Origin of the sequence: Enterobacter sp. JUb54, assembly GCF_014298075.1 — a bacterium.
Lineage (GTDB): Bacteria > Pseudomonadota > Gammaproteobacteria > Enterobacterales > Enterobacteriaceae > Klebsiella > Klebsiella lignicola.
In genome coordinates this window covers 4255451-4313121 of the sequence record NZ_CP060418.1, presented here as the reverse complement: position 1 = coordinate 4313121, position 57671 = coordinate 4255451, and the positions used below count along the sequence as shown (strand labels likewise).

Below are 57671 nucleotides of genomic sequence, written 5' to 3'. Positions count from 1 at the left end.
CCATCACCGGGCTGTTATCCCATTTACCGGCATTCGGACCCTGGTCTGACGCACGGGTGGAGTAGGCACGATACAGCTCTTCGCGCAGCGCCTGGTTGTCGCAGTAGGTCATCACCGGCAGATAGCTCGGGATATCCAGGGTCAGCAGATAGCCTTCCTGTTCTTTCGCCTGAGCCTGGGCCTGAGCCGCCGCCAGCGCGCTTTCCGGCATCCCGGCCAGCTCGGCTTCGTCGGTCACCAGCTTGCTCCAGCCCATGGTGGCGTCGAGGACGTTGTTGCTGTACTGGTTGCCAAGCTCAGACAGGCGCGCGGCAATCTCGCCGTAACGCTGCTGTTGCTCTTTGGCGAGGCCAATACCGGACAGTTCGAAATCACGCAGCGCGTTATCGACCGCTTTCTTCTGGGCGGTATTCAGGGTGGCGTAATGGTCGCCATCGCGCAGGTCGCGGTAGGCTTTGTACAGGCCTTCGTGCTGGCCAACCCAGGTGCTGTATTCCGACAGCAGCGGCAGGGTTTGCTCGTAGGCTTCACGTAGTTCAGGGCTGTTTTTCACCGAGTTCAGGTGGCTGACCGGGGAGAAGATGCGTCCCAGTACGTCATCCACTTCAGCCAGCGGCTGGCAGAGGGTTTCCCAGCTGTACGGCGCGCCTTGCGCCACCACGCTTTCTACCGATGCCCGGCAGTCGTCCAGCGCTTTGCTGACCGCAGGGACGACATGTTCCGGCTTGATCGCAGAAAAAGGCGGCAAAGAAAAAGGCGTCAGTAATGGATTGGTCATAAGCGCAGTCCTGTTGAAAAGGGTAAATGAAGCGCGCGTTCCGGCGCTTTAGCATGAGATCTAGAATGGGGGATCGTTGCGGGAATTTCAATGTCACGCCGTGCCAGGCGCCGGGTATTACTGCAATAAGCCCGGCCGTTGAGCAAAATCCCGGCTGGCACGATGCTTCGCCGGGCTGTGTGAGATCAATGCGCTTTCTGCGCCATCTGATAAGCCGCCGGCAGATTCAGCCGCTGCCAGAACTGCTGGTCGGCGCTCTCACCCGACAGCGGGTAGCCCGCCGGTAGCGCGGTTTTCACCATCAATGCCCGACGCTGCGCCCCTGAAAGATGAGGCAGTGCGGTCTCCAGCAGCACCTCCGCCCCTTCAGGCGCCGTCAGCTCGGGCTTCTCGCCCTTCTGCTGCGCCAGATTATAGGTCATGGTGAACTGGTAAAAGGCGTTCATGGCCGGGTCGCGGTAGGGATCGTCTTTCCCGGCGGATTTTGCACACTCGGCAAGCGACGTGCCGCACTCTTTTTCCAGCGCCGCGCGCAGTTGATCGCGCGCCTCATTGAACAGCGCGTGATACTTCGCGTCGTTGAGGTAATGCGCAACGTTACGTTGCGCCACCATCCGCGACCCCATCACATCCAGCGGATAATGCACGCCGAGCACGATGCGGGAGTATCCATAGCGCGCGCCGCGCGTCACCAGGGCATCAAAGCGCTCCGGGATCATTTCCGCCATCAACAGCGCATCGGTATAGCCGGTGTTGGTGTGTCCGCTGGGGAACGAGCCGCCGTCGGCGGTATAGGGCTGGTTATCCTTGACCACCACGTCGTCCGGCACCAGATGAATGGTATTGCCCTGGATCAGGAACGGGCGCGGGTAGTTAAAATGCTTTTTCGCCGCCCCGGTGCTGACTTCACTGGCCTTAATCAACGCCGCCGCTTTACCCAGCTCGCCTTTATCGTAAGCGGTGAGGAAGGCTTTCCCCAGCCGCGGGCCCAGCGCATCGCTGAGGAAGTAGAGATAGCTAATCCCTTCCGCATCCGCCAGCGCCTGATGACGGGTCGCCTGAGTCGCATCGCGGTTAATGGCGGTCACCGTTGCCAGGTTGGCCTTCACCACCGCATCCGGGAGGGTGCTGAAAGCGGCAAGCAGCGCAATGCCCGCCTGTTGGTTTTCTTTCCCCTGAAAATCATAACCGCTGGCCTTCAGCCAGGCCTTATCTGCCTGGGTTTTATTCTGTTTCGCGTGCTCCAGTTGGTCGCGGGTGAGGGTCGCGGCATCACCTTTCAGCGCCGCGCGTAGCCGGCTCAACGCCTGACTTTCAAGGTCGTCAAACGCCGGGCTGGCCGCCGCGGGCGTGACGCTACCGGCGATTGCCGCCGCCTGATTTACCGGTACCGTGTGCGCCAACGCCGGCAGCGCCAGGATCAATGCTGATGTCAAAAGTGTGATTTGCAGTTTCATTATTTTTCCTTTTATTCAAACAATTACCTTGCCTGCAGGCGACGCTAGCGCAGATTTTTGACACTTTTATGACCCATTCACGTTTTGCAATCCTTTCACCACGATTGAAACAGCGTGGCGCCGCAGCGGTAATCCGGGCGGATCTGCGGTAAACTATCGGTAATCTTGTTCAATTCCCGGAATCTCTGCATCCATGCTCAGTTATCGCCACAGCTTTCACGCAGGCAACCACGCCGACGTCCTTAAACACACCGTTCAGAGTCTGATCATTGAATCGCTGAAAGAGAAAGAAAAACCGTTTCTCTACCTGGACACCCACGCTGGCGCGGGTCGCTATCAGCTGAGCGGCGAACACGCCGAACGCACCGGTGAATACCTCGAAGGGATCGCTCGCATCTGGCAGCAGGACGACCTGCCGGCCGAGATGGAAGCCTATATTTCCGTGGTCCAGCATTTCAACCGCAGCGGTCAGCTGCGCTACTATCCGGGTTCTCCGCTGATTGCCCGCCAGCTGCTGCGTGAGCAGGACAGCCTGGATCTGACCGAACTGCACCCGAGCGACTTCCCGCTGCTGCGTTCTGAATTTCAGAAAGATAACCGCACGCGGGTGGCTAAGGCCGATGGCTATCAGCAGCTGAAGGCGAAGCTTCCACCCGTCTCCCGTCGCGGCCTGATTCTGATCGACCCGCCGTATGAAATTAAAAGCGATTACCAGGCCGTGGTCGCCGGGATCCATGAAGGCTATAAACGCTTTGCCACCGGCACCTACGCGCTGTGGTATCCGGTGGTCCTGCGCGCGCAAATTAAGCGCATGATCAAAGAGCTGGAAGCCACCGGTATTCGCAAAATCATGCAAATTGAACTCGCCGTGCGTCCGGACAGCGACCAGCGCGGCATGACCGCTTCCGGGATGATCGTTATCAACCCGCCGTGGAAGCTGGAACAACAGATGAACAACGTGCTGCCGTGGCTGCATAAGAAGCTGTCGCCGACGGGAAATGGCCATGCCACCGTCAGTTGGATCGTCCCTGAGTAATCGCAACCATCGGTGGAACCTTTTACGCCTCGCGCTACAATCGCGGTCAATCAACGATTAAGAGCCTGCTCGGACAGGCTCTTCTAAGGATATACGCTATGAGCAAACATTATGACTACATCGCTATCGGCGGCGGCAGCGGCGGTATCGCCTCCATCAACCGTGCGGCAATGTATGGCCAAAAGTGCGCGCTGATTGAAGCTAAAGATCTGGGCGGCACCTGCGTGAACGTCGGCTGCGTACCGAAGAAAGTGATGTGGCATGCGGCGCAGATTCGCGAAGCGATTCACCTGTATGGCCCGGATTACGGTTTCGACGCCACCATCAATCACTTCGACTGGGATAAACTGGTCGCCAGCCGTAGCGCGTATATCGATCGTATTCATACCTCCTACGACAACGTGCTGGGCAAAAACAAGGTCGATGTAATCAAAGGCTTTGCCCGTTTTGTCGACGCGCACACCGTGGAAGTAAACGGTGAGACCCTCACCGCCGATCATATCCTGATCGCCACCGGTGGCCGTCCGAGCCATCCGTCGATTCCGGGCGCTGAATATGGCATCGACTCCGACGGTTTCTTCGAGCTGCCGGCACTGCCGAAGCGCGTTGCCGTGGTCGGTGCGGGCTATATCGCCGTTGAGCTGGCGGGCGTGATCAATGGTCTGGGTGCCGAAACCCACCTGTTCGTGCGTAAACACGCGCCGCTGCGCAGCTTCGATCCGCTGATAGTCGACACGCTGGTTGAAGTGATGAACGCCGAAGGGCCGCAGCTGCACACGACTTCAATCCCGAAAGCGGTAGTGAAAAACGCGGACGGCAGCCTGACGCTGAAGCTGGAAGATGGCCGTAGCCAGACCGTCGATTGCCTGATCTGGGCTATCGGTCGTGAACCGGCGAACGATACGATCAACCTGGCAGCCGCTGGCGTAAAAACCAACGACAAAGGCTATATCGCGGTCGATAAATTCCAGAACACCAATGTGGCAGGGATCTACGCCGTCGGCGACAACACCGGTGCGGTAGAACTGACACCAGTAGCGGTAGCCGCGGGCCGTCGCCTGTCCGAACGCTTGTTCAACAACAAGCCGGACGAGCATCTGGACTACAGCAATATCCCGACCGTGGTCTTCAGCCACCCGCCGATCGGCACCGTCGGTTTAACCGAACCGCAGGCGCGCGAGCAGTATGGCGATGACGCCGTGAAGGTCTATAAATCCTCCTTCACCGCCATGTACACCGCCGTTACCTCACACCGCCAGCCGTGCCGCATGAAGCTGGTTTGCGTCGGTCCGGAAGAGAAGATTGTCGGCATTCACGGCATCGGTTTCGGCATGGATGAAATGCTGCAGGGCTTCGCGGTCGCGCTGAAAATGGGCGCCACCAAGAAGGACTTCGACAACACCGTGGCGATTCACCCGACCGCAGCGGAAGAGTTCGTCACCATGCGTTAATCCTCCCGGCCCCGTGTTCTCACGGGGCTTTTTTTATCGGCTCCTGGTTTTGCAGGATCGCGTGGCCGATGTAGTTACTCCAGTTAAAGCTGTTTTGCAGCACCACCACCGCATTCTGATGCGCTTTATCGAAACCGATATAGCTGGCATAGCCGCCGATATACCCCACCTGATAGGTAATTTTCTGCTCGCCAAGGGTATCGGTCACCCAGGCAATATTGGCCGCCTCTTTTTCCCGCGCATAGTACTCGACGCTGACGTCGGCAAAAGCCTTATCCAACGCAGCATGATGGGTCGGCGAGAAATGGGCGCGGGCGTATTCAATCAGGTCGCGGGCGTTGCTGTACAGGCTCGCCGCCCCCACCATATTGTTGCTGAACTGCCAGTCCGGGGTCAGCGCGCCGCGAGATTTAAACTTCGGCTGGTCCCCCGCATGACCAAGGGCCCGCTGCGGATAGCCGCGCAGCGTCTGCGGCGCGTAGCTGGTATTGCGCATTGCCAGCGGCTGAAAAATCATCCGCGACGCCAGGGTTTCCACCGACTCACCGGTCTGATAGTTGAGGATGTAGCCGAGGATCGCGTAGCCCAGATTGGAGTATTCGGGTTCACGACTCGCGGGGGCGTTAAAGGTGCGCAGATAGCCCAGCACCTTGTCGCTATCCAGCTCATGGTAGAAGTTTTCGCCGTCGCTCAGATAGGCCAGCAGATGTTCCAGCGACAGCAGGTTCATCGGCTGGCGCGGCAGGCCGGAAGTGTGGGTCACCAGCTGTAACAGGGTGATGTTTTTAGCATCGTTGCTCAGCGGCGTGCCCGGCGGCAGCAACGTCAGCAGCGTATCATCCCAGTGCAGCCGACCCTCGTTCACCAGCAAGGTAATCACCTCGGCGGTGGTTCCTTTACTCAGAGAGCCCAGCGCAAAAAGCGTGTCCGGGGCGATCGGGTACTGGTTTTTGCTGTCGGTTACCCCATAGCAGTGAAACTCTGCCGGGCCATTATGCTGGATGATCGCCACCACCACGCCGCTGACCTGCTTTTGCTGCATATAGCGGGTGACGAAGGCATCGACGGGCATCGGTTGCCCGTTTTGCGCAACCAGCGTGGTGGCATCAGAGGGAACGCTCATTTGCGAGAGCGTTCCGGAGCATCCTACAAGCAGCAGTGACGCCAATAACACAGGGCTCAGCTGCCTGTTCAAACCACACCTTCCTGCCGTACTGAAACCAATGGGGAGAAGCCAAGAGGCCTGGATCGTAACGGCTGTCAACGATCATTGCAAAGCGAACAGGCTGAAAATATCGCCGTTTTTATCCAATTCTGGATAATCACGCCGTACCATTATTGCCATGACGCATAAATGCCGGACGTTGGTTCAGCGCCATATACCAGTGCTCCACTGCCGGCATCTCCGGATGGGCAAACGGGGTCATTTTCCAGCGATGCACCGACAGGCCAAGCACAATATCCGCTAGCGTAAAATGCGCCCCCGTGACCCAGCCACCGGTGTGCTGAAGCTGCGACTCGACGATCTGTACGCAGCGGGTCCACGCCGCAATGCTCTCTTTGAGCGCCACCGGATCCTGAAAACGCGGGTCTTTGCGCACCAGGCCCATAAACGCATAGCGCCAGGCATTGTTGAACTCGGTGGCCTGCCAGTCCATCCAGCGTTCAACATCCGCTGCCTGTCGTGGCGCCACGGGCAGCAGATCTTCCCGTCCGGCTTTGCGCGCCAGATACCGGCAGATGCTATTGGACTCCCACAGAACCATATCGTCATCCAGCAGCACCGGCACCAGACCGTTAGGGTTGAGGGCGAGAAACGCCGCCGTGTCGGTCGGCTGGAAGCCGCTGCCGTAATCCTCCTGCTGATATTCCAGCCCTGCTTCCTCGCAGGTCCATAACACTTTACGCACGTTAATTGAGGTACGTTTGCCCAGTATGCTTAGCATTGTGAATTCCTTTAGCGATGAGACGTCTCTTTCACCCTACTCTAACAGGCAGCTTGTCGGATAATGTGTATAGTTGATTTCAGCCTTTTTTGCTGACACAGGAACCCGCCATGCTGACTCCGTTTAACGTTTTAACGCCGGGCAATATCCGTTTTGGTCGCGGTCTTGCCGGGAGCGCCGCCCCCTGGCTGGCGCAGCATACCGCTCAGGTCCTCCTGATCCACGGCGCCAGCCCGCAGCGGGCGCAGTTTTTACTGGACGCCCTCCATGCCCAGGAAATCCACGTTGTCACCCTGTCTATCACCCGCGAACCGTGTCTGGAAGATATCGAACAGGGGGTACGTCTGGCGCGTGAACAGGGCATCGGCGCGGTGGTCAGCCTCGGCGGCGGTGCGGTAATCGACGCGGGGAAAGCCATTGCCGCACTGGTGCCGGCATCCGGGCCGGTGATTGATTATCTGGAAGTCGTGGGCAACGGGCGGCAATTAGAAGCGCAGCCGCTGCCGTTTGTCGCGATCCCGACCACCGCCGGCACCGGCGCGGAAGTCACGAAGAATGCGGTGATTAACGTCACCCAGCAGCAGCGCAAAGTCAGCCTGCGCGATGACCGCATGCTACCGGACCTGGCGATTGTCGACCCGGCACTCACCGATAACGCCCCGCGCTCGGTAACGCTCGGTTCCGGCCTTGACGCCATTACCCAGCTTATCGAACCCTGGCTGTGCACCCGGGCGAATCCCTTTACCGATGCGCTGTGCCGGGCGGCGATTCCACGGGGGATCAGGGCGCTCAATACGCTGATGGCAAGAGAGTGTCCGGACAGCCGCGATGAGATGGCCTGGGTCAGCCTGTGCGGTGGCCTGGCGTTAGCCAATGCCGGGCTTGGCGTGATTCACGGGCTGGCTGGCCCGTTGGGCGGCCTGAGCCCCGCCTCGCACGGCGCACTCTGCGGCAGCCTGCTGCCTTACGGGCTCGCGCTCAATGAGTCACAGATTAGCGATCCTGCCATACTCGGGCGCTTTGCCGAGGTCCGGCAGTGGCTGGCTGACGGGCTGAACATCGAGGCGGAGACCGCCTGGGACAGCCTGCGCGACTGGAGCCGCCGCGCCGGGCTGGGGAATCTGCGCGATCTGGGGGTGCCGCACGAGGCCCTGGAACCCGCGGCGCTGGCCGCCAGCAGCTCTTCATCAATGAAAGCCAATCCCGCACGCCTCGATAGCGAGCAGCTGCTGGAAATGCTGGAGGCGGCCTGGGAGTAATTTCCCCATCCCATCCGCCATAATTAGATTTTGTTGCAAAAACAATGGCGCCGCAGCCGGATGCTCACGGCGGCGCCATTGAGAACATTTTATGTTTAAAATCATAGCATTGTAAAAACAGCGTTTTCTTCCCTCGCTGATAACTGTGACACGACGCACAGTTTTTCTCCCGAACACCGAAGCGAATGACTACGCTTATTAATCAGGCCGGGAGAGGCCCGGCGTCCTGAACTGACGCGATCCGGAGGTCCGTATCACTATGTCCAGCCAGACATTACGCAACGATAATAGCAGCGCGCTGCCGATCGAAGACGAACTGCGCTACGGCGTCGATCCGTATGAGTTAAAACTGGATGAAATGTTCGATGCCGAACCGGAGCCGGAGATCATTGAAGGCTTTCCGGCTTCGGATGCCCTGACGCCCGCAGACCGTTATCTGGAGCTGTTTACCCACGTCCAGCGCTCGCGCATCTTTGCCGACAGCAAAACCTTCCCCGACTGTGCGCCCAGGCAGGATCCGCTGGATATTTTGATTGCCTACCGTCGGCAAAAGCGGATGCCGGAGTTCGATCTGCGGCAGTTCGTCGAAGATCATTTCTGGCTGCCGGATCATCGGGCGGAAGATTACATCTCCGATCCAGACCGATCGCTAAAAGAGCATATCGATCACCTTTGGCCGTTCCTCACTCGCGAGCCGCAGGATCATATTCCCTGGTCGTCGCTGCTGGCGCTGCCGCAGTCGTATATCGTGCCCGGCGGGCGCTTTAGCGAAACCTACTACTGGGACTCCTATTTCACCATGCTGGGGCTGGCGGAAAGCGGCCGCGAGGACCTGCTGAAATGCATGGCGGATAACTTTGCCTGGATGATCGAGACCTACGGGCATATCCCCAACGGCAACCGCACCTACTATCTCAGCCGCTCGCAGCCGCCGGTCTTTGCCCTGATGGTGGAGCTGTTTGAGGAAGATGGCGTGCGCGGGGCGCGGCGTTACCTTGATCATCTGAAGCTGGAGTACCAGTTCTGGATGGACGGCGCCGACTCGTTAATCCCCAACCAGGCCTATCGCCATGTGGTGCGTATGCCGGACGGCTCGCTGCTGAACCGCTACTGGGACGACCGGGATACGCCGCGCGATGAATCCTGGCGAGAAGATGTCGAAACCGCAAGGCACTCCGGGCGCCCGGCCAATGAGGTCTATCGCGATCTGCGCGCCGGTGCTGCCTCCGGGTGGGACTATTCCAGCCGCTGGCTGCGCGAGATGACCCGGCTGGCGAGTATTCGCACCACCCAGTTCATCCCCATCGATCTGAACGCGTTCCTGTTCAAACTGGAAAACACCATCGCCAACCTGAGCGGGCTCAATGGCGACCGGGAGGCGGAAACCGCTTTTCGCCACAAGGCCAGCGAGCGTCGGGCCGCGGTAAACCGCTATCTGTGGGATGAGGAGAGCGGCTGCTTCCGCGACTACGACTGGCGACGTGAGCAGCTGGCGCTGTTTTCCGCCGCCAGCATCGTGGCGCTGTATGTCGGGATGGCGACCCACGAACAGGCTAACCGGCTCGCCGCGGCGGTTCGCGCCCGCCTGTTAACCCCCGGCGGGATCATGGCCACCGAGTACGACAGCGGTGAGCAGTGGGATAAACCCAACGGCTGGGCGCCGTTACAATGGATGGCGGTGCAGGGCTTTAAAATGTATGGCCAGGACGCGCTCGGCGACGAAATCGCCCACAGCTGGCTGCACACGGTGAACCACTTCTACAAGCAGCACCACAAGCTGATTGAGAAATACCATATTGCCAGCAGCGTTCCCCATGCCGGTGGCGGTGGTGAATATCCGTTGCAGGATGGCTTCGGCTGGACCAACGGCGTGGTGCGTCGGCTGATCGGGCTTTACGGCGAACCCTTATAACCAGGTGCTATTCCGCCCGCTCCGGTCCTGTTATCGTCATACAACAACTCCTCGCAGGAATCGCTGTATGACCGAACTGATTACGCCACGACTGCACTGCACACCGCTGAAGCTGGAAGACTGGTCTTTTTTTCTCACTCTGCAGCGGGACCCGCAGGTGATGCTCTATATCGCCGATACCCGCCCGCTGTCAGAAATCCGAGAGGCCTTTGATTCACGCATTCCGCCGTGGTCGCCAGGGGCAAAACAGTGGCTGTGTCTGGTCGTGCGCAATCTGGAAACCGGCGTACCGCTGGGTCTGACCGGCTACCGGCACCTCGAGGGCGATTGTGCGGAAGTCGGTTTTTTATTTACCCCCACCGCGCAGGGTCGTGGCTATGGCTATGAATCCCTGCGGGCGCTCTGCGATTTCGCCTTTCACACCGGCGGCATACGGCGCCTGACCGCCACCGTCACCGTCGGCAACATCGCCTCTCGCAACCTGCTCCAGAAGATGGGCTTCCTGCAGGAAGGCGAGCTGCGCGAATGCTACTGGCTGAACGGCCGCTGGCACAATGACTGGCTGTTTGGCCTGCTGCGCCGCGATTACCACCCGCCGGAGTGAACGGCCGCCCTGGCCGTCCGCATCCCACGCGAGGCGTTGGATGATTACAGGAACATCCCGCCGGAGACTTCCACACGCTGGGCGTTCATCCATCCCAGGTCATCGCTCAACAGCGCAGCGATAGCATCGCCAATATCATCCGGTAAACCAACCCGTCCGAGGGCCGTTTGCGCCGCAATATGCTGATTAAGCTGCGCATTATCACGCACCGCGCCGCCGCCAAAATCGGTCTCAATCGCGCCAGGAGCAATAATATTCACCGAAATGCCGCGCGCCCCCAGCTCCTTCGCCTGATAGCGGGTCAGCACCTCCATCGCCCCTTTCATCGCCGCATAGGCGGAAAAGCCCGGCAGGGCAAAACGAGCCAGCCCGCTCGACACATTGAGGATGCGACCCTTATCCGCGATCAGCGGCAGCAGGCGCTGGGTCAGAAAGAACGGGCCTTTAAACTGGATGTTCATTAATTCATCAAACTGCGCTTCGCTGGTCTCAGCAAAGGGCACGTTCAACCCCACGCCAGCGTTGTTCAATAAATAATCAAAGGTGTCACGCCGCCAGCGCTGCTTCAGCACATCCGCCACGTTTTGCGCAAAGCCTTCGAAGCTCGCCGTATCGCCGACGTTTAGCGCTAATGCTGCCGCTTTCACTCCTTTTAGTTCAATTTCCTGCACCACTTCCAGCGCAGCCTGCTGGTTACTGTGGTAAGTGAGAATAATGTCGGTTCCCTTCGCCGCCAGCTTCAGCGCTGCATTTTTTCCCAGTCCACGGCTGCCACCGGTCACTAAAGCAATACGTTGTGTCATCAGAAAACCCCTTCTCGGTTACGTTTGTCTGGTTACAGAGCTTATTAGCTGCAAGTAAATCAATAAATACGCTAAATTACGTTTTACTGTTTCAATCTGAACAACAATAGAGTATCGGTATGGATAAAATTCACGCAATGCAGCTGTTCATTCGGGTGGCAGAACTGGAGAGTTTTTCCCGCGCCGCCGATACCCTGAGCCTGCCGAAAGGCAGCGTCTCGCGCCAGATTCAGGCGCTGGAAAACCACCTCGGCGTCCGCCTGCTGCACCGCACCACCCGCCGGGTACAGCTCACGCAGGATGGTATGGTCTACTACGAACGCGCCAAAGACCTGCTGAGTAATCTCGACGAGCTGGACGGCATGTTTCAGCACGATCCCTCCAGCATCAGCGGCCGCCTGCGGGTGGATATGCCGGTTGGGGTGGCCAAAAAACTAATTATTCCGCGCCTGCCGGCGTTTTTGCAGCAGTATCCAGGGATTGAACTGGAGCTCAGCAGCAGCGACCGACTGGTGGACGTGATTCGCGAAGGTTTTGATTGCGTGGTGCGCGTCGGCACGCTGAAAGATTCCGGCCTGGTTGCCCGTCCGCTGGGCAAGCTGACGCAAATTAACTGCGCCAGCCCGCAATACTTATCCCGGTTCGGTTACCCGACCACGCTTGAAGATCTGGCGGATCATGCCCTGATCCACTATGCGAGCACCCCCGGCGCGCGGCCGCTGGGGTTTGAAGTGGTGGGTGACGGCGTGGTCCGCTGGGTGAAAACCGGCGGGGTGCTCACCGTCAACAGCACCGAAACCTATCAGGCCGCCTGCCTGGCAGGGCTGGGGATAATTCAGGTTCCGCGCACCGGCGTGCGTGAAACGCTACGCACCGGCGAGCTGATTGAAATTCTGCCGCAGTATCGCGCGGAGCCTCTGCAGGTGTCGCTCATCTACCCTCACCGCCGCAACCTTTCCCGGCGGGTGCATCTGTTTATGGAGTGGCTGGGAGGCGTCATGAAAGAGTACGTCGATTAAGCGCCGCAGCGCTTTATGCAGTGGTCTGACGGTGCCGGATTGGGTGCAAGGCAAGCCCCTCGCAGGTTTTACGTATATATACCCGTCATACTTCAAGTTGCCTGGGTGTTGGCTGCTCCCGTTCACCCAGTCACTTACTTGAGTAAGCTCTTGGGGAGTTACGGTCTTGCCGCCTACAAGCAACTCGAATTATTTAGGGTATAATTTTGTAGAACCTCGTTGTAAAAAAAGGAAGAAATAACGAATGACACCGGAAAACGACAGTAAGCGCCCACCCCAGGAGCCGGGCCAGTCGCCAGAAAAAAGCAAAAGTAAGCTGGCCGCTATCAACGATTCTGCCGTGGCGCAGAAGGCCAATCAGGCGTTGAAGAGCGTAACCGGGACCGCCGAGAAAGTGCAGCGCAACCCGATTATTGCGCACCTGCTGCGTGCCGCCGAACGCTTCAATGACCGAATGGGAAACCAGTTTGGCGCGGCCATCACCTACTTCTCGTTCTTGTCGATGATCCCCATTCTGATGGTCTCCTTTGCCGCCGCCGGTTTTGTTCTGGCCTGGCACCCGACGCTGCTGCAGGATATTTTCGATAAGATCCTGCTCAACGTCAGCGATCCCACCCTGGCAGCGACCCTGAAAAACACCATTAATACCGCCGTGCAGCAGCGTACCGCCGTCGGCCTGGTGGGTCTGCTGGTGGCGCTGTATTCCGGGATTAACTGGATGGGCAACCTGCGTGAAGCCATTCGCGCCCAGTCGCGCGACGTGTGGGAGCGCACGCCGCAGGACCAGGAAAAAATTTGGGTGAAATACTTCCGTGATTTTATCTCGCTGATTGGCCTGCTGGTGGCGCTGGTGGTCACCCTGTCGATCACCTCGGTGGCCGGCTCGGCGCAGCAGATGATTATCTCGGCGCTGTATCTCGATTATATCGAGTGGTTAAAACCGGCCTGGCGGCTGATCGGTCTCGCCATTTCTATCTTCGCCAACTATCTGCTGTTTTTCTGGATCTTCTGGCGTCTGCCGCGCCACCGTCCGCGGCGTAAAGCGCTGATTCGCGGCACCCTGATCGCTGCCATCGGCTTTGAGATCATCAAGATGATCATGACCTGGACGCTGCCGGCCCTCGTGAAATCGCCGTCCGGCGCGGCATTTGGCTCTGTACTGGGGCTGATGGCCTTCTTCTATTTCTTCGCCCGTCTGACGCTGTTCTGCGCGGCCTGGATTGCCACCGCCGAGTACAAAGACGACCGCCGGATGCCGGGAAAAACGCACGATTAACGCCGCCATCGGACTGAGTAAAGACGCAAAATTCAGTCCGATTCATCATTTCAGCAGATAAATCCAACGTGTAACTTTTATTTAACTTAAAACTGGTTTTATCTGCTATTTTTTTATTTATGTTAAGTGTTTCATAGAAGTTATTTTTCTGGCGTAAAAATTATCCGCTTTTTGCCTGTTTTTTAGCCTCCGGCAGGCTCTGTTACAGATTGAAATGTCCCTTTTGCTGTGGCTATATGACCTTTCGTCCGCAAAAAATAAGAAAGATTTATGCAAGCCACAGCCACCACACTCGACAATTCGCAGGAAACCGCACCGGTTAACTCGCGCAACAAAGTCGTCGTCGCGTCACTCATCGGTACCGCCATTGAGTTCTTCGACTTCTATATCTATGCCACCGCCGCGGTAATCGTTTTCCCGCATATTTTCTTCCCGCAGGGCGATCCTGCTGCCGCGACGCTCCAGTCGTTGGCGACATTCGCCATTGCCTTCGTCGCACGTCCGATTGGCTCCGCGCTGTTCGGCCACTTCGGCGACCGCGTCGGGCGTAAAGTCACCCTGGTGGCCTCTCTGCTGACCATGGGGATTTCGACGGTCATTATCGGCCTGCTGCCTGGCTACGAGAGCATTGGTATTCTGGCTCCGATGCTGCTGGCGCTGGCGCGCTTTGGTCAGGGTCTTGGCCTCGGTGGTGAGTGGGGAGGCGCTGCGCTGCTGGCGACCGAAAACGCCCCGCCGCGTAAACGTGCGCTGTACGGTTCTTTCCCGCAGCTGGGCGCGCCTATCGGCTTCTTCTTTGCTAACGGGACCTTCCTGCTGCTCTCCTGGCTGCTGACCGACGAGCAGTTTATGGAATGGGGCTGGCGCGTGCCGTTTATCTTCTCCGCCGTGCTGGTCATTATTGGGCTGTATGTCCGCGTTTCGCTGCATGAAACGCCGGTATTCGCCAAAATCGCCGCGGCGAAGAAACAGGTCAAAATCCCAATGGGTACCCTGCTGACAAAGCATGTGCGCGTCACCGTGCTGGGTACCTTCATCATGCTGGCCACCTACACCCTGTTCTACATCATGACCGTCTATTCCATGACGTTCAGCACCGGCGCGGCGCCGGTCGGTCTTGGCCTGCCGCGTAATGAAGTGCTGTGGATGCTGATGATGGCGGTCATTGGCTTCGGCGTGATGGTGCCGGTTGCCGGCCTGCTGGCGGATGCGTTTGGTCGTCGTAAGAGCATGATCGTCATTACCTCGATGATTATCCTCTTCGCGCTGTTCGCCTTCAAACCGCTGCTGGGTTCCGGCGAGCCGATCCTCGTCTTCGCCTTCCTGCTGCTGGGCTTAAGCCTGATGGGGCTGACGTTTGGCCCGATGGGCGCGCTGCTGCCGGAGCTGTTCCCGACCGAAGTCCGCTACACCGGTGCCTCGTTCTCTTATAACGTGTCGTCGATTCTCGGCGCCTCCGTTGCGCCGTATATTGCGGCCTGGCTGCAGGGTCACTACGGTCTGACGGCGGTGGGCATCTACCTGGCGGCGATGGCCGGGCTGACGCTGATAGCACTGCTGTTAACCCACGAAACTCGCCACCAGTCACTGTAATCACCTGCTGCCCGGCGCATGTCGTCGGGCAGCACATTCTCACGCCAGCCCCGTTGTTCCCCACTTCTGCTGCGATTGCCTGTACCTCACGTCGATGAACAATCCTGTCGGGATCGCCATTTTGCACTGACAAATGCGTTTTTCGTCACATTACGCGCGTCAGGTCAAAAAAATAATGGAACATTGTTTTAATATAATTGACCATAAAAACGGCACAGCGCACACTAGCGTTAAATTCGATTCCATCTCAGGTCATGACTATGTCTAAAAAAATTGCCGTCATTGGCGAATGTATGATTGAGCTGTCAGAGAAACACGCGGCGGTAAACCGCGGATTTGGCGGCGATACCTTAAACACTTCCGTCTATATTGCGCGTCAGACCGATGCCAGCGATCTCGCCGTTCACTACGTGACCGCGTTAGGTACGGATGCATTCAGCCAGCAGATGCTGGACGCCTGGCAGCAGGAAAACGTGCAGACTGACCTGATTCAGCGCATGGCTGACCGCCTGCCGGGGCTGTACTACATCGAAACCGACGAGACCGGCGAGCGGACCTTTTACTACTGGCGCAACGAAGCCGCCGCGAAATTCTGGCTGGAAAGCGAGCACTCCGCCGCCATCTGCGAAGAGCTGGCGACCTTTGATTACCTCTATCTCAGCGGGATTAGCCTGGCGATCCTCAGCCCCACCAGCCGTGAGAAACTGCTGACCCTGCTGTGCGAATGTCGCGCTAACGGCGGCAAGGTTATTTTTGACAACAACTACCGCCCGCGTCTGTGGGCCAGCAAAGAAGAGACGCAGCAGGTCTATCAGCAAATGCTGACCTGCACCGATATCGCCTTCCTGACGCTGGATGACGAAGACGCGCTATGGGGTGAAAAGCCGGTCGATGAGGTGATTGCCCGTACGCATGCCGCAGGCGTGACCGAAGTGGTGGTAAAACGCGGGGCGGACTCCTGCCTGGTGGCCGTTGCGGGTCAACCGTTGCTGGACGTACCGGCCGTGAAATTGCCAAAAGAGCAGGTGGTGGATACCACGGCGGCCGGGGATTCCTTCAGCGCCGGTTATCTGGCGGTGCGCCTGACCGGTGGCGATGCTGAGTCAGCCGCCAGACGTGGGCACCTGACCGCCAGCACGGTAATCCAGTATCGTGGGGCGATTATCCCGCGCGAAGCAATGCCGCTGTAACTTACCGTCGTGAATGGCGCGATTCGGGGAGGTTTCCCGGTCGCGCTGCGCTGACCGGGCTATCTGTGAGGTTGCCGTTGTGATGTTGCAGGTGGCCCGGGAAAGCTCCCGGGCCTGCGGGCGCATTACTGGGCCGGTGGAATGTCGGTAACGTCGCTATGCACTTCCCCGGCGCTGTCAGCGCTGGTTGCCGCAGCAGGAGGCGGCACCATCAACCGTTCCCACGTCGCCTTCAGTTCCTTCATGTCATATTCCGGTTCACCCTGCGGCTGCTGCAATACCAGCGCCATATCCTGCGACAGCTGCTGACGCAGATACTGGTTCAGCATGTCGACGGTCAGCGAATCAAGGAACTCCTGACGCAGCTTCTGATACTGCTCCGGCGCGATATCGACCACCTGATTTTGCAGCGAACGCGTACGTTGGCTAATCAGGATATCGGTGTCGGTACGCGCATAGGTGGCAAACAGTTTCTGCAGCTCCAGGTTTTTCTGGGCGATCAGGGCGTCAAACTCTTCTGCCGGCAGGCCGTTATCACGCACCTTCGCCAGCTCGCGGGAGACCGCGCTCAGGTTAGCGTTGAGTTTATTGCCCGGCGATTCGATATTGATGGCGCACTGTGCGCGCTGATAGAGCACCCGGCAGTCAAAACCGAGGCTCACGTCTTTGACGTTGCCACGGCTCAGGCTCTGCTGAACATGCCAGAACAGCGCCTCACGCGCCAGGTCATCGCGCCAGTAGCGTTGCAGCGCGACCGAATCACGGATCGGCTGCCACGGTGCATCCCACATGATAGACAGCTTATCCTGGCGCACCGAGTTGCTCATGATACTGACCGGCGTGGTCGGCAATGGCGCCAGCGTCGGCACCGCCGCAGGCGTTTCACGCTTGCCCTGCAGTTCGCCGAAGGTTTTATTGATTTGCTCCGCCACGCTGCGGCTATCGACGTTACCCACCACAATCAGCGTCATGGCGTCCGGGGTGTACCACTTCTTATAAAACGCCTTCAGCTGCGCCGTATCGACCGGCTGTTTCAGCGGCGCGGCCGGGTCGTGGCCGAGCATCGTGGAGCCTTTCAGGCGATAGCGCCACCAGCCATCTTTGGTATCAAGCGGCCAGGTCGCCACCATATCATCGCCCTGCAGAGCGTGATTCACCGATTCCGGCGTGACCACCAGTTTGCCGCTGGCATCGGAGAGCCAGTTCAACGCCTCTTTGAGCAGGTCGTTACGGTTGTTTGGCAGACTGAGATTAAACATGGTGTAGCTGTACGAAACCAGCGCCGGCGGCATAGGACGATTAGGATCGATGCTTTGCTGCCACAACGAACGCGCCTGCATGGTCGGCAGGCTGCCGCTCTGTGTTAAGGCCAGACGCGGGATAAAGCGGGTGAAGCCGCTCTGCTGAGTGCTTTCACTCAACGAGCCAATATTCACGAACAGACGGACTTCAATACGATCGCTGGGACGCTGCGGAGTGGCTAAAACCTGCCACTGGAGTCCGTTGGCGAGAGTCCCCTGTTGCCAGGCCGGGTCCGGCTGGAGCGCTTCTGCTTGCACATAACCGGCCGCTGCCATCATCAGCAAACCACCCGTTAACAGTCGAATTTTTGTGCCCTGCATGTGAACCCCTGATGAACATTCCTGGTTACAAAAGCAACCCGCTCGCGGGCTGCCAAAAAGAGAGTGAGCAAAGTACGTCGTTTAGACCACGTGGAGATGAAAATGTCACACGGAGACGTAAAATAAACATAAGGCATCGTCCCCCGTTGCCAGGGAAGGATGCCTAATTATGCGCAGGAGCCCGGAGTCCAGCAAGGACAACGGGCTTAACAGAAGGATTTAAGAGGATAATTCGTGCGATTTGTTGGCCGGCGTGCGGTTATTCAGGACATCATCCAGCTGTTGGGTGTCCAGTTCCTTGACCCATTTTGCCACCACGACGGTTGCAACGCCGTTACCCACCAGGTTGGTCAGCGCACGCGCTTCTGACATAAAGCGGTCAATCCCAAGAATCAGCGCCAGGCCGGCAACCGGTAAATGGCCCACCGCAGAAATCGTCGCCGCCAGTACGATAAAGCCACTTCCCGTCACGCCCGCCGCCCCTTTCGAGGAGAGCAGCAGCACCACCAGCAGGGTGATTTGATGGAAGATATCCATATGGCTGTTGGTCGCCTGGGCAATAAAGACCGCCGCCATCGTCAGATAGATCGACGTCCCATCAAGGTTAAAGGAGTAGCCGGTTGGAATGACCAGGCCGACCACCGATTTACGGCAGCCCAGCTTTTCCATTTTATCCAGCATGCGCGGCAATGCCGATTCAGACGACGAGGTGCCGAGAACAATCAGCAGTTCTTCACGAATATAACGGATAAATTTGAAGATGCTGAAGCCGGTAATCCGGGCGATAGAACCCAGTACCACCACCACAAAGAGAATACAGGTGATGTAGAAGCAGATGATCAGCTGGCCCAGTTGCACCAGGGAGCCCACGCCATATTTACCGATGGTAAAGGCCATTGCCCCGAAGGCACCGATCGGCGCCAGGCGCATGATCATATTGATGATGCCAAAGATCACCTGCGAGAAGCTCTCAATGACGTTGAAAATGAGCTGGCCCTTGCTGCCGAGGCGATGCAACGCAAAGCCGAACAGCACCGCAAACATCAGCACCTGAAGGATGTTCCCGCTGGCAAACGCGCCAATCACGCTGCCGGGAATGATATCCAGCAGGAAGGCGACAATCCCCTGTTCTTTGGCCTGCTCGGCGTAGACCGCCACAGCATGTGCATCGAGCGTAGCCGGGTCGACGTTCATGCCAGCGCCGGGTTGCACAACGTTAACAATGATCAGCCCGATAATCAGCGCGATGGTACTCACCACTTCAAAGTACAGCAGCGCCACCGCACCGGTGCGGCCAACGGCCTTCATGCTTTCCATCCCGGCAATCCCTGTCACGACCGTACAGAAGATAACCGGGGCGATCACCATTTTAATCAGTTTAACGAAGGCGTCGCCAAGGGGTTTCATCTGCGCGCCAAGTTCCGGGTAGAAATGGCCCAGCAGAATACCGATCGCGATGGCAGACAAAACCTGCACATAGAGGCTTTTGAACAGAGAGGTTTTCATAGGGTGTCCTTAGGTATAACCACAGACATTGAGGGGTCATATGGCGTCTGTGGCCTAAAAGTAACACCAAGGAAACATTTCAGAAATAACTAACCGCAATAATGCAACGGAATTGTTAAAAACTTTGAACTGACACGCACAAGTTTACTCTGGTTTTACAAACTTGCACCCTCTTCACCCTGACGCAGATACTTGCCGCTAAACGCGTCTTGCGCTACCGCATCGCCGGAAAGCTGTCCTTGAACGACATCGACACCGGATGCCTGCAACCAACGATACTGCTCCTGCTTATCGACCCCTTCGGCGACAATGCGCAGATTCAGGCCGCGCGCCAGCTGGATAATCGCCGGGACCATGCTGGTATCCTCGGGCAACATATCAATAAATGCCTTATCGATTTTCAGAATGTCGACCGGCAGCGATTTCAGGTGCTGAAGCTGACGCAGCCCCGCATACCCCATGCCAAAATCATCCAGCGCAATGCGCACGCCAGCATCACGCAGCGGGCGCAGCAGCGAGACCACCATCTGCGGGTCGTCCAGCCGACGGCTGTCGGTAATCTCGAGGATCAGCGTGCCCGGCGCAATACGGTAGCGTTCGAGTAGGGTCAGCATTTCAGCGCCACGGTCGTGATGCAGTAGCTGCAGGAGCGAGACGCTCACCGACAGCGGCAACATCATACCGGCACTTTGCCACGCCGCGAGCTGGCGACAGGCGGCTTCCAGCACCCAGTAGCCCACCGGCACCGTCAGGCCACAGGCGTCGATACGCTCAAGCAGGTTCGGCGGCAGCGACCAGCTGCCATCGGCCTGATGCTGGCGTAGCAGCACTTTCGCCCCGCAGACCTCGCCGCTGGCGGTATTCACCTGCGGCTGAAGCCAGATAGCAAACTGATGGTTATCCAGCGCCGCCAGGATATCGTGCTCTTCCATCAACCGGCGCTGGGCTTTTTCCATCTGGGCGGGGTCGAAAAACTCAATCTGGTTTTTCCCTTTATGGCGTGCGGCAACGGCGGCAGAAAATGCCCGGCGGTAGAGTTGCTCCGCCGTCAGCTCGCCATTGAACATCGCAATCCCCACGCTGGCGCAGGGGCGCAGCTGGATACCGTGCAGCGGCAGCCGTTCATTAATAACAGTAAGTACTTGCTTACTTAATGTCACCGCATGCCAGGGCTCGCTCATTCCCTGGGCCAGAATCGCGAAGTCATACCCGCTGATTTGGGTCAGCACCATCCGCGGCGGGATAATACCGCGCAGTTTTTCCACCAGCGTCAGCAGCAGGATCTCGCGCTGGGTCTCTTTCAGCACGCCCGCCGTGTCCTGCAGGGTTTCACAGGCGATCACCAGCAGGGCTGAGGTTTGCGGTCGGGCCACCGTCTGCTCGAGCAGCGCCATCAAAAAGGCTTTATTGGGCAGCTCGGACACCGGGAAGCGGGTGGATTGCAATGCCAGCTCGTCGTGCTGACGCAGCAGGGTTTGCTGGTTGCGGTTGTAGCTGCGCACCAGCAGGCCCAGTTCATCATCATGGTGCAGCCGCGGCAGGGTTAACTGATGGCCCAGCCGGTCCTGCTGCGCGACATCGTTAAGTTCACGGGCGATTTTACGCAGCGGGCGCACAATCAGGCGGTTGATACACCATGTAATGGCGACCGTCAGTATCAGCACCAAAAGGAAGTAAGCGGTCACTAACGTAGAGAGCACGCTCATGATGAATTTGTAGGTCTGCCAGGAGTCAGCCTGCAGCACCAGGTAGGCAATCGGCTGTGGATTAGCCGGCCTTTCCAGCGAATAGACCGGGAGCGATATCTGAATCGGCAGCTCGAAAATACGGGTGATGGTCACCGGCACAGGGCGTTCAGGGATAAAGCGCATCCGCAGCGCCTGGAATTGATTCGGCAGCACCACATCGGCCCGGCTGACAATGCCAGCAGGCTGAATACGACTGAGGATGGTTTCCGCCTCCGGAATATCCCCCTTCAGGATGGCCGAAGACAGCGGTTCGCGAACCGCACGAGCGATACTTTCTAAGTGCGTGGCCGTCGAAAAGCGATTCTGTTGCACAAAGTGAAACAGCAAAATAGAGCAGAAGACCAATACAAATGCCATGGACACGCCCGCGACCATCGCCATTTGTTTAATTGTAAGTGAACGGCTGACGCGCAACTGGGTTCTCCACTGATACACTGATACCTGACACATACCCGGTTTAGATCCATCAAACCGGTCTTTTTCAGGCTGATTATATACTCAACGCCCGCCAGCCTGTAGCCCGGTCAGCGTAGCGCCGCCGGGGGAATGAACGACCCATGTAGCCAAAGACGGACGAAGTGTGACGAGTATACGCGAACGGACGGGTGGAGTGACGTCCGAAAGCGTAATTCAGGCGATTCTGTTACCAGTCAGCATAGGGAACGAGCGGCTGCGGCGGCATGTCCATATCGCCCTGCCAGCCAGCGGCGGAGTAGCGGACGTAGAGCAGCGCATGGCTCGGGGTGTAATCCTTCGCCTGCTGAATATCCACCGCCGCGCCGACAAACCAGTTGCTGGTGACCCGACGCTCAACCAGCGCCCGGGCGGTATAACCAAAGCCCTGGCTGCTGCTGCCTTCTTCCGTCAGCTGACTGGCGTCAGCACGGTATTCTGAGGGGATCAAATTCAACAGCGGATAGCGCGCCTGGGTTTTGGTCCGTGAATGCGACCAGGAGACGGAGCCCCCCAGTTCCCACGACCAGTTCTCCGTGCGCTGACGCCAGGTTACCGGCACCGCGAACGAAATATACTCCTGCGGACTGTAGTAACCGCCTTGCCCCAGGGTATAACCGCTCAGGTCCTTGTCGTAGTGCCAGAGCATATTGTTCAGGCCTACCGTAACACGGCGATTATCCTCATTGATGACTTTATAGTAGTAGCCGGTCATCCAGCGCACGCGCCAGTTGTCCTCGACGTTTTTCCCCGTGAGCTGATCGACGCCCAGCGAAGACCAGACCCCGTTGGCTTCACCTTTGTCGTAGCTCAGGCTCACGCCACCGCCGTCAGCACGCACGCCGCCCCAGGTTGTCCCGGTATGGCTGCTGCTGTCTTTCTGCCCGCCAAAGGCCAGCAGCGAGCTGGAAATCGGTCGACGATGCATATTGACGGTATAGCCGATCGGCCCGAGGTCGTTGCTGTAGCTGAGTCCACCCACCACATCGACGACGTTAAAGCCCATCGGCGTAGTGCCGATATCCCCGCTCCAGGTATCGTTCTTCCAGCCCACCGCAATACTGGCCCCGCCGTCACTCTGGTTCTTGCTGCCGCTGGTACAGGCAATTTCGCCGCAGGTCCCCCAGCTCGGCGAGTAGCTACCGTCGCTGTTAGTGGAGAAACTCCCGGCGTCCATATTGACGAGGTCGGTACGGAAGAACATCCGCCCGTCGGCAAGCGGCGCATCCACGTGCAGCATGGTGGTGTGCGCTTTCAAATCGGAATAGCCGCCGGTACCGCTGGAGCCCCAATAGTCATGCTCCAGGGTTACGTTGAGATCCTGCTGACGATAGAGATCGGCAGCATCGCTGCGGACCCCACGTTTCAGCCAGTCATCGCTGCTGTCGTTGCGGGTCAGGCGGGTAAAGGTGTCGTTATCCTGCGGGCGGACAGGAGTCACACCCGCGGCCACCATCGCATCTTTGTAACTCTCCAGCGCCTGCTGCGGCTCGCCGTTTTCGGCCTGGAAACGGGCCGCATCGCGCAGTACCAGCGCGCTTTCCATCGACGGCGGCTGGGATTTCGCCTGCGGAATAATGCGCTCAAAAATCTGCTGCGCCTGGGCGGTATCGCCAAATCCTGCCGTCGCCAGGGCGATCCGCCGCTGCATATTGATGGAGTCGGTTTCGTCGCCCTTCAGCTTGCTGACCTGCGCGCGGGCAGCATTTTTATCACCCTCGGCAAGATACACTTCCGCCAGTCCCAGACGCGCATCGCCGTTGTCCGGCTCTTTACCCAGCGCGTCATTGTAGCGGGCGATCGCCGTCTGGTTATCGCCACGCTGCTGCGCCCAGTCCGCCAGCGTCAGATCGTAACGGATCAGCGGCGGCTGCTGTTTAATCAGGGCGATCGCCTGGGCTTCCTGGCCGCTATCACGCAGCTGGTTGGCCTGGCGAATCACTTTGTCGCTTTGCAGACGCGCATCCAGCTCCCGGATATTATCCGTCCATTGGCTCTGCGGCAGCGCGTTAATCTGCGCCAGCGCCCTGTCATCCTGATTATTACCGGATAAATAGAGTCCGTAGGCATACACGCGGTCGGCATCGCCAGGTTTACGGTTGACCATATCGCGCATCAGCGTATCGGCTTCCGTCTGCTGGCCTGCGCTCACTAAATCGCGAGACAGGCGGTAGGTGATCCACACGCTGTCCGGGTCAAGCGCCAGACGTCGGCGCTGAACTTCCGCCGCCTGCGCCCAGTTCCCTTTGCTCTCCAGGGCTTCGGCTTGTTTTTCTAACCGTTCATTGGCCAGGCTGCGTTCAATATCGTCGATGCTGCGGCGCTGGCTCGGCGATAGCGTAGCAATATAGGCGCTGGCTTTTTCCGGCGATTCGGTTCGATAGAGGTTAGCCAGTCCGCGGACCGCCAGGCTGTTACCGCGATCCATCCGCAGGGTACGCTGATAATAGCGCTCCGCCGCGGCCGTATCTTTGCGCGCTGCCGCTACATCGCCAAGTCCGAGAACCGCATAGCTATCGGTATTGTCGACCCGCTGCGCCTGTGCATAGGCGTTTTGCGCCTGATCCAGCTGCCCGGCTTTCAGCGCGTTATCGCCCTGCTTGATCAACAGCCAGTAGCGGTTGGTCTGCAGCAGGCTGTCCCATTTATCGCGACTCGGACTTTTGGGATCCATCGCGATCGCTTTGTTCAACTGGGCGACGGCCCGGGCTCTGTCACCACGCTGCGAATAGGCCTGACCCAGCGCCCCCACCGCGTCGCTGTCCCTGGCATCGGCCCGGACGGCCTGTTGTAAACTGGCAATCGCCTGCGCCGGGTTGTCGTTTTTCACTGCCGCCAGCCCTTCGGATCGTTCGCGGAACGCCGGATCCTGGAGCTGTGCCTGCTGCTGAGCCAGCAGCACCCGGGCATTTGCTGCCGATTCGCCGGTTTCGAACAGTGTCAGAAAACGCTGCAGCTCCTGTACGCTGCCCTTGCTGACCGGCATGTCCTTGATTTCGCTGAGCCACATATCCGCCGCAGTGCCGCGGCCGGCGGCCGAGCGCGACATCTGCTCTAAATAGGCAAACCCTTCCGCCGGCTTGTTGTCGGCAAACATCTGTTTAGCCAGTGTAGCCTGCAGATCGGGGTTACCAGGCGCTCTGGCATCCAGTTTTTTCAACTGCGCGACCGCTTCTTTATGGCGGGCCGGAAGCCGCGCTACCAGCGCCCAGTATTCGATCGCCAGCGAAGGATCGGGCGGCACGCCGCCGAACAGCTTGTCAAAAGCAGCAATGCCCTCTTCCACTCGCCCGGAGACCCCTAACAGGCGTGCCTGCTGCAGCTCCTGACGCCCGTCACTGGTGCTGAGGCTCATTTCGCTACGCGAAGATTTCAGCTCCGCGGAATCCGGGGCCACCTTCGCTAATTTTTCGAGCTGTTTTTTCGCACCGGCGGTATCGCCCTGGCGCAACAGATAGCGCATGTGCGCAGCCACATAGGCGGGATTATTCGGGTCAATCAGCTCCAGTCGGTATAAGGATTGCTTCACCAGATCTTCACGATGGCTCGCTTCACCCAGCCGGACTTGCTCCAGCAGATGTTCCTGAGCGGGCGTTGTCGCCGCCTGTACCGCCGGCAGCAGCACGATGCCCAGCGACAGCGTGATAACATTTAGTCTGAACTTGCGCATTCCTTGTTCCAGTCAGGTCGTAATTCGCCTTCCACAGAGAAGCGAAAACGATGTTGATCCCATCCCTGGCCAAAAAGAGTCAGGACCGCGTTGTAGTAGGCATCTGCGCCGGGATAGTGGTCTGCGACGCGTTGGCGTTGCACGGCCCGGATGTCATCATTTTGCAGGAACGGCAGCAGCGACGCCGAGAAGCCAACCGGGCCGTTGCCGGTGGTTTTCCCGGTAGCAATATTCACTTTCTCCGGCGGTACGCCGAGGTGAATCGTCTGCGCCTCCATCGGCGCAAAGCGGGACAGCAGCTGTGCTTTCTGTTTATCACCGTCATCCAGCATCCCGGCCCATAAATAGACCCGAATCGCGTCATAGCTGCCAATAATCGGTTTGTCGGCTTTCAGCTGCCAGCCTTTGCCTTTTTCGTAACGTACCCAGTCAGGGGAGAAGCCTTTTGGCGCCGTCTCCAGCAGCAAACGTAAGTTGCTGTCGCGCAGCGCCGGCCACGGGGCGTCAAAACGGGCAAAGTAGCTGGCCAGCTGCGGTGGAAGATAGCTAGGGTTAAAGCGCCAGCCTTTATCGTCAGCAAAGCCGACTTTTCCCGGCAGCACCATTGGACCCAGCCCAGGTACGTCCACCACTTCTTCATCGGCGATACGGGACAGCAGCGCCTTGCCCACTTCCGTGTACTGCGGCACCTGCCATAAACGCCCGGCTTCCAGTAGCGACCAGGCTATCCATAAATCGGAGTCAGAGGCCGAGTTGCTATCCAGTACCGTCCACTCTGCTTCGCTTTTCTTACCCCACAGCCAGCCCGGCAGGTGCGCACGCAGGTCGCCCTCTGCCAGGTTGTTCTGCGTCCACTGAAACAGGGTATCGAAGCTCTTGCGATCGTTGGCCGCCAGCGCAAAGAACAGCGCATAGCTTTGCCCTTCAGAGGTCGTTATTTTCCGGGCATCGCTGGGGTCAACCACGCGTCCTTCGGTGGTCACAAAATCCTTCTTAAACTGATCCCAGGCCGGCCACTGGCACGCGGCATTCACCTGCGCCGCCGCCAGCATTAACACCGACATGATTGCTCCACGTACCGCTTTCATCATGGTTTACTCGTCATCAAGATGGAGGCGACGACGGCTGACAATACGCAGCATCCGCCACAGCACCCACGCCAGCAGCACGATACTCACGGCCGCCAGAATCGCCAGCAGCACCGGATGGCTCGACAGCGCAAACCAGATGCGCTCGAACCACGGCAGGTGGCCGACATAATAAATATCGCCCACGCGCAGGCTGTTGACGCCCGATTCACGAATCACCGCGGCGGAACCAAACATCGCCGCCCGCTTACCGGTATCGTTCAGGGCGCCGTTCAGCAGTTCGTTACCGCGGGCGCTATCCGCCAGCAGCGCGACCACGCTACGTTGATCATAGTACGGCGACTGGAAGCTGATAATGGCCGCCATCGGTCCGGAAGAGGTGATATCCGTACGGGTGTTCGGCGTTCTGGCTTCGTCATCCGGGTAAATGCTCGGCAGGTCGTAGTGACGCATCGGCATTTTCACCCAGCTTTTGGTCGCTTCAACCAGCAGGTTGATTTTACTTTCGTCTTTCAGCTCGGGCGGGATCGCGCCAATCAGCAGCAGGTCGGCGTCTTTGCCCTTAAGCTTGCTGCCATCATCGGTGACCTGCATGTTGATCGCGGCGAGGCCCGTCTGGGCGCCAATACCACCAACAGAGCTCAGCAGCGTTGCCACCTGACCTTCGGTCGGCGCTTTCGGAACCACGATCAGGGTGTCGGTGAGGTCGGCCATCCGGCTATACGGGAAGCCGGCATTGGCAAAGACGCGCAGGTCCGGCATCGCGATAAAGTGGTAATACTTCGAGAAGTCGATAGTCGAGTCATCACCGATCACCACGTGGTTGCTCACCGGCTGGAAGGTAATACAGTTATCGATAGAGCCACCCGGCATCGGGTTCATGTACTGGAAATCAAAGCGCAGCTGGTTCATCGCACCCAGGCGCAGCGCCGGGATCGTCATTTCTGACTTGCCGTCCAGCAGCCCTTGCAGCACCGGCAGACGCAATATCAGTTTACTCACTTCCTGAGTACTGCTGAGGCTGAACGATTGCAGGAACTGGTCGTTGAGGCTGACATCCATGCGCGAACTGTCCTTGATCGGCGGCATGGTGTAGCGATAGTTCAGATTCATATCAATGCCGTTGGCGCGCAGCAGATAGAGATCCGGCGGCAGGTTCAACGCCACGTTGATGGAGTCCGGCACCAGACCGCTGGACTGCAGCTGCTGCTCATAGGTTTTCAGCTCGCCAAAGGTCACTTTACGGTCAGTACGTACCCAGTTCGGCGCATCGTATGGTTTACGCTCCTGCAGCTGTTTGACGCCATCGACTTCGACGCTGCTGCCACGGAACAGAATATTGCCCTGGGCGATGCCCTTGGCCGCCAGCAGCAGGTCTTTGTCATCGCGCCCGAAGACCACCAGCAGTTTGACGTAAGGGTTATTCGGGTGGTCGATCATTTCGATGGTCGGCGTCTTCACCGGCGGATGCTCACGCAGGAAGTCCGGGCGCTTGTCGTTGGTGGCAAACACGATGGCGTTGCGTTCCGGCAGCTGGTTAAACAGTACCGGGAAGGTCTGGCCACGCCAGCCTGCTTTGCTACCAAACCACGACGCCACGATTGCCGCCGCATGCTGCTGCTGTGCATCCGGCGAGGAGGCAAAGACCATCGGCAGAGTCAGCGGACGGTTGTCACGCGGATCGTAGAACGGGACCGGGAAGTGGGACAGGTCGTTACGCACCGCCAGCGCCTGATAGGTCAGATCGAGGTTACTGTTACGCCCGACGTCCAGCCACAACGTGCTGCTGGCCGGGTTCTCACAGACATCGCGATAATGGCCAACAAACTCCAGCCGCACGCGGTTAAAGTCGGTGATATACAGCGGGTCGATAGGGATCTGCGCGTTGATTTTTTTACCCAACTGCTCTTTGGTGACCGGCAGGACGCCCATCAGCTCATCGTTGAGGTACACCTTCAGCTGCGACTGCACCGGCAGTAACGACGGCGACGGCGTGTAGTCGAGATTAAGCACCGCTTTAGTCACGACTTCATCGCTGCGCATGCCAAATTCAACCGCGCCGTCAGGATGCGCGCCGCGCAGTACCATGCTGCCCGGCGCCGGGGCGATAGTGGCAAATGACAGTTTCACGTCGCGGCTCGGCACGTTTTCCACCACCACCGGCGCGGCGGCGGGATCCACCACGGTCGCCGTCGGTTGACCTTCGGCGACAACCGGCGCGGGGATCGCCAGCGGATCCGTCGCCGTAGCAGCCGGCGTTCCCGGAACGGCAGGGGCCGCCGGAGTCGGGGCTGCCGCAATCGCGGTCGTGGGTTCCGATAAAGTCGCTAAGGGATACCAGCCAGCTATTCCCACCGCTACTGCACAAATTAAAGAGAGTTTTCTTTTCATCGCATTATCATCATTGTTGAGCCATTTCTGGTTCTGAAGAGAGTATCGCTGCGGCGCGTTCAGGCCGGCGAGGAACAAACGAAACTATCCAGGCAACCAGCATGGTGAGCGAGCGGAAAATAACCTTCACCGACGGCGGGGAGAACTCCGCCAGGTGACGATATCCACGGAACCCCAGTTTCAGGATATCCAGCAGGCTTTCCATCGGTTTATCTTCCGGGAAGCTATCCTGCCAAAGCGCCCACGTATCAGCGCGGGCAAACGTACACTGTACAAAATCAATATGTTGTTGATTGGTCAGCGGCATTAACTGCAAACCAACCTCACTGCCATTCACGCGCGCGACCCGTACCGGGAAGGCATACTCCTGTTGCCCGCGTTTCAGCAGCAGTTTCACCTGCTGCCCTTCCAGCACCTGCGCCTTACCGTGAATTTTGATCCCCAGTCCGCCATCAGAATAGTCATGAACGGTACAGGAGAACAGATGACCATCTTCGCGGGCAATTGCCGCCGGCATGCTCATTTCCACGCGGTGCGAGCGTCGAACCTGCTTACTCTCCACCGATACCGCCACTGCGCCACCGAGGATAATCAGGTTGTAGAACACCCAGACAATACTGACCCAGACGGTGAGGACTTCGTTTTCCGGGCCGTAGAAATGACGCCAGATCCCCACCGCGACCCCCACCAGGTTCAGCAGCACCAGGTAGATATAGGGTCGTGAAATCACCCAGTCGACATATTCGTCTTCGACCAGGCCACCCTTCGCCGTCACGTTGAACTTGCCTTTATGCGGGTTAATCAGCGCGACAAAAGTCGGCGGCGCGATGTACCAGGCCAGGGTGGTTTCGTAGATTTCACTCCAGAAAGAGTGGCGATATTTGCCCTGGATTTTCGAGTTCGTCAGGCTGGCGTGAATCATATGCGGCAGAACGAACAACGCGATCATCAGTGCCGGGGCATAGATGATGTAGGCGTGCAGCAGGAGAAATGCCAGCGGGGCGACCAGGAAGATCAGCCGTGGAATACCGGACAGGAAGTGCATCATCGCGTTGACATAACAAATCCGCTGCGCGAACTTCAGCCCTTTACCAAACAATGGGTTATCAAGACGGAAGATCTGCACCATCCCACGCGCCCAGCGAATACGCTGGCCGATATGCGCCGACAGACTTTCGGTTGCCAGCCCGGCGGCCTGCGGAATACGCATATAGGCCGAGGTGTAACCGCGACGGTGCAGACGCAGGGAGGTGTGGGCATCTTCGGTAACCGTTTCAACGGCGATACCGCCAATTTCATCCAGCGGACCGCGACGAATCACCGCACAGGAACCGCAGAAGAAGGTGGCGTCCCACATATCGTTGCCATCCTGCACCAGACCGTAAAACAGCGTGCCTTCGTTGGGCGTTTTGCGGAATCGACCGAGGTTACGTTCAAACGGGTCCGGGGAGAAGAAGTGGTGCGGCGTCTGCATCATCGCCAACTCTTTCTCTTTCAGGAACCAGCCCATGGTCATCTGCAGGAAGGAGCGCGTCGGGACGTGGTCACAGTCAAAAATGGAGACGAATTCGCCTTTGGCGTATTTCAGCGCATTGTTGATGTTCCCGGCCTTGGCATGCTCATGGGTAGTACGGGCGATGTAGTGCACCCCGACATCTTTGGCGAACTGACGAAACTCTTCGCGCCCGCCGTCATCGAGGATCCAGATGTTGACTTTATCTTTCGGCCAGTCGATACCCTGCGAGGCATAGATGGTGTTTTTCACCACGTTAAGGTCTTCGTTATAGGTCGGCACGAAGATATCCACGGTTGGCCATTCGGCCATATCTTTTGGCAGCGGCACCGGCTGGCGATTGAGCGGCCAGACCACCTGGAAATAGCCCAGCACCAGCACCAGCCAGGCATAGGTTTCGGCAAATAACAGCACCAACCCGCACACCAGACTGACCGGATCATTCCAGTTCAACGTCGAGGTGTAGCGCCACCAGATATAGCGACAGGAGACGGTCAGCGAGAGGACAATCAGCATCAGGGCGGAGAAACGCCCCGGAATACGGCGTACCAGCAGCGCCACGCCCCACAACAGCAGCAGGAAAATAAACTGCGACAGCGGGTTAAACGGCTGCGTGATACAGAGCAGAGCCAGTATCAGCGAGAAGACCACCACCACGCCGAGGATAGCCTTACGCAGTTTCGGGTTCAGGTGCGCCAGCTCTTTTTGTTTATTCAGGTGGTTGGTTCGGGTGTTGACTCGTTCGGGAAGCGTCTCCATCCATTGCGTATAGCGCCCGTGAACGCCTTCGAGGGCGACAAAGGCCCGCCAGTTAGCCTTTTTCTCAGGTTCCGGTGCCTGCGTCACCAATAGCCACAGAGACTGCAACAGATAGCGCAGCGGATCCAACAGACGCGGGCGATGGGGATTAATATGCGGAAAATAGTCGCGATGGTTATTCAGAATGGCCTGCCAGCGTGGGGTTTCCAGCGGCATCAGCGCCCAGACGATTGACGCCCACAGGCAGCCCATCGCCGCAGCCAGCCACGAGGCGCCGTGCTGACGATAGTCACGGTAGCGTTCGCTCAGTCTTTCCGCCACCGGAGGCGCCAGCAACAAGGCGCTCAGGCGTATCATGGAGCCTCCACGCGGGCATAGTGCAGTAAACACCAGCTGGCGAGGGTCAGGATCTCTTCCGCGGCCAGCGAGTCCTGGCGATATTCACCGAGCGGCTGCTTCGACGCCAGGCACTCCGCCATCGCTTCGTCACGATGAATAGTGACAGGCAGAATACGGCGCTGGCTCTCCAGCCACAGCTGGTATAAGTCTTCCTGCAGCTGGCTACCGACACGCAGATCGTTGATCAGCACATCGCCGTTAACCGGGAGCGCCTGCTGATGCAGGCGAATATGGCAGTTGCCATCGGGATGCACCACCACCAGCGCGCGGTCGCAGGCGCTAATCAACGCGCTGGACAGCGAGGAATACCCTTCGGGTAAATCCAACAGCACCCAGCGATGGTCGCCCTGCTGCACCAGTTTTTCGACGATCTCGGCGATCGGTTCCAGCGTCGGATAGAGCGAATCAACATGCTCTCTCTCGCCTGGGGTGAGCTGACCAAATGGCAGAATATCAATATGCGAGGTATAGCGAATACCGGCATCACGCCAGTCACGTCCGTCAAGCAACGAGCGCGCCCAGCCATCCTGATGGGATGCCTCGACGTTAAAGAAAAACCGCAGCATGTTGTCCGGGCTGGCATCGACCACCAGAACCGTTTCACCAAGCAGCTGTAACGCCCAGGCCAGCGCCGCGGTAATCGACGTGGTGCCCACGCCACCGCGTATGCCCTGTAATCCAAGAATAGCCATCGGCAGCGTCCTTACTTTTTCTCTGCGAATTCAGCCAGGAGTGGCCAGCGTTTCAGCGCCGCGGCCAACTGCTCGCGCCGGGAAATGTCATGGTAGTCAATTTCAGGCAAAGAAAATGCCCGGCTTAGCGCCAGGAAATCATTTTGAAAGGTATAGCCTAGTGTGGCATCAGAAGGTCCTACAGGCTCTTTTCCCGGCATTTTACTTTCCATTCACAAATAACACATAAATAAAGCCCAGGGGCAAAAGGCTTAATCTCAAATAACCTATACCCAAAATAATTCGAGTTGCTTGTAGGCGGCAAGGCCGTAAATCCCCTGGAGCTTACTCTAGTAAGTGACTGGGGTGAACGGTTGCAGCCAACACCCAGGCAACTTGAAGGATGAAGGGTATATATATGCTAAAACTGATACCCTTTAATTTCAATGTTAGGTTTACTCTGCCGCTTTCGCTAGTAAACTATTCTAGTGTAAATCAGTTCTCGCGAGGGACGCCGTGGAAAACGTATATACTTTGGGCATTTCATCATTGTGGGATGAAGTCTGCCATATGCCCGTAGGCGGCGTATGGTGGCTTAACGTTGATCGCTACAAAGATGCGGTAAGCCTGCTCAATCAGACGCTTGCAGCACAAGATAAAGACTGCAAAGTCGCGGCCATCGTGATGGGAAATACACCGAGTAAAATCATTTCAGTCGATCCTCAGCGCGGTCCGGCAAAAATTGCGGCGTTCACCATGCCGGATAGCACAGAAGCGCTGGAAGAATTGCATCGCGATTTACTTTGTAGCCTCGATCCGGATAACTATCTCTTTATTCTGCTGGCTTCAGAAAATGCCTGGCAGAATATCAAAAAAGAACAATTATGCCGTTGGGCTGAAAAATCTCACCGATGGACCAAATATCATCATTGTTCATTGTTAGTGCTTAATTCCGGTCAGGATGTTGATAAGCAACTTTCCCCCCTGCTAAATGAATACCGGTCGCTTTCCGGGCTCGCCAGCCTGCGCTACCAGGGCGATAGTTTTTTATTTGATATTGCTTTCTGGGGCAGCGAAAAGGGAATGAGCGCGCAGCAGCAGCTGACGGTTTTACACGGCGACGACGGCTGGCACCTGGCGCAAGATGAAGAGACGCTGGTGCAACCGCGCAGCGATGAGAAGGTGGTACTGAGCAACCTGCGGGTGCTGGAAGGTGCGCCTGCGCTGTCCGAGTACTGGACGCTGTTTGATACCAACGATGCCGTCTTTAATGCCGCACGCAAATCACAGGCGGCCACCCTGCTGTTCTCCATCACCCAAAACGAACAGATTGAGCAACTGGGCCGCTATATCCATATCTTGCGTAAGCAGCGCGGCAGCGCCTTGAAAATTGTCGTACGCGAGCAGACGCCAAGCCTGCGCACCACCGATGAACGGCTGCTGTTAAGCAGCGGCGCGAATATGGTGATCCCCTCCAGCGCCCCGCTTTCCCGCTGCCTGACCTTAATAGAAAGCGTGCAGAAGCAAAAATTCACCCGCCATATTCCAGAAGAGTTTGACACCCTGCTGAGCTGGAGCCAGCCGCTCAATCTGCGCGGTTTCCAGAAGTGGGGCGATTTCTGCACGGCGGTGCACAACATCATGACGAACACCATGCTGCCTGAAGACAGCAAAGGGGTGATGGTGGCGTTACGTCCGGCGCCGGGCCTGCGGGTCGAGCAGGCGTTAACGCTGTGTCGCCCGAATCGTATGGGCGATATCATGACCATCGGTAATAACCGATTAGTGCTTTTTCTGTCGTTTTGTCGCGTGAATGACCTCGACACCGCGTTAAACCATATTTTCCCGTTGCCCACCGGCGATATCTTCTCTAACCGTATGGTTTGGTTCGAAGATAAACAGATCACCGCCGAAATTCTGTTGATGCGCGGAATCGATCCATCTCAATGGAATACGCCGTTGCCGATCTCGGTCGAGAAAAATGTCACCATCAATGCCACCCATGATGGACGCCACTGGCGACGGTTCCCTGAACCGCATCGTCTGTCCACTGACAGGGAGAAAACGTCATGATGTCCATCAGTGATATTATTCAGCTGGTCGTACTATGCGCCCTGCTTTTTTTCCCGTTGGGATACCTGACGCGCCATTACCAACGCCGTATTCGCACCACCTTACGGTTGATGTTCTTTAAACCCCGTTATGTCAAACCGGCTGGCGTCTTACGCCGGGAAGCAACAACTCAGCAAGGCAAACTGAATAAATGACGAATGAAAAAACTAACGCTACGCCGCTTCCGCTCTGGCAGTACTGGCGCGGCCTGGCCGGTTGGAATTTTTACTTTCTGGTAAAGTTTGCGCTGCTTTGGGCGGGGTATCTTAACTTTCACCCGATGTTAAACCTGGTGTTCCTCGCCTTTTTGCTGGTACCCCTGCCAAAGTACAAGCTCCACCGCCTGCGCCACTGGATTGCCATTCCCCTCGGCATTGGGCTGTTCTGGCATGATACCTGGCTGCCGGGACCGGAAAGTATCTTTAGTCAGGGTTCACAGTTAGCAGGCTTCAGCGCCGATTACATCTGGGACCTGGTGACCCGCTTTATTAACTGGAATATGGTCGGCGCCTTCTTCCTGCTGCTGGTGCTGTGGCTGTTCATCAGGCAGTGGTTGCGCGTCACGGTATTGGTCTCCGCCATTATGATCTGGCTGACCATCAGTCCGCTGCTCCCGGCCTTTACGCTGTGGCCTGCCGGCCAGCCGACAACTGCGGCCGCCACCACCGCGCGGACCAACAATAACGCCGCTTCAGCCGCCAGCACGACGGCGGCCAACGGCGATATTCCGGCGCAGACCGAACCGCCAACCTCCGCCAATTTAACCAACTGGCTGAACACCTTCTATGCTGCGGAACAGAAACGCAAAACGCCGTTCCCGGAACAGCTGCCGGCGGATGCCCAACCGTTTGACCTGCTGGTAATCAATATTTGTTCGCTGTCGTGGTCGGATATTGAAGCGGCGGGGCTGATGGACCATCCGCTGTGGAAGCACTTTGATATTGTGTTCAAAAACTTCAACTCGGCGACCTCCTACAGCGGCCCGGCGGCGGTACGTCTGCTGCGCGCCAGCTGCGGTCAGCTGTCACACTCGAACCTGTATCAACCGTCGGGGAGCGACTGCTACCTGTTCGAAAACCTGGCAAAACTCGGCTTTACCCAGCAGCTGATGCTCGGCCATAACGGTCTGTTCGGCGACTTCCTGAAAGAGCTGCGCAGCTTAGGCGGCATGCAAAGCCCGCTGATGGATCAAACCGGGCTGCCGGTAAGCCTGCAGGCCTTCGACGGTTCGCCGGTGTATGACGACTTAGCCACCCTGAACCGCTGGCTGGAAAAAGAGAACAAAGAGGGCGACGCGGCCCGAAGCGCTACCTTCTACAACATTCTGCCGCTCCACGACGGCAACCACTTCCCGGGTCAGAGCAAGACGGCGGACTACAAAGTACGTGCGCAGAAGCTGTTCGACGAGCTGGATAACTTCTTTACCGAGCTGGAAAAATCGGGCCGTAAAGTGATGGTTGTGGTGGTTCCGGAGCACGGCGGTGCGCTGAAGGGTGACAAAATGCAGGTGTCTGGCCTGCGCGACATCCCAAGCCCGTCGATCACCAACGTGCCAACCGCGGTGAAATTCTTCGGCATGAAGGCACCGCACCAGGGCGCGCCGGTCATCATTGACCAGCCGAGCAGCTACCTGGCAGTGTCTGAACTGGTGGTTCGCGCGCTGGATGGCAAGATGTTCACCGAAGATAACGTTGACTGGCAGCAGTACACCGCCGGCCTGCCGCAAAGCGCGCCGGTGTCAGAAAACGCCAACGCCATTGTCATGCAGTACCAGGGTAAACCGTACGTTCAGCTGAACGGCGGAAGCTGGGTACCGTACCCGCAATAACCTGACTCGCGGCCGCAGAGGGAAACCCTGCGGCCGCGCTTTCGCCCCCCGGTTCTTCTCCGTTCTTCCCCTTATCCAGCCCCTTGTTCTGCCCTGTCCCCGCGGCTTTGCGGTCTTCTGCGCGGTTCCCTTCGCCGTTGATGCGGGCAAAAACGCCGTGACAGCCGTCGTTTCAAAATATACGATGTATATATGAATCATTACGGAACATATATATGGGCATTGTAAAAATCACTGACCTGCTGCACGACGACATTCGCGATGCCAGCAAGGCCATGTCACGTTCGGTGAACGCGCAGGCGGAATACTGGATCCGTCTGGGCATGATGAGCGAGCTCTATCCGGAGCTGAACCATCAACAAATTAAGATGATGATGCTGAAATCCGGTTCCGACCGTTTGCTGGAGGTGATCAATGCCATCAATTCGCATTAAAACCGCCGATGAGCTTGCCAGGCAGCGCCACGCCGGGGAGCTGTTAGCCTCGGTATTTGACATGCTGGATGCCTTTATCCAGCCCGGCGTCACCACCATGGCGATTAACGATCGGGTGGAAGATTTTATCGTTAATCAGCTGCACTCCCGCCCCGCCAGCAAAGGGCAGTACGATTTTCCGTATGTGCTGAACACCTCCATCAATGAGGTGGTCTGTCACGGGATACCGAAAGAGGCGGAGCACCTGAAATCCGGGGCCATTGTTAACGTCGATATCACGCTGGAAAAAGAGGGGATGATCGCTGACTCCAGCAAAATGTATCTGATTGGCGAAGTCTCCCCGCTGGCCCGTCGGCTGGTGAAGAAAACCTACGAGGCGATGTGGAAAGGCATTCACGCCGTCAAACCCGGCGCGACCCTTGGGGATATCGGCCACGCGATTCAGAGCCATGTTGAAAGCCATGGCTACAGCGTGGTGCGAGAGTATTGTGGCCACGGGATCGGGCAGGAGATGCATGAAGACCCGCAGGTACTGCACTACGGAAAACCGGGCGAAGGCACCGTTCTGAAAGAGGGGATGGTCTTTACCATCGAACCGATGGTCAACCAGGGCGACAGCCGGATTAAGGTCAAAAAGGACGGCTGGACCGTGGTGACCCGCGATAAGAAATTGTCCGCGCAGTGGGAGCACACCGTGGCCGTCACCGCCGACGGCGTTGAAGTCCTGACGCTACGCCAGGGCGAAATTATTCCGCATTGATCCTGGCGAGGCGTCCGACGGCTAACGCGACTGGTCGTGGCTGGCCAGCCAGACCAGCAGTTTCAGGCTGGCGGAGTAGTAATCATCCTGCGCGGTGATTTGCGGGTCACCCTGCGGCTCCCCCATAGTCAGGTCGCGCACCGCCAGCAGGCCGCCGGTCATAAACCATGACGGAACGTTGTCGTTGCTGACGTTGATCCAGGCCGGCGTCTGCAGACGCGGATAGCTGTTGAACCAGTTTTTCCATGGCGTCAGCAGGGCGCTGCGCGGATCAGCCCAGGAGAGATACAGCGGGATGCGAATCGCGTCATAGCTCATGCGTGGTGGCCACTCTTTCGCCGGCTCCATCCTGCCGTCCGCTTTCAGCGCGACCCAGTCGGTAGGCAGTTTTGATTTACCCCAGCCCATTTTCCCCAGCAGCGTCAGACCATCGCTTTGCAGCTTGCGCCAGGCGGTCAGATGGGTGTGCTCGGCAAACGCCTGCCAGGCCGGGAAGATAAAGTAGGACGGGTTAATATTAAGATGATCGTTGAGGTTGAAGCCTTTCGCACCAGGCAGCATCACCTGATAACCGGCGAAGGTCACCACCGTATTTTTCAGCAGTGCCGCAGTAATCGCGTCGGAAGCCGCACCGTAGGACTTGTCGCCCCACTGCTTCTGGGCGCGCAGCAGCGCCCAGGCAATCATGGTATCGCCATCGGTGGCGTCGTTCTTATCCGCGATCGGGTTCGGCGCGACGGGGTTATAGCGCCAGTAAAACAGGCCATTGTCTTTATTGCGCAGCGTTTTATCGGTCCATTGCCACAGCTTGTCGAAGGCGGGACGATCGTTTTTCGCCACCGCCAGCAGCATCGCGAACCCCTGTCCTTCGGTATGAGAAATACTCCCGTTGCCGGTATCAACGATTCGCCCGTCGGCCATCATAAAGCGTGATTTATAGCTTTGCCACGCGTCATCAGCCCACGCACGAGGAAGCACCATCATCGCCACTATGACCGCTATTACTGCACGCAAAGACATAAGGTCACCCGTTATGGATGGAAGTAGAGGAACTGAACATCCGAGACCGAGAACAGTCTTTCACGTTGCAACACCACGTGCGTACTGCCGCCCTGCCCCTGTAGCCAGCGAGAATAAAGCCCCTCGAGTATGGCACAAAATGCATTACACCAGCGCACCCGGTGCGCGTCATCGCGACTCACCGGCAGCGCGCGATGGCGCAGTCGTAACCCGTCGTCACCCACATCGACGCTGACCACGCCCCACTTGAAGCGGCTCAGCCACTGGTTGATATTGGCTTCCAGCTGGCCCACGGTTTCCGACTCGGGCAGCGGGTAGCGATCCGCCAGCATCTCCCCCATCTGGCGTAAGAAGGGCTGACTTTCCAGCTCCCCGGCGTTGTTCAACATGCCATCGACCATGATCAGCAGCAGGTCAAACCATCCGGCTGGCGTCTGCTGCTGTTGAAACCAGGTCATGACTTCCGCGTTGTTATTCTCTGTCATGATCAGTTGTCTCCCAACATATAGCGGATATAGAGACCCGCGGTGCTCTCGTTATAGTCACCGAAGGTGTCGTAGCCAATCTGGCCGCCCAGCGTCATCTGCTTGTTCACTTTGTAATCGGCCCCGGCGCGCAGCGTATAGCCAATGCCGTTCTTCGAGGTCGCCGAATAGTAAGCTTCCTTCGCAAAGCCGTTGCTGACCGCGGTCTCCAGAGTTTGCTGCCATTCAGAGTTGGTCGGGAAGTAGGCGCTCTTATCCTGGCTGTAGGATTGATAACCCACTGACCCGCCCAGCTTCATCGTCCAGTTGTCATACTTCTCGGTCAGGTTAACCGGCAGCGAGACGCTCACGTAGTTCTGCGGGCTGAAGTAGCCGCCCTGACCATAAGTGAAGTAGCTGAGGTTTTTCGAGTAGTCCATATAGCTCATACTCAACCCGGCCTGCAGCTGGCGATAATCATCGTGATAAGGCCGCAGATAGACCCCGGCGTTAGCGTTAACGCTGGTGTTGCTGGCGACGTTGGAGCCAATGTAGCTGTAGCCGCCGCCGCCCACATAGAAACCGGCATCGCCATCGTCATAGCTCAGCTGCAGGGTGCCGCCGTTTTTGGTCACCTGCCCCCAGGTTTTTCCGGAGTAGGAGTCTTTCAGGCCGACGTAGGAGAGCAGGCTATCGGTCAATGAGCGGCGCTCGCCGGTGAAGATCAGCGACAGGTAGTTGGTCAGCTTCGGCGACCATTTCACGCCCCCGACCACGGTATTAAGATCCTGGCCCAGCGGGGTGCTGCCAATATCGACACGATAATTATCGCCGCTCAGGGCCATGGCCAGCTCAACGCCATTAGCCTTCTGGGAATCCGTTGAGCCGCTGGCCTGATCGACGTTCGGTTTCAGGCTGGATGACGCCAGATAGCTGGCCACCTGGCCGGAATCGTAGGTACCGAGTTTCGCCAGATTCTCCATCCCGCTGCTGGTGGTGGCGTTAAAGTCGGAGGCGTTCAGCGTCCCCAGAGTACTTAATGCCTCAGCCCCAGGATTGCTGGCAAAATAGGTTTCCTTTTCCGTATCGGTCATCGCGGCAATCGCCGCCTGCTCGCTGGTGGCGGTGGAGATCATATTGGAAACCGCATTGGAGAGCGGGTTCGCACCGTATCGCCGCCAGGCATCGCCGGTGGCGGTGCCGGCATTCAGCATGATCGGCGTGACGGTAAAGTCAAAACGCGAGTCGCCAAACGGCGATGAGGACCACGTCAGCGGAGTTTTCATCTCCGTCAGCTTACTGGTACCGGATTCGCCATCACGCCCGCGCACTTCCATGCCGCCCTGCAGCCAGGTGCCGGTTTTTTCCTGTAACGCTTCCATCATGCTGTCTACCTGACGCAGCGTACGGGTTTGCGCGGTCTCTACCGGCAGGTCGGGACGCTGGATCCCCGGCAGGGTCGTGCCGGGTCCGGTCGACACCTGGGCGACCTGCCACGGCATATACTGTCCATAAGCCGATGCCGTCCGCGTCGGGGTGGTGGTGCGGGAGACGCCCACAAAGGGGTTATCCGCCGCCAGCACGCCGCCAACGGTTGGCGTCTGAGCGCTGTTGCTGCTCTGCAGCCCCAGCAGCTTGCCGCGCGCGCTGCGCAGATAGGTCATCGCCTGCTGGTGGTGTCCCTGCGATTCCGCCACGCGCGCCAGCAGTACCAGGCGATCCGGCGAGTTATCCGGACGCAGTCCGCCAGCCAGCTGTTCGGCCCGGTCGTTGTTGCCTTCCGATAGCGCAACGTCAATCGCGCCGGTACGCGCCGCCTGGTCCGGCGTGTCGCGGGTCATCAGATAGTCATAGACCACGCCCGCTTCTTTGTTCATTTTTCCGCTCTGATAGAGTCGCGCCATGGCGAACATCAGGTCGGTATTTTGCGGGTCGCTTTGCATCGCCCCCATCAGTTTGTCGTAAGCCCCGGCATAGTTGCCCTGTTCGCGCAGCCGGTCCGCTTCGTTGATCACGTAGCCGTTGCGGATGCTCGCCAGCTGCGTCGGCGTACTGGTGGCCTGCAGCTGCGGGTTGGTCAACAGTGCCTGGGCTTCGTTGGTCAGCCCCGCCTGATTGAGCACCGAGACCTGATCGGCATAATCGCCGGCATTGCCGGTGATACCGCCGCTGATATTATTGCGCACCAGCGTGACGGCCCCGGAGACATCGCCGCTCTGGGCCAGCATGCGCGCCAGCTTGCCGACGTCCGCCGGTGATTTTGGCGGCGTCGCGGCCATCGCTCTCAGGGTATTCGATGCCGCGACTGTATTCCCTTGCGCCAGGTAGTTCTGCGCGGTCACCAGCTGCAGGTTGTAGTTCACCCGCTGGCGTAAATCGCGCATCTGGCTGGTCTGACTGGCGGCGGGGATCCGCCCCAGCAGCGTCTGCGCCTGCTGCCAGGCACCGTTTTCACTGGCAAACAGCGCGGCGGCGTACAGCGAATTGCTGCTGGCGCCAGGCCGATAAGCAGCCGCCATGGTCGACGCGGCTTCGCTCTCATTGCCCGAGTTTTGCAACAGCCGGGCGAGATCCAGACGCATCCAGGCATCGTCCGGGTAACGGGATACCCCCTGACGCAAGGTCGCGATTGCCGCCGTGACGTTACCGCTGTTGGCCTGCTCTTGTGCCTGACGACGCAGTGAATCTCCCGGCATCCCGGTCACCACGCGAGGCTGCAGCTTCTGCTGCATGCTGGCCGGCAGCGTGCGCAGCATCTCCTGCGCCTCCGCCGATTTATTCTGCTCCCGCAGGACGTAGTACAGGTTCTCGCGCGCCGGGCCGTTTTGCGGCTGGTCGTTGAGCAGCGAGCGCAGGGTTTGCTCCGCCTGAGGAAGGTCTTTGTTATGGCGCAACACATCGGCACGGAACAGTTTTGCCGACGCGCCACGCGTGCCGCTCTGCTGAGCCAGCGGCGCGGACAGCGCCAGCGCCTGGCTGATGTTGCCCTGTTTGTAGGCCTGCTGCGCCTGCGCCAGTTGGCCGTAGAATAAGGCATCAGCCGCCTGCTCGCGGCGGGCGGCTGAGTCAGCGCCGCCAAGATCCGCGGCCCGACTTAAATATTGCGACGCGGCCTGAAAGTCCCCGTTACGTTGCGCGATATAGCCCATCCCGGCCAGCGCATCGGCATCCTGCGGGTTGGTCTGGAGCACCTGTTCAAACTGCTCTTTCGCGGCGGTGGTATTGCCGCTATTGAGGTTAACAAACCCCTGACCGCGCGCCTGACCGCTGATCCGCTGACGGTAGTAATTCTGGACTTCAGTATCCTGCGGGTGACGCTGCATCCAGGTATCGTACATCGCTTCATCGCCAGCCTGCGGCCCCAGCCACAGCAGCGCCTGACGCAGGCCGCTGTCGGCCTCTTTGCTGCCGCTGGCCATCGATTCCAGCATCGAGATCCCTTCCCGGCGGGTGTCCTCCCGCCAGGTCAGCGCTTTGCCTAACGCCACGCGGGCGGCGTTCTCCTGCGGATGCTGCGCCACGTACTGACGCAGTTCGCCGACCGCCTGCGGGTAGAGCGATTTGTCGCTGGCCATGGTCATGTAATATTCGGCAGCCAGGCTTGATGGCGGGGTATTGCCATTAAACATGCCCCGCCAGGTCGTTAATGCCGCCGGAATATTGCCGCTGCGCGCCTGCTGTCTTGCGAGGCTGAGCTGCCCCTGCGGGACCTTGGCCATTTTCCTGGCGTTATCCAGCTCCTGCAGATTGGGGCTATCAGGCGAGACCTTCGCCAGCCGGGCGCGCCACTGCGCTGCCTCCTGAAGATTCCCGCCCTGCTGCGACCACAGCGCCATCAGGTACATGGCCTGAGTGTTATTGGCATCGACCAGCAGCACTTTTTGCAGCGACTCCTTCGCCAGCTCATCGTGCGATTTTTCATGCCAGTAGTTTGCCTGGGCAAACAGCGCCTGCAGCGCGGCATCATTGCCGGCGGCGAGGGCATCACCGAGTGCGCCAAATGTCAGCGCGCCTGACAGGCAAAGGGTGGATAATTTACGGGTCGACCGGCGATTCATTTTAATCACTCTTTTCATTGGCTTTCCCCCGAATTCAGACGCTTGCGAGCATGGCGTTTAAACATTGCGGTGAGCGCCAGACCAATCATCGAGGTGGCGAACAGTCCCAGCAATGCCAGCAGTCCAGAGTGCTGGCTGGCATACCACACCGCGATCATGTACCACGGCATCTGACCGCTCGGGAAAGGCGTGTTGACCTGGAAGCTGCGCACGCCATTGTCGCTGGTGATGATTGCCGTATCGCCCCGGATACCGGCGTTGATGCGCGGTGAATCGAGGTCGACTTTCAGTCTTGCCAGTTGGTCATCGTTGCTGGCCATCGCCACCACCACCGTGCGCTGAGAGCTCCACGGCGAGCGGTAGCTAATAAAGCCGCGCCAGGCGTTGCTGGAAGAGAGATAGCGATCGGCGTCGACGCTGGCGGACGTCCAGTCGCCGCTCAGCCAACGCTGCACTTTTTCTCCCAGCCCCGACTCGCGCACGCCCAGCTGGTTATCCGCCTGATAATAGGGCGAGTCCGCCAGCAGGCTTTGGTTAAATGTTTTCTGATCGAGGCCGCTGACCGCGAGGACATCGCGTTCGCGCAGATACTGCAGGCCCGCCCCACCGCTCGGAACGCCCAGCACCACCCGGTTGTTCGCCAGCGCCGTTCCGGTCGCATTCCCCGAACGGGCCGCCAGGTTGAGCAGCGTTGCCACCTGGGTTTCTGACGGTTTTTCTGCCATCAGCAACACGGTTTGCGAGTAGTCCGCGAGGCGTGAGAACGGGAACGACGCCCCGACGAAATAGGAGAGGTTTGGCAATAGCGAGAAATGGCGCGTATTGCTTAAATCAATCCATGAATCATCGGTAATGCGGCTCTTGATGTTGTTATTCATCACCACCGCACAGGGCGCGTTGTCTTTCGGCACCACGTTAAAATAGAGCGACAGCTGGTTATCCCCGTAGATCAGGTACGGCGCCAGCGGGATGGTAAACTGCTCCTGACGGGCATCGCCCCCCAGGCGGCGCCACAGTTTCTCCAGCGGCCCTTGCTTGTTCAGCGGTAAATTGTGCAGGAAGGTGTTGTTGAGCGTGACGCTCAATAACGACTTATCTTCGTTGATCCAGTTTTCCGACGGGAAGCGGTAGCCAATCTGCAGCGGAATAGTTTCGCCATCCCAGAGGTACAGATCCGGTGCCGCGCGGAATGCCACCCGCAGCGGCTCATGCCAGACGCCGTTGACTGTCATACTTTGGTCTTTACGCAGCAGCTCGCTGATTTTTACCGGCCGATCGGTGGGGATCCAGCGCGGCGCATCATACGGTTTGCCGACCGGGATCGCCTGCGGATCCACGCTCAGGCTGGCGGTCTGCGGGGCAATGTTGCCACGGGTCAGACGCCAGGCCGCGGCGCGCAATGCTGCATCGTTTTGCCCGACGATCAACAGCAGTTTGTAGGTCGGGTTGCCCGGGTTATCAACAATCTTCAGCAGCGGTTTGTCGGTTTGCGGCAGGGTGATCCCGCCCACCTGATCGCCCGGATGACCGATAATAATGCCGTGGCGCTCCGGTAAACGATCGCGCAGCGCATTGAAGGAGATACCGCGATAGTCCGCCTGAATCCCCAGCCAGGAGGAGATTAACGCCGCGGCGCTATAAACATCCGCGCCGGCGTTTTCCGGGAAGGCCACGGCGATATCTGCAGGGGTCATCTGCATGTTGTCAAAGAACGGCCGCGGGAAATGGCTTAAATCATTGCTCAGATTCAGCGGCTGGCTTTCCCAGCTGAAGCGCGACGCCGCGAGAATGGTGACGCCCGATGTATCCTGGCTATTGAGCAGGCACTGCATGTTGTCGCCATCATTCACCTTAAAGCTCAGGTTATTGCTGGAAACCATCAGCGCCGCCGGAATATCCAGCTGGTAGTGGGAAATATCGGCCCCGTCGGTACCCAGCGGCACCGTGCCCAGCGGCTGGCCGTTAAGCATCAGCTGCAGGGTGGCATTACGGGTCGCCATTTCTGGTGACACCCGCACGTCCAGCATCAGTTCAGCATGGGTCACGACCTGGTCAGAAGGCAGCGTAAAATCCGCGCCCCCCTGACGTTGCCCGCCGCTGAGGATAATGCCGTCCGGCATCCCCATTTGCGCCAGATTAAGCGTGCCGCTAACGACCGGCGTTAACGGTACGGCCACCGGCGCAGGGGTGTTAACCGGCGGCGGTAGATCAGGCAGCGAGGCTGCCGCCGGATCCGCTGCGGTTGTGGCGTCGTCGGCCGTCGTCGCGTCAGTTGCTGGCGCGGGTGCGCCTGCAGAGGTCGATTCTGGCGTTGCCGTCGGGTCCGGGGTCGTCGCGGCATTGTCGGCGGTCGTTCCGTCGACAGCAGCGCCCGGCAGCGGGAAGTTCAGCGTCGCCGTCGGTTCGGCAGGCGTCTCTTCACCGTGCAGCGCAGGCACGGAAAAGATCCCGGCCAACAGCGCAAGCGTGGTCAATCGCTTCATAGTTGGCCATCCTCCTGCGCGGGGCTCGCAACAGGTTTCTGCCGACGGCGGGCGCCGCGGGTTTTCCAGGACAGCCAGAACAGTTCAAAGACGCAGCGCAAGATGGTCACGAACGAGCGGAACGGGTTGTCCTGCGGACGCGGCGGGTTGATCCAGGCATCCGCACGCGCCAGCACCACACGCACCAGCTCGCGGCGCAGCGATAGCGGGATATTTTCATCAAACTTGAGACGAATAAATTGCTGGTCGGCGGTCACCTGCTCTGCCGGAATACAAATGGCCCCGGATTGCAAAATCAGTTCAATCTCTTCGATATCGTCCTGCAGATGGCGGTCATCGGGCACCGCAATACGACAGCCGCCCATCGACAGGTCAGCGGTATGGCTACGTGAAACCACGCCGCTGGCGTAGTGAATCAGCACCGGAATATCCACATCGATACGGATAGTCTTACGTACCTGCCGGGTTTCGCGCGCCACGGCAATCGCTGCCAGCAGGAAGATCAGGCTGTAGAGTCCCCAGCCCACGTTCAGGGCGATAACGTTGGGGTCAGAACCGAAGTAGTCATGTCCAATGGCGCGAACGATACCGACAATGACGCCGACGCCCAGCAAACAGGCCACCACCAGATGCGGCCTGACGACGGTAAAGTCGAAGTAACCGACATCCAGCAGCCCGCCTTTATCGGTCACGTTGAACTTGCCGCGTTTCGGGAAAATCATCGTCACCAGCGTCGGCAGCACCAGGTGGAAGGCCAGCACGATGTCGTAGATTTCACCCCAGAAGCTGTAGCGATAGCGGCCGTTCATCCGCGAACCGACGTAGATCGCGAGGAACAGGTGCGGCAAGGCATACGACACGATCAGGCTCGCCGAGGAGTAGATAATATTCAGGTTAAACAACAGGTAGGCTAACGGCGCGGTGACGAACACCACCCTCGGTAACGCAAACTGGTAGTAGAGCATGGCGCTGAGGTAGCACAAGCGCTGCTGGATAGTCAGCCCCCGTCCCAATAGTGGGTTATCGAGGCGGAAAATCTGGGTCATGCCGCGCGCCCAGCGGGTTCGCTGAATCACGTGTACCACCAGACGTTCGGTCGCTAAACCTGCCGCCAGCGGAATATCGAGAAACGATGATTTCCAGCCCAGACGCTGGAATTTCAGCGCGGTGTGCGCATCTTCGGTGACGGTTTCAACCGCAAATCCACCGATATCTTCCAGCGCTTTCCGGCGGATCACCGCGCAGGAGCCGCAGAAAAAGGTCGCGTTCCAGTTGTCGTTGCCCTGCTGAATCGGGCCGTAGAACAACATCCCTTCATTGGGAATATTGCGTCCCACCGAGAGGTTACGTTCAAACGGGTCCGGCGAGTAAAAGTAGTGCGGCGTCTGGACCAGCGCCAGCATCGGATCCTTGAGGAAACCGCCGACGGTCGCCTGCAGGAACACGCGGGTAGCCACGTGATCGCAGTCGAAGACGCAAATCAGCTCGCCCTTGGTGAGGGTCATCGCATGGTTCAGGTTGCCCGCTTTGGCGTGCTTATTGTCGTTTCGGGTGATATATCCCACCCCGACATCGGCGGCGAACACCGCAAACTCGTTGCGTTTACCATCATCCAGGAGATAAATTTTCATCTTATCCGCAGGGTAATCAATACACTGCGCAGCCAGCACGGTATCACGGACCACGTCCAGCGGTTCGTTATAGCTAGGAATATAGATATCGACCGTCGGCCAGGTGCTCATATCATCCGGCAGCGGGACGATCTCGCGCTTAAGCGGCCAGACCGTTTGCAGGTAGTTCAGCAGCAGCATCACCCAGATATAGACTTCCGCCAGAAACAGTCCCATCCCCAGAACCGTCTCGATACCGGAGTTAAAATGCAGGGTTTGCGTCAAGCGGAAATACATATAACGGGTCGACATCAGCAGCGAAGTCACGACCATAATGACCGAGATGCTGCGTTTTTTGCTAAACCCCATGAAAAACAGAATACCGATACTCAACAGACCAAAAAGATACTGCTTTTGGCTGTCCATCGGCGTAATAACCACCAGAACGGCAACGGGCGATAGCACCAGTACCAGCAACCAGAAAAGAGACTTTTTCATTCAGCAGCCCTGCAATAAGTTAAAGCCCTGACATGCGAGGCTGGCTGTGCACCGTGCCGTCGCCAATTTTGATACCCAACAGCGCAGAGATTTTTTTTGCAATGATTTCAATATCAAAGGCGGCTGCAGAGGAGGAGCTAAAGTCGAGAACCGACTTCTGGGACGCATTCGCCTCCACCACGCTTTCGTCACGGTGGATGATGCCCAGCAACCGATCGCCCAGTTTGTCCTCCATCAGCGCGGTCACGTCGCGGCTGACCTGGCGACGATTATCACTCTGATTCAGCACAAAATAATGCCCGAGTTTGTTGTTTAACTTACTGCCCGTCAGACGCTGTTTTTCCACGTGCGACAGGGTCGACATCGATGCGGTATCCGCCAGCAGCGGCACCAGGTGGAGATCCGCCAGCGACGTCAGCGCCGTGAGCGCTGGCGACGGGCCAGGCGGCAGGTCGGCGATGATAATCAGCCCGGGATAATTCAATAACGCCGCCAGGCCCCGGGTCAGAAAGTGAGGGTCAGTGGCCAGGTGTTGATCAAACGCCTGATGCTGCGCCTCGCTGACATCGCCATATGGCAGGACAAAAATATTGCTGCCAGCACTGAGTACGCACTGGCTCCAGTCATGAAGTTCCAGCGCTTTCGCGACATAGCCGCGTTCATCGCTCAGCGGGACGCCAAAATGCAGGCGCAACGCATTCTGAACGTCAAAATCGACCACCAGAACTTTGCTACCCGCGCGCGCCAGGGAATAGGCAAGATTAGCCGCGAGGGTCGTTTTTCCTACGCCGCCTTTTGGAGAACACACGCAGATCAACGGCATGTCGCAATCCTTTCTAAAAGTGATTTCAGCGGCTGATCTTTATTTTTTGCCGCCGGTTCAGCGGCTTTTGCCGCAAATAAATGAGCAAAGCCGTCGTTGGTCTGCGTCGGTGTTACCGCCGGACGCGGCGCCATTCGCGGTGCAGGTGCCGGTGCTGCGGCAATGGCCGGAGCGGGTTCCGCCATGACCGGCGGTGCCGTTGGCGTCACCAGCGGTGGCGGTTCAACAGGCGCAGCAGCAATCACCGGGGATACAAGCGGCTCAGGCGTCGGGAGCGTAGCCGCCTGCTCTACCACAGGCGTCGGCGCAGGAGATGGCACAGGTTCTGCTTCCACCCAATGGAACATATCCGCTGGCACGGGTTGTGGTATGGGTAGTGATACCGATCCCCCCATCGCCAGAGACGTTTCTTTCTCTTCCCCAGGGGTTAGCTGATTGAGAATAATCCAATCGCCCTGTTCCCGGGTGGGTGCCTGTGATGAGAGGTCCTTGAAATGTAGACTTTGCGTACGAGTCTTTTCCTTGAAGCGCTGCAAATCATCATAATGGTTCATGGATAACCTCATGATTTTAAATACATAATATTTAATCTGTTATTATTTTGACACTACGTCTTTAGAGCATAGTTTATTTTATTGTTTTCATTAGCTTAAGTTGATCAGCATGACCAACAATACAATGACTTTGTATAGGGATATTGGTCAAGGCGGTGTAATTTATTGATAGCTTTGGGATTACCCTACCATTTCTTATACTAAATGATAGCTCCATTTTTTAGGAGGTATCTGTAGGCAAAACCTGAAACTACCTGATTACCAAAAAAACCAGGATTTTATCTGGTTATTATTAATAATAATGAAGTAAAAAAATAACTATTAGCGCGACTGGAATAGATTTTATATCTTTTTTCATCGTTATATAAATAGGTCAAACTGCTTATTTAAGTGACAAAATATCAGGCGGGTTGTGCAATTGCGGCCGCTGTCTCATCGACAGCGGCGCAAACGATCAGGCGGGGTGTTTTTCCGGGTTTTCGTCCTGGTCAACGGCAAAGCAGGCCACCAGTTGGCCGCCGTAGTCCTTCAGCTGCGGCTGGAGCTGGGTGCATGGGCCGAAGCGACGACGGCAGCGGGCGTTGAATGCACAACCCGGCGGCGGGTTCAGCGGGCTCGGCAGCTCGCCGGTCAGCTTAATACGCTCGCGACGATCGTCCGGGTTCAGACGCGGCGTCGCCGACAGCAGCGCCTGAGTGTACGGGTGCTGCGGGTTGTTGAAGATCTGATCCTTGGTGCCCTTCTCCACGCAGCGTCCGAGGTACATCACCATCACTTCATCGGCAATGTGCTCGACCACCGACAGGTCATGGGAGATGAACACGTAGGACAGCCCCATATCCTGCTGCAGGTCCATCATCAGGTTTAACACCTGCGCGCGCACCGAGACATCCAGCGCGGAAACCGGTTCGTCAGCAATCACCACGTCCGGGTCCAGCATCAGCCCGCGGGCAATGGCGATACGCTGGCGCTGACCGCCAGAGAACATATGCGGATAGCGATCGTAGTGCTCGGTTTTGAGCCCCACTTTCGCCATCATTGCCAACGCTTTCTCCCGGCGCTGCTCTTTGTTCAGCGTGGTATTGATCTGCAGCGGTTCTTCAAGAATCTGCCCCACTTTTTTACGCGGGTTTAACGACCCGTAGGGGTTCTGGAAGACGATCTGGATTTTCTGACGACGCAGCTTTTGCGCATGCGGATCGTGCTTAAGCAGGTCTTGTCCCTGGTAGTAAAGCTCACCCCCGGTCGGGATTTCAATCATCGTCAGCAGGCGGCCCAGCGTCGATTTACCGCAGCCGGATTCCCCCACCACCGCCAGCGTTTTCCCGCGTTCGAGGGTGAATGAGACGCCGTCCAGCGCTTTCACCAGGCGCTCAGGCGCGAACAGCCCCTTCTTCACCGGGTAATATTTTTTCAGGTCGATGGCCTGCAACAAAAGCTGTTGCGTGGTGGCCTCATGGGTACTCATAGCGTAGGCCTCCCGGCATCATCCAGTGGGTAGTGACATTTCGACTGACGGCCGCCGTCAACGTGGTTCAGCGTCGGCTCCTCGCTGCGGCACCGGTCGGTGGCGTACGGGCAGCGCGGGTTTAACAGACAGCCGTCAGGACGGTCATATTTCCCAGGGACCACACCAGGCAGAGAGGCCAGCCGCGCTTTATCCTGAGCAAACTCCGGCAGCGCACGCAGCAATGCCTGGGTATACGGATGCCGCGGGGCGCGGAAGATATCTTTCGCATCGCCCGCTTCGACGACCTGACCGGCATACATCACAATAATCTTGTGTGCCGCCTCAGCCACCAGCGCCAGATCGTGCGTGATCAGCACCAGCGCCATATTCTCTTTTTGCTGCAGCTCCAGCAGCAGCTCAATGATCTGCGCCTGAATCGTCACGTCCAGCGCCGTGGTTGGCTCATCGGCAATCAACAGCTTTGGCCGACAGGCAATCGCCATGGCAATCATCACGCGCTGGCTCATCCCGCCGGAGAGCTGGTGCGGATAGACATCAAGCCGCGATGCCGGGTCCGGAATGCCCACCAGCGTCAGCAGGTCGATCGCCCGCTGGATGCGGGTTTTCTTATTGCCGCCCTGGTGCACCTTAATGGCTTCCATGATCTGGAAGCCGACGGTGTAGCACGGGTTAAGGCTGGTCATCGGGTCCTGGAAGATCATCGCCACTTCTGCACCCACCAGCTGGCGGCGCTCTTTTTCTGAAATACGTTTCAGATCGCGACCATTAAACTCCAGCTTATCCGCCATTACGCGGCCGGGGTAATCAATCAGGCCCATAATCGCCAGCGAGCTGACCGATTTACCGGAACCCGACTCGCCGACAATCCCGACGACTTCGCCCTGGTTAACGCTGTAGCTCACGCGGTCTACCGCGCGAAACGGGGTGCCTTCGTCACCGAAGTGCACCGATAATTTATCTACATTCAATAACGCCATCTCGAACCTCTTACTGCTTCAGTTTGGGATCGAGCGCGTCACGCAGACCGTCACCCATCAGGTTAAATGCCAGCACCGTGAGCAGAATGGCTACCCCCGGGAAGGTGACCACCCACCAGGCACTCTGCGCGAACTGCAACACGTCGGAGAGCATCGTGCCCCACTCCGGTGTCGGCGGCTGCGCACCCATGCCAAGGAAGCCAAGAGCGGCCATATCGAGAATGGCGTTAGAGAAGCCCAGCGACGCCTGAACGATCAGCGGCGCCAGACAGTTAGGCAGAATATTGATGAACATCTGACGCATGGCGCCCGCGCCCGCAACCCGCGAAGCCGTCACGTAATCACGGTTCACTTCCACCAGCACCGCCGCGCGCGTCAGACGCACGTAGTGCGGCAAGGCGACAAAGGTCAGCGCTATTGAGGCGTTCACAATCGACGGGCCGAAGATGGCCACCAGTACCAGCGCCAGCAGCAGGCTTGGCAGCGCCAGCATAATATCGACGATACGCATAATGATGGAGTCAATGACGCCGCCGAAGTAGCCGGCCACCAGGCCAAGCACCACGCCGAGGATCAGCGACAGCACCACCACCAAACAGCCCACCAGCAGCGATAAACGGGCGCCGTACATCAGTCGCGACAGAATATCGCGGCCGACATCATCGGTGCCCAGCAGGTGCGCAAAGCTTCCCCCTTCCTGCCAGGCTGGCGGAGCCAGCAGCACGTCGCGGAACTGATCCGCCGGGTTGTAGGGTGCCAGCACGTTCGCGAACACGGCGATAATAATCATGATCGCCACGTAGACCAGGCCAACGACCGCCCCTTTATTGCGTTTGAAATAGTGCCAGAACTCCTTCATCGGGGTCATTGGCACCGGTGCGGCGACAACTTTATTTTCAGTAACTTGTGACATGATGGCCCCTTACTTCTTATGCCGAATACGCGGGTTCACCACGCCGTACAGCAGGTCGACCAGCAAATTGACGAGGATAATCATCGTCGCGACCAGCAGTACCCCACTCTGCACCACCGGGTAATCACGGCGTTGCAGCGCATCGATCAGCCAGCGCCCTAAGCCCGGCCAGGAGAAGATAGTCTCGGTCAGGATGGCGCCCGCCAGCAGCGTCCCCACCTGTAAACCGATCACCGTCACTACCGGCAGCATGGCGTTGCGCAGCGCATGGACCACAATTACGCGCATGCGGGTCAGACCCTTAGCGCGCGCGGTACGAATGTAATCCTCGCCCAGCACTTCCAGCATCGACGAGCGCGTCATACGGACGATCACCGCCAGCGGGATAGTGCCCAGCACTACGGCAGGCAGGATCATGTGCATCACCGCGTCGATAAAGTCGCCGGGTTCACCCCAGATAGCGGTGTCGATCAGCATAAAGCCGGTGAGTGGCAGCGTATCGTCGAGGAATACCGTGTCGCTGATTCGCCCGGAAACCGGCGTCAGGTTCAGCTGCACCGAGACCAGCATAATCAGCATCATGCCCCACCAGAAGATAGGCATGGAATAGCCGGTCAGCGCGAGGCCCACGGAGGTGTGATCGAAGATAGAACCGCGTTTTACCGCAGCCAGCACCCCTACCGGGATACCGACGGCGACGGCGAAAATCATCGCACAGACGCCCAGTTCCATCGTCGCTTTAAAGCGCGGCACGAACTCCTGCCACACGGGAATACGGCTTTTCAGCGAAATGCCTAAATCGCCATGCAGGACGCCCCAGATATAGTGGACATACTGCTGCCACATCGGCTTATCAAGGCCCATTTCAGCCAGCAGCTGAGCATGACGTTCAGGGGAAATACCACGTTCGCCCGCCATAATCATCACCGGGTCACCGGGGATCATATGGACGAAAGCAAAGGTGAGAAGGGTAATACCGATAAATGTCGGGATGACAAGTCCCAAACGTCGGAGAATGAACTGCAACATAACCCGGATTCTCTCTAGTGACGACCCGCCTGGTGACGGGGCGTCTGTATTGCTCACAAATGTCAGTTCCCTCTCCCCAAGGCGGGGAGAGGGGAAACACGCTGTTATTATTCGATAGAGACGTTATCGAAGTGGTGTTTACCTAATGGATCGACCACGTAGCCTTTGACTTCTTTACGCACCGGCTCATACACAGTGGAGTGCGCGATGATCAGAGCCGGAGCCTGGTCATGCATCACTACCTGCGCCTGTTTGTACAGCTCGATACGCTTGTTGTGGTCGTCGGTAGCACGTGCCGGCTGAATCAGATCTTCAAACGGCTTGTAGCACCAGCGAGAGTAGTTAGAGCCATCTTTTGCCGCCGCGCAGCTGAACAGGGTCGCGAAGAAGTTATCCGGATCCCCGTTATCACCGGTCCAGCCCATCATGACGGTCTGGTGTTCACCGGCTTTCGCACGCTTGAGGTATTCGCCCCACTCGTAGGTCACGATCTTCGCCTGGACGCCAACTTTGGCCCAGTCGGCCTGGATCATCTCAGCCATACGGCGTGCGTTCGGGTTATACGGACGCTGTACCGGCATAGCCCACAGGTCGATCGAGAACCCTTTTTCCATTCCGGCTTCTTTCAGCAGCGCTTTCGCTTTTTCCGGATCGTATGTGTAGTCTTTAACGTCGTCGTTATAGCCCCACATGGTCGGCGGAATCAGGTTTTTCGCGGACTGACCGGCACCCTGATAAACGGCTTTGATAATCGCTTCTTTGTTCACCGCGTAGGTCAGCGCCTGGCGGATCTTCACGTTATCCAGCGGTTTTTTCTCGGTGTTGAACGACAGGTAACCGACGTTCAGGCCCGGCTGCTCCATCAGGTTAATGCTCTTATCTTCCTTCATGCGCGCAATGTCGGCCGGGTTCGGGTACGGCATCACCTGGCACTCATTTTTCTGCAGTTTGGCGTAGCGCACGGAAGCATCAGGCGTGATAGAGAAGACCAGACGATCGATCTGCGGCTTGGTGCCCCAGTAGCCCGGGAAGGCTTTATAGAGAATACGGGAGTCTTTCTGGTACTGCAGCAGTTGGAACGGACCGGTACCGATTGGGTTCAGATCCACTTTTTCCGGCGTGCCGGCTTTCAGCATGTTGTCAGCATATTCTTTGGACAGAATAGAGGCGAAGTCCATCGCCAGGTCTGCGAGGAACGGAGCTTCCGGGCGAGTCAGAACGAACTGGACGGTCTTATCATCCACCTTCTTCACTTCGCTAATCAGGTCCGGCAGGCCCATGCCTTCGAAGTATTCGTAGCTACCGCCAGATACTTTATGGTACGGGTTTTGGGCATTTTTCTGGCGATCGAACGAGAACACGATGTCATCGGCGTTCAGGTCACGGGTCGGTTTAAAGTCTTTGTTGTCCTGCCACTTCACGCCCTGACGCAGGTGGAAGGTATAGGTTTTTCCGTCAGCGCTGACTTCCCACTTTTCGGCCAGGCCAGGAATAACTTCGGTGGTACCGGTTTTGAATTCGACCAGGCGGTTGTAGATTGGCACCGAGCTGGCGTCATAGGTGGTACCAGAGGTGAAAAGCTGTGGGTTAAATCCTTCCGGCGAACCTTCAGAACAATAAACCAGGGTTTTCGCCTGAACGCTTGCGGCAACAGTCAGGGCGACCAGGCTCAGACCAAGCTTCAGCATCCCTGACTTTTTCAAGGAAATACTCATTCTTCTGCTCCAAATGTGATGATGTTGTTTTGCATATATCCGCCAGGCCTTTATTTATTTTTATTCGTCATATTTCGGGCTACGAATGCGTTGGCTACGCTTGCTAACCTCAATCACATCATTATCTGTGCGTCTGGAGATTCTCAAGCTTGCCGCGTTCCCGCAGCTCGAACTATTTAGAATATACCCGGTCCGGTCGGTGGTGCCCGAAGGCGTAGAGAGAGATGGGGATTCCTTTCACAAAAACGACTGAGTTGCAGTGCGGATTCTCCATGAAATGCCCCTCATGCCCTACAATCTGTCAACAGAATGCGTAAACGTCAATACAGCCAACCTGGTTTTACATCCGGGGTGAGAATCCGCAGGCAAAGATTAAAAAAACTTCATGCCGGCATTTTCAGCAGAGAAATTTATGCTACCGGCAATTTGGCAGCACAACCGTCTTAATACCTTGCAACATCTAGTGATAAGCAATTCTGGTAAATGGTGAAAATTTATTGCGATGTGGCCAATATGTGAGCGATTAATAGCGCGAACGTTAAAACGCACAGCGGAAAATGCTGAAGTTATCCATAAGCTTCGCGAAATAAGAACTAACCAGAGATAAAAAAATACAATGGAAGATGTCACAAAATGGTTAACAGGCGCTTGAAAACGGGGATTAATGGTTTTTTGGTAACTTTGGTTAACGGGCTGTGAGGCAGTCCCGGCGTCGCGCTGCTCGGCCGGGCTACCGGGAGCGCGCTGAAGCCAGATGCTGGTGTCAGGCTACAGATGCAAAAAAGCCCGCTCGTTGAGCAGGCTTTTAAATTTGGTCGGTGATAGAGGATTCGAACCTCCGACCCCTTCGTCCCGAACGAAGTGCGCTACCAGGCTGCGCCAATCACCGAATGCGGGGCGCATCTTACTGCTGAGATACACACCCGTCAATGGCTTATTATGAAAAAATCACTCAAGCGGCGAGAAACTCGCCACCCGGCTATTTCTTCGGCGCCGCAGAGGCATCAGGAACGTGGCACCAGTTGTTATGCTGGTTAATCCCGCCGTCCGGCGAAGTATAACCAAGGCATCCCATAATAGTGTCATACAGCTCCACATGACGACGCGGTACCTTCATCGCCGCCTGCTCTTTCAGGTGGGCGAAAGAGGCTGCATGGTCAGGTGATTCCAGATACTTATCCGACATCCATACCATCATCGGCACGCGGAACTGCTCCGGCGGCGCCATCTTACGCGGCGTACCGTGCAGGTGCTCGCGCTCGTTGATCGACTCACCGTGATCGGCGGCATAGAACACAATCGCCTTCTTATCCCGCAGCTGATCCAGCACGCTCACGATAAAGTGATCGACATAGGTCACGGTATTATCGTACGAGTTAATCAGCTCGGCCTTGGAGCACTTGTTATCCACGCCCACGCACTCCGGCTGCCATTTGGCAAAACTGCGCGGATAACGCTGGGTGTAGTTAAAGTGCGACCCTTTCGTGTGCAGAATAATCAGATGCTTACCACGGGTATTCTTCGCCAGCGAGCGCTGAACCTCATCCACCAGCAGCATGTCATCCACGCTCTTGCCACGGTTACGCGGCTCGGCGCCAATCTGCTCGCGATAGGCAATATTGTTCACCATGGTATTACTGTAGAACCACATCTCGCTCTGCATCGCGTACAGATCGCCGCTAAAGCCCATCTGATGCAGAACCGAGAACACGTTTTGCTCTTTCAGCGTCCGCTGTGGGTTATCATCCGCCCCGCCTTCCCGTACGAACATGCAGCGCAGAGAGAGTTTGGTGGCCGTATCACAGGAATAACCGCGGAAGGCGACCAGGTTTTTCTCCTGCGCCAGCTTCGGGGTGGTATCCCGGTTGTAGCCTAAAATCCCCATATGATCCCAGCGGGTCGTCTCGCCGATAATGAACACCACGTAGGTATCATCCAGCCCTTCTGGGGCCACATAGGTGAATTTTTTTGCCGGATTGATTAACGACTTGTTGTCGGAGGATTCATCCACCTGCGCCCAGGCATACAGCCCCAGTGCAGAAAGCCAGTTCGACGGCAGATACGAGTTGGCAATGACCCCGCCGTAGCTTGGCATATCAACCTCGGAACTGCGCTCAACGTTCTTCTGCCGCACTTCCAGCAGGCGAATCGGGCCCCAGACCATTAACCCGGCCAGCACCACGATAGTAATATTTTTCAGCCGCTGGCCCGGCGTGCGAATTTGCCGCAGCAGCGTATGGCGACAGCGGTTATTCCAGATCAGCAGGAGCGGAGGCGCGCTGACCAGCACCATCCATAGAATCAGATACCAGCCCACCACTTCCTGAGAAAGGTCGATATCTGTCGTCATGACCGACGCAATAATGCCGTAACCAATGACCACGTTCAGGAAGGTCATGTAATAGCTGGCGGCGGCAGAGAAAATCACGACCAGTGTGGCTAATATTCGCCAGACACGTCTGCCCAGCAGCGACAGCAGACGCAGCAGGAAAAACGTCACCAGTACGGTTGCAACCAATTCCACAATCCCGGAAAGCCCTTTCCAGAGGGTAAACTCCTGCGCATAACCATCAAGCCGACGGTAAAGCACAGCGACGTTCATAAACCAGCCGATGTACAGCGCCAGCCAAAAACTGAGCTTCTGCTGTGTCATCGTTCTAATATATTTCATGCATGAAACCTGGAAAAAGAAGAGATAAAACCGCCTTGCTTACGCAATATAAGTGGGCAGGTTAATGGGGTGCGTTCAGGTTGTTTAACTACTCAAACCCATTCGAG

The 57671-nt window shown here is 57.7% G+C and carries 40 protein-coding genes, 1 tRNA gene and 1 pseudogene (1 of these 42 cut by a window edge); 14 read left to right on the top strand and 28 right to left on the bottom strand.

The genetic code is table 11. The features are described from left to right. Window positions 1–778, bottom strand: partial view of an oligopeptidase A gene (gene prlC / locus HF679_RS19815; protein ID WP_123757224.1) — the 5' end (the start) only. Its footprint begins 1265 nt before the window's first position; only the first 778 of its 2043 coding nucleotides appear in the window; its start codon is at window positions 776–778; its stop codon lies beyond the left edge, outside the window. Window positions 779–963: 185 nt separating this feature from the next. Continuing rightward, window positions 964–2235 carry an acid phosphatase gene (locus HF679_RS19810; RefSeq protein ID WP_187042325.1) on the bottom strand — a complete coding sequence of 424 codons (1272 nt, stop codon included), beginning with the start codon at window positions 2233–2235 and terminating at the stop codon, window positions 964–966. Between the two features lie 193 nt (window positions 2236–2428). On the opposite strand from HF679_RS19810, the gene HF679_RS19805 reads away from it, so the two are divergent. Both HF679_RS19805 and gorA read left to right on the top strand, forming a co-directional pair. Next, on the top strand, window positions 2429–3271 hold the full coding sequence (locus tag HF679_RS19805; RefSeq protein ID WP_123757222.1) for a 23S rRNA (adenine(2030)-N(6))-methyltransferase RlmJ: 843 nt from the start codon (window positions 2429–2431) through the stop codon (window positions 3269–3271). Between the two features lie 98 nt (window positions 3272–3369). Then, window positions 3370–4722, top strand: coding sequence for a glutathione-disulfide reductase (gorA, locus tag HF679_RS19800; protein WP_187042324.1), 1353 nt, complete (start codon window positions 3370–3372; stop codon window positions 4720–4722). A 19-nt stretch (window positions 4723–4741) separates the two neighbouring features. Here the strand turns inward: gorA and HF679_RS19795 are convergent, their stop codons facing one another. Together HF679_RS19795 and HF679_RS19790 are read right to left on the bottom strand one after the other, a co-directional pair. After that, a complete protein-coding gene (locus tag HF679_RS19795; protein ID WP_187042323.1) occupies window positions 4742–5845 on the bottom strand; it encodes a serine hydrolase domain-containing protein in 1104 nt (367 codons plus the stop codon). Window positions 5846–6044: 199 nt separating this feature from the next. Further along, window positions 6045–6668 (bottom strand): glutathione S-transferase family protein, encoded by a 624-nt coding sequence (locus HF679_RS19790; RefSeq protein WP_154144289.1) that lies wholly within the window; start codon window positions 6666–6668, stop codon window positions 6045–6047. A gap of 110 nt (window positions 6669–6778) precedes the next feature. Between HF679_RS19790 and HF679_RS19785 the strand changes: the two genes are divergently transcribed. From HF679_RS19785 to HF679_RS19775, 3 genes are all read left to right on the top strand, one after another. After that, window positions 6779–7927, top strand: coding sequence for an iron-containing alcohol dehydrogenase (locus HF679_RS19785; protein ID WP_123757219.1), 1149 nt, complete (start codon window positions 6779–6781; stop codon window positions 7925–7927). A gap of 259 nt (window positions 7928–8186) precedes the next feature. Further along, a complete protein-coding gene (locus tag HF679_RS19780; RefSeq protein WP_154144290.1) occupies window positions 8187–9839 on the top strand; it encodes an alpha,alpha-trehalase in 1653 nt (550 codons plus the stop codon). A gap of 67 nt (window positions 9840–9906) precedes the next feature. Further along, the gene (locus tag HF679_RS19775) at window positions 9907–10443 is read left to right on the top strand and encodes a GNAT family N-acetyltransferase (RefSeq protein ID WP_123757217.1); all 537 of its coding nucleotides are present in this window, start codon (window positions 9907–9909) and stop codon (window positions 10441–10443) included. A 44-nt stretch (window positions 10444–10487) separates the two neighbouring features. On the opposite strand, the gene HF679_RS19770 is transcribed toward HF679_RS19775, so the two are convergent. After that, window positions 10488–11246, bottom strand: coding sequence for an SDR family NAD(P)-dependent oxidoreductase (locus tag HF679_RS19770; protein WP_123757216.1), 759 nt, complete (start codon window positions 11244–11246; stop codon window positions 10488–10490). 119 nt (window positions 11247–11365) lie between these two features. Here HF679_RS19770 and HF679_RS19765 point away from each other — a divergent pair, with 119 nt between their 5' ends. From HF679_RS19765 to HF679_RS19750, 4 genes are all read left to right on the top strand, one after another. Further along, on the top strand, window positions 11366–12265 hold the full coding sequence (locus HF679_RS19765; protein ID WP_187042322.1) for a LysR family transcriptional regulator: 900 nt from the start codon (window positions 11366–11368) through the stop codon (window positions 12263–12265). 244 nt (window positions 12266–12509) lie between these two features. Next, window positions 12510–13541, top strand: coding sequence for an inner membrane protein YhjD (gene yhjD, locus HF679_RS19760; RefSeq protein ID WP_123757214.1), 1032 nt, complete (start codon window positions 12510–12512; stop codon window positions 13539–13541). A gap of 270 nt (window positions 13542–13811) precedes the next feature. After that, the gene (locus HF679_RS19755; protein ID WP_123757213.1) at window positions 13812–15134 is read left to right on the top strand and encodes an MFS transporter; all 1323 of its coding nucleotides are present in this window, start codon (window positions 13812–13814) and stop codon (window positions 15132–15134) included. 260 nt (window positions 15135–15394) lie between these two features. Next, window positions 15395–16324, top strand: coding sequence for a sugar kinase (locus HF679_RS19750; protein WP_187042321.1), 930 nt, complete (start codon window positions 15395–15397; stop codon window positions 16322–16324). A gap of 125 nt (window positions 16325–16449) precedes the next feature. Here HF679_RS19750 and HF679_RS19745 read toward each other — a convergent pair whose 3' ends face one another. From HF679_RS19745 to bcsR, 9 genes are all read right to left on the bottom strand, one after another. Continuing rightward, entirely contained in the window at window positions 16450–17946 is a 1497-nt protein-coding gene (locus tag HF679_RS19745) for a M16 family metallopeptidase (protein ID WP_123757210.1), read from the bottom strand. 219 nt (window positions 17947–18165) lie between these two features. Next, window positions 18166–19452, bottom strand: coding sequence for a dicarboxylate/amino acid:cation symporter (locus HF679_RS19740; protein ID WP_154144294.1), 1287 nt, complete (start codon window positions 19450–19452; stop codon window positions 18166–18168). A 155-nt stretch (window positions 19453–19607) separates the two neighbouring features. Beyond that, window positions 19608–21614, bottom strand: coding sequence for a sensor domain-containing phosphodiesterase (locus tag HF679_RS19735; protein ID WP_222618241.1), 2007 nt, complete (start codon window positions 21612–21614; stop codon window positions 19608–19610). A gap of 229 nt (window positions 21615–21843) precedes the next feature. Further along, window positions 21844–25323: a cellulose synthase complex outer membrane protein BcsC gene (gene bcsC / locus HF679_RS19730; RefSeq protein WP_123757207.1), complete on the bottom strand. Its 3480-nt coding sequence runs from the start codon at window positions 25321–25323 to the stop codon at window positions 21844–21846. Continuing rightward, on the bottom strand, window positions 25305–26414 hold the full coding sequence (gene bcsZ, locus HF679_RS19725; protein WP_187042320.1) for a cellulose synthase complex periplasmic endoglucanase BcsZ: 1110 nt from the start codon (window positions 26412–26414) through the stop codon (window positions 25305–25307). The genes bcsC and bcsZ overlap by 19 nt, the downstream gene beginning before the upstream one ends. A gap of 3 nt (window positions 26415–26417) precedes the next feature. Continuing rightward, window positions 26418–28802: a cellulose biosynthesis cyclic di-GMP-binding regulatory protein BcsB gene (gene bcsB, locus HF679_RS19720; protein WP_187042319.1), complete on the bottom strand. Its 2385-nt coding sequence runs from the start codon at window positions 28800–28802 to the stop codon at window positions 26418–26420. Between the two features lie 10 nt (window positions 28803–28812). Then, window positions 28813–31431 (bottom strand): UDP-forming cellulose synthase catalytic subunit, encoded by a 2619-nt coding sequence (gene bcsA, locus HF679_RS19715; RefSeq protein WP_123757206.1) that lies wholly within the window; start codon window positions 31429–31431, stop codon window positions 28813–28815. After that, complete coding sequence (bcsQ, locus tag HF679_RS19710) at window positions 31428–32165, bottom strand: cellulose biosynthesis protein BcsQ (protein WP_123757205.1); 738 nt, start codon at window positions 32163–32165, stop codon at window positions 31428–31430. Before bcsQ ends, bcsA (HF679_RS19715) begins: the two co-directional genes overlap by 4 nt. A gap of 11 nt (window positions 32166–32176) precedes the next feature. Beyond that, entirely contained in the window at window positions 32177–32365 is a 189-nt protein-coding gene (bcsR, locus tag HF679_RS19705) for a cellulose biosynthesis protein BcsR (protein WP_123757204.1), read from the bottom strand. Window positions 32366–32660: 295 nt separating this feature from the next. Between bcsR and bcsE the strand changes: the two genes are divergently transcribed. The 5 genes from bcsE to map all read left to right on the top strand — a co-directional run bounded on the left by bcsE (window position 32661) and on the right by map (window position 37278). After that, window positions 32661–34217 carry a cellulose biosynthesis protein BcsE gene (gene bcsE, locus HF679_RS19700; RefSeq protein WP_123757203.1) on the top strand — a complete coding sequence of 519 codons (1557 nt, stop codon included), beginning with the start codon at window positions 32661–32663 and terminating at the stop codon, window positions 34215–34217. Beyond that, entirely contained in the window at window positions 34214–34411 is a 198-nt protein-coding gene (gene bcsF, locus HF679_RS19695; protein ID WP_123757202.1) for a cellulose biosynthesis protein BcsF, read from the top strand. Before bcsE ends, bcsF begins: the two co-directional genes overlap by 4 nt. Further along, window positions 34408–36084 (top strand): cellulose biosynthesis protein BcsG, encoded by a 1677-nt coding sequence (gene bcsG, locus HF679_RS19690; RefSeq protein WP_154144298.1) that lies wholly within the window; start codon window positions 34408–34410, stop codon window positions 36082–36084. Before bcsF ends, bcsG begins: the two co-directional genes overlap by 4 nt. Before the next feature lie 215 nt (window positions 36085–36299). Continuing rightward, complete coding sequence (locus tag HF679_RS19685; RefSeq protein ID WP_123757200.1) at window positions 36300–36518, top strand: ParD-like family protein; 219 nt, start codon at window positions 36300–36302, stop codon at window positions 36516–36518. Then, entirely contained in the window at window positions 36499–37278 is a 780-nt protein-coding gene (map, locus tag HF679_RS19680) for a type I methionyl aminopeptidase (RefSeq protein WP_123757199.1), read from the top strand. The genes HF679_RS19685 and map overlap by 20 nt, the downstream gene beginning before the upstream one ends. 21 nt (window positions 37279–37299) lie before the next feature. Here map and HF679_RS19675 read toward each other — a convergent pair whose 3' ends face one another. From HF679_RS19675 to eptB, 14 genes and pseudogenes are all read right to left on the bottom strand, one after another. Continuing rightward, the gene (locus HF679_RS19675) at window positions 37300–38298 is read right to left on the bottom strand and encodes a glycosyl hydrolase family 8 (RefSeq protein ID WP_154144299.1); all 999 of its coding nucleotides are present in this window, start codon (window positions 38296–38298) and stop codon (window positions 37300–37302) included. 11 nt (window positions 38299–38309) lie between these two features. Further along, window positions 38310–38786, bottom strand: coding sequence for a cellulose biosynthesis protein BcsD (gene bcsD / locus HF679_RS19670; RefSeq protein ID WP_174510214.1), 477 nt, complete (start codon window positions 38784–38786; stop codon window positions 38310–38312). Further along, the gene (locus tag HF679_RS19665; RefSeq protein ID WP_187042318.1) at window positions 38786–42838 is read right to left on the bottom strand and encodes a cellulose biosynthesis protein BcsC; all 4053 of its coding nucleotides are present in this window, start codon (window positions 42836–42838) and stop codon (window positions 38786–38788) included. Before HF679_RS19665 ends, bcsD begins: the two co-directional genes overlap by 1 nt. Beyond that, a complete protein-coding gene (bcsB, locus tag HF679_RS19660) occupies window positions 42835–45303 on the bottom strand; it encodes a cellulose biosynthesis cyclic di-GMP-binding regulatory protein BcsB (protein WP_154144301.1) in 2469 nt (822 codons plus the stop codon). Before bcsB (HF679_RS19660) ends, HF679_RS19665 begins: the two co-directional genes overlap by 4 nt. After that, window positions 45300–47411: a UDP-forming cellulose synthase catalytic subunit gene (gene bcsA, locus HF679_RS19655; RefSeq protein ID WP_187042317.1), complete on the bottom strand. Its 2112-nt coding sequence runs from the start codon at window positions 47409–47411 to the stop codon at window positions 45300–45302. Before bcsA (HF679_RS19655) ends, bcsB (HF679_RS19660) begins: the two co-directional genes overlap by 4 nt. A 19-nt stretch (window positions 47412–47430) precedes the next feature. Then, window positions 47431–48223: pseudogene (locus HF679_RS19650) on the bottom strand (cellulose synthase operon protein YhjQ/BcsQ). Between the two features lies 1 nt (window position 48224). Further along, complete coding sequence (gene bcsO / locus HF679_RS19645) at window positions 48225–48788, bottom strand: cellulose biosynthesis protein BcsO (RefSeq protein ID WP_187042316.1); 564 nt, start codon at window positions 48786–48788, stop codon at window positions 48225–48227. Between the two features lie 454 nt (window positions 48789–49242). Then, window positions 49243–50256: a dipeptide ABC transporter ATP-binding subunit DppF gene (gene dppF / locus HF679_RS19640; RefSeq protein WP_187042315.1), complete on the bottom strand. Its 1014-nt coding sequence runs from the start codon at window positions 50254–50256 to the stop codon at window positions 49243–49245. Then, window positions 50253–51236, bottom strand: a complete 984-nt coding sequence (dppD, locus tag HF679_RS19635; protein WP_123757190.1) for a dipeptide ABC transporter ATP-binding protein — start codon at window positions 51234–51236, stop codon at window positions 50253–50255. The genes dppF and dppD overlap by 4 nt, the downstream gene beginning before the upstream one ends. A gap of 10 nt (window positions 51237–51246) precedes the next feature. Further along, window positions 51247–52149 (bottom strand): dipeptide ABC transporter permease DppC, encoded by a 903-nt coding sequence (dppC, locus tag HF679_RS19630; RefSeq protein ID WP_123757189.1) that lies wholly within the window; start codon window positions 52147–52149, stop codon window positions 51247–51249. A gap of 9 nt (window positions 52150–52158) precedes the next feature. After that, window positions 52159–53178: a dipeptide ABC transporter permease DppB gene (gene dppB, locus HF679_RS19625; RefSeq protein WP_174510211.1), complete on the bottom strand. Its 1020-nt coding sequence runs from the start codon at window positions 53176–53178 to the stop codon at window positions 52159–52161. Between the two features lie 107 nt (window positions 53179–53285). Continuing rightward, on the bottom strand, window positions 53286–54893 hold the full coding sequence (dppA, locus tag HF679_RS19620) for a dipeptide ABC transporter periplasmic-binding protein DppA (RefSeq protein WP_123757187.1): 1608 nt from the start codon (window positions 54891–54893) through the stop codon (window positions 53286–53288). Window positions 54894–55705: 812 nt separating this feature from the next. Next, a tRNA-Pro gene (locus tag HF679_RS19615) sits at window positions 55706–55782 on the bottom strand. 90 nt (window positions 55783–55872) lie between these two features. After that, window positions 55873–57564 carry a kdo(2)-lipid A phosphoethanolamine 7''-transferase gene (eptB, locus tag HF679_RS19610; protein ID WP_123757186.1) on the bottom strand — a complete coding sequence of 564 codons (1692 nt, stop codon included), beginning with the start codon at window positions 57562–57564 and terminating at the stop codon, window positions 55873–55875. Window positions 57565–57671 lie beyond the last annotated feature (107 nt).

Bases quoted from the DNA above. Each gene is read 5' to 3' on its own strand.
- bcsR (WP_123757204.1), bottom strand. From the start codon at position 32,365: ATGCCGGGAAAAGAGCCTGTAGGACCTTCTGATGCCACACTAGGCTAT.
- HF679_RS19740 (WP_154144294.1), bottom strand. From the start codon at position 19,452: ATGAAAACCTCTCTGTTCAAAAGCCTCTATGTGCAGGTTTTGTCTGCC.
- bcsO (WP_187042316.1), bottom strand. From the start codon at position 48,788: ATGAACCATTATGATGATTTGCAGCGCTTCAAGGAAAAGACTCGTACG.
- dppD (WP_123757190.1), bottom strand. From the start codon at position 51,236: ATGGCGTTATTGAATGTAGATAAATTATCGGTGCACTTCGGTGACGAA.
- eptB (WP_123757186.1), bottom strand. From the start codon at position 57,564: ATGAAATATATTAGAACGATGACACAGCAGAAGCTCAGTTTTTGGCTG.
- HF679_RS19790 (WP_154144289.1), bottom strand. From the start codon at position 6,668: ATGCTAAGCATACTGGGCAAACGTACCTCAATTAACGTGCGTAAAGTG.
- map (WP_123757199.1), top strand. From the start codon at position 36,499: ATGCCATCAATTCGCATTAAAACCGCCGATGAGCTTGCCAGGCAGCGC.
- HF679_RS19685 (WP_123757200.1), top strand. From the start codon at position 36,300: ATGGGCATTGTAAAAATCACTGACCTGCTGCACGACGACATTCGCGAT.
- HF679_RS19775 (WP_123757217.1), top strand. From the start codon at position 9,907: ATGACCGAACTGATTACGCCACGACTGCACTGCACACCGCTGAAGCTG.
- HF679_RS19675 (WP_154144299.1), bottom strand. From the start codon at position 38,298: ATGTCTTTGCGTGCAGTAATAGCGGTCATAGTGGCGATGATGGTGCTT.
- HF679_RS19770 (WP_123757216.1), bottom strand. From the start codon at position 11,246: ATGACACAACGTATTGCTTTAGTGACCGGTGGCAGCCGTGGACTGGGA.
- bcsA (WP_123757206.1), bottom strand. From the start codon at position 31,431: ATGATACGCCTGAGCGCCTTGTTGCTGGCGCCTCCGGTGGCGGAAAGA.
- HF679_RS19745 (WP_123757210.1), bottom strand. From the start codon at position 17,946: ATGCAGGGCACAAAAATTCGACTGTTAACGGGTGGTTTGCTGATGATG.
- HF679_RS19665 (WP_187042318.1), bottom strand. From the start codon at position 42,838: ATGAAAAGAGTGATTAAAATGAATCGCCGGTCGACCCGTAAATTATCC.
- gorA (WP_187042324.1), top strand. From the start codon at position 3,370: ATGAGCAAACATTATGACTACATCGCTATCGGCGGCGGCAGCGGCGGT.
- bcsB (WP_187042319.1), bottom strand. From the start codon at position 28,802: ATGAAAAGAAAACTCTCTTTAATTTGTGCAGTAGCGGTGGGAATAGCT.
- dppC (WP_123757189.1), bottom strand. From the start codon at position 52,149: ATGTCACAAGTTACTGAAAATAAAGTTGTCGCCGCACCGGTGCCAATG.
- bcsA (WP_187042317.1), bottom strand. From the start codon at position 47,411: ATGAAAAAGTCTCTTTTCTGGTTGCTGGTACTGGTGCTATCGCCCGTT.
- yhjD (WP_123757214.1), top strand. From the start codon at position 12,510: ATGACACCGGAAAACGACAGTAAGCGCCCACCCCAGGAGCCGGGCCAG.
- dppA (WP_123757187.1), bottom strand. From the start codon at position 54,893: ATGAGTATTTCCTTGAAAAAGTCAGGGATGCTGAAGCTTGGTCTGAGC.
- bcsQ (WP_123757205.1), bottom strand. From the start codon at position 32,165: ATGGCTATTCTTGGATTACAGGGCATACGCGGTGGCGTGGGCACCACG.
- HF679_RS19780 (WP_154144290.1), top strand. From the start codon at position 8,187: ATGTCCAGCCAGACATTACGCAACGATAATAGCAGCGCGCTGCCGATC.
- HF679_RS19750 (WP_187042321.1), top strand. From the start codon at position 15,395: ATGTCTAAAAAAATTGCCGTCATTGGCGAATGTATGATTGAGCTGTCA.
- dppF (WP_187042315.1), bottom strand. From the start codon at position 50,256: ATGAGTACCCATGAGGCCACCACGCAACAGCTTTTGTTGCAGGCCATC.
- bcsG (WP_154144298.1), top strand. From the start codon at position 34,408: ATGACGAATGAAAAAACTAACGCTACGCCGCTTCCGCTCTGGCAGTAC.
- bcsZ (WP_187042320.1), bottom strand. From the start codon at position 26,414: ATGATGAAAGCGGTACGTGGAGCAATCATGTCGGTGTTAATGCTGGCG.
- HF679_RS19795 (WP_187042323.1), bottom strand. From the start codon at position 5,845: ATGAGCGTTCCCTCTGATGCCACCACGCTGGTTGCGCAAAACGGGCAA.
- HF679_RS19785 (WP_123757219.1), top strand. From the start codon at position 6,779: ATGCTGACTCCGTTTAACGTTTTAACGCCGGGCAATATCCGTTTTGGT.
- bcsC (WP_123757207.1), bottom strand. From the start codon at position 25,323: ATGCGCAAGTTCAGACTAAATGTTATCACGCTGTCGCTGGGCATCGTG.
- bcsB (WP_154144301.1), bottom strand. From the start codon at position 45,303: ATGAAGCGATTGACCACGCTTGCGCTGTTGGCCGGGATCTTTTCCGTG.
- dppB (WP_174510211.1), bottom strand. From the start codon at position 53,178: ATGTTGCAGTTCATTCTCCGACGTTTGGGACTTGTCATCCCGACATTT.
- HF679_RS19755 (WP_123757213.1), top strand. From the start codon at position 13,812: ATGCAAGCCACAGCCACCACACTCGACAATTCGCAGGAAACCGCACCG.
- HF679_RS19765 (WP_187042322.1), top strand. From the start codon at position 11,366: ATGGATAAAATTCACGCAATGCAGCTGTTCATTCGGGTGGCAGAACTG.
- bcsF (WP_123757202.1), top strand. From the start codon at position 34,214: ATGATGTCCATCAGTGATATTATTCAGCTGGTCGTACTATGCGCCCTG.
- HF679_RS19810 (WP_187042325.1), bottom strand. From the start codon at position 2,235: ATGAAACTGCAAATCACACTTTTGACATCAGCATTGATCCTGGCGCTG.
- HF679_RS19805 (WP_123757222.1), top strand. From the start codon at position 2,429: ATGCTCAGTTATCGCCACAGCTTTCACGCAGGCAACCACGCCGACGTC.